Source organism: Caballeronia novacaledonica (assembly GCF_900258035.1).
GTDB lineage: Bacteria > Pseudomonadota > Gammaproteobacteria > Burkholderiales > Burkholderiaceae > Caballeronia > Caballeronia novacaledonica.
The window spans coordinates 112582-169753 of record NZ_OGTP01000012.1 but is presented as its reverse complement, the minus strand read 5'-3'; the positions used below and the strand labels follow the sequence as shown (position 1 = coordinate 169753).

At 63.6% G+C, this 57172-nt stretch carries 54 protein-coding genes and 1 tRNA gene (2 of these 55 running past the window's edge); 26 read left to right on the top strand and 29 right to left on the bottom strand.

The genetic code is table 11. The features are described from left to right. From NOV72_RS18485 to gcl, 3 genes are all read right to left on the bottom strand, one after another. On the bottom strand, positions 1–447 hold the 5' end (the start) of the coding sequence (locus NOV72_RS18485; protein WP_106856032.1) for a 2-hydroxy-3-oxopropionate reductase. 459 nt of this gene lie to the left of the window's left edge; 447 of the gene's 906 nt are visible here — the first part of the coding sequence; it begins with the start codon at positions 445–447; its stop codon lies beyond the left edge, outside the window. 27 nt (positions 448–474) lie between these two features. After that, a complete protein-coding gene (gene hyi, locus NOV72_RS18480; RefSeq protein WP_106856052.1) occupies positions 475–1278 on the bottom strand; it encodes a hydroxypyruvate isomerase in 804 nt (267 codons plus the stop codon). A 72-nt stretch (positions 1279–1350) separates the two neighbouring features. Beyond that, entirely contained in the window at positions 1351–3126 is a 1776-nt protein-coding gene (gene gcl / locus NOV72_RS18475) for a glyoxylate carboligase (RefSeq protein WP_106856031.1), read from the bottom strand. A gap of 174 nt (positions 3127–3300) precedes the next feature. Here gcl and NOV72_RS18470 point away from each other — a divergent pair, with 174 nt between their 5' ends. The 8 genes from NOV72_RS18470 to NOV72_RS18435 all read left to right on the top strand — a co-directional run bounded on the left by NOV72_RS18470 (position 3301) and on the right by NOV72_RS18435 (position 9187). Next, complete coding sequence (locus NOV72_RS18470; RefSeq protein WP_106856030.1) at positions 3301–4254, top strand: LysR family transcriptional regulator; 954 nt, start codon at positions 3301–3303, stop codon at positions 4252–4254. A gap of 131 nt (positions 4255–4385) precedes the next feature. Further along, complete coding sequence (gene rpsF, locus NOV72_RS18465; RefSeq protein ID WP_062255752.1) at positions 4386–4757, top strand: 30S ribosomal protein S6; 372 nt, start codon at positions 4386–4388, stop codon at positions 4755–4757. Positions 4758–4800: 43 nt separating this feature from the next. Further along, the gene (gene priB / locus NOV72_RS18460) at positions 4801–5100 is read left to right on the top strand and encodes a primosomal replication protein N (RefSeq protein WP_106856029.1); all 300 of its coding nucleotides are present in this window, start codon (positions 4801–4803) and stop codon (positions 5098–5100) included. A 2-nt stretch (positions 5101–5102) separates the two neighbouring features. After that, positions 5103–5378: a 30S ribosomal protein S18 gene (gene rpsR, locus NOV72_RS18455; RefSeq protein WP_035933509.1), complete on the top strand. Its 276-nt coding sequence runs from the start codon at positions 5103–5105 to the stop codon at positions 5376–5378. A gap of 28 nt (positions 5379–5406) precedes the next feature. Continuing rightward, positions 5407–5862 carry a 50S ribosomal protein L9 gene (gene rplI, locus NOV72_RS18450; RefSeq protein ID WP_106856028.1) on the top strand — a complete coding sequence of 152 codons (456 nt, stop codon included), beginning with the start codon at positions 5407–5409 and terminating at the stop codon, positions 5860–5862. A gap of 111 nt (positions 5863–5973) precedes the next feature. Continuing rightward, positions 5974–7365: a replicative DNA helicase gene (locus tag NOV72_RS18445; protein ID WP_106856027.1), complete on the top strand. Its 1392-nt coding sequence runs from the start codon at positions 5974–5976 to the stop codon at positions 7363–7365. A 139-nt stretch (positions 7366–7504) separates the two neighbouring features. After that, positions 7505–8131, top strand: coding sequence for a DUF47 domain-containing protein (locus NOV72_RS18440; RefSeq protein ID WP_106856026.1), 627 nt, complete (start codon positions 7505–7507; stop codon positions 8129–8131). A gap of 45 nt (positions 8132–8176) precedes the next feature. Further along, the gene (locus NOV72_RS18435; protein ID WP_106856025.1) at positions 8177–9187 is read left to right on the top strand and encodes an inorganic phosphate transporter; all 1011 of its coding nucleotides are present in this window, start codon (positions 8177–8179) and stop codon (positions 9185–9187) included. A gap of 39 nt (positions 9188–9226) precedes the next feature. Here NOV72_RS18435 and NOV72_RS18430 read toward each other — a convergent pair whose 3' ends face one another. The 12 genes from NOV72_RS18430 to NOV72_RS18370 form a co-directional block, all read right to left on the bottom strand. Next, a complete protein-coding gene (locus NOV72_RS18430) occupies positions 9227–10033 on the bottom strand; it encodes an SDR family oxidoreductase (RefSeq protein ID WP_106856024.1) in 807 nt (268 codons plus the stop codon). A 58-nt stretch (positions 10034–10091) separates the two neighbouring features. After that, complete coding sequence (locus NOV72_RS18425) at positions 10092–11036, bottom strand: C40 family peptidase (protein ID WP_106856023.1); 945 nt, start codon at positions 11034–11036, stop codon at positions 10092–10094. Positions 11037–11232: 196 nt separating this feature from the next. Then, positions 11233–13098 carry a PhoH family protein gene (locus NOV72_RS18420; RefSeq protein ID WP_106856022.1) on the bottom strand — a complete coding sequence of 622 codons (1866 nt, stop codon included), beginning with the start codon at positions 13096–13098 and terminating at the stop codon, positions 11233–11235. A 398-nt stretch (positions 13099–13496) separates the two neighbouring features. Continuing rightward, entirely contained in the window at positions 13497–13958 is a 462-nt protein-coding gene (locus NOV72_RS18410) for a peroxiredoxin (protein WP_106856021.1), read from the bottom strand. 74 nt (positions 13959–14032) lie between these two features. After that, complete coding sequence (locus tag NOV72_RS18405; protein ID WP_106856020.1) at positions 14033–14929, bottom strand: polysaccharide deacetylase family protein; 897 nt, start codon at positions 14927–14929, stop codon at positions 14033–14035. A 15-nt stretch (positions 14930–14944) separates the two neighbouring features. Continuing rightward, positions 14945–15991, bottom strand: coding sequence for a bifunctional UDP-4-keto-pentose/UDP-xylose synthase (locus NOV72_RS18400; protein ID WP_106856019.1), 1047 nt, complete (start codon positions 15989–15991; stop codon positions 14945–14947). Next, on the bottom strand, positions 15988–16974 hold the full coding sequence (locus tag NOV72_RS18395; RefSeq protein WP_106856018.1) for a formyltransferase: 987 nt from the start codon (positions 16972–16974) through the stop codon (positions 15988–15990). The genes NOV72_RS18400 and NOV72_RS18395 overlap by 4 nt, the downstream gene beginning before the upstream one ends. Next, entirely contained in the window at positions 16971–18008 is a 1038-nt protein-coding gene (locus NOV72_RS18390) for a glycosyltransferase (RefSeq protein WP_106856017.1), read from the bottom strand. Before NOV72_RS18390 ends, NOV72_RS18395 begins: the two co-directional genes overlap by 4 nt. Before the next feature lie 23 nt (positions 18009–18031). Further along, positions 18032–19189 carry a DegT/DnrJ/EryC1/StrS family aminotransferase gene (locus NOV72_RS18385; RefSeq protein WP_106856016.1) on the bottom strand — a complete coding sequence of 386 codons (1158 nt, stop codon included), beginning with the start codon at positions 19187–19189 and terminating at the stop codon, positions 18032–18034. Between the two features lie 55 nt (positions 19190–19244). Continuing rightward, entirely contained in the window at positions 19245–19616 is a 372-nt protein-coding gene (locus NOV72_RS18380; protein ID WP_106856015.1) for a DMT family transporter, read from the bottom strand. A gap of 96 nt (positions 19617–19712) precedes the next feature. After that, positions 19713–21386: a glycosyltransferase family 39 protein gene (locus NOV72_RS18375; protein WP_106856051.1), complete on the bottom strand. Its 1674-nt coding sequence runs from the start codon at positions 21384–21386 to the stop codon at positions 19713–19715. 280 nt (positions 21387–21666) lie between these two features. After that, complete coding sequence (locus NOV72_RS18370) at positions 21667–22041, bottom strand: Mth938-like domain-containing protein (RefSeq protein ID WP_106856050.1); 375 nt, start codon at positions 22039–22041, stop codon at positions 21667–21669. Between the two features lie 445 nt (positions 22042–22486). Here NOV72_RS18370 and NOV72_RS18365 point away from each other — a divergent pair, with 445 nt between their 5' ends. The 4 genes from NOV72_RS18365 (at position 22487) to NOV72_RS18350 (ending at position 28294) form a co-directional block, all read left to right on the top strand. After that, positions 22487–23725: a pyridoxal phosphate-dependent aminotransferase gene (locus tag NOV72_RS18365; protein ID WP_106856014.1), complete on the top strand. Its 1239-nt coding sequence runs from the start codon at positions 22487–22489 to the stop codon at positions 23723–23725. 25 nt (positions 23726–23750) lie between these two features. Then, entirely contained in the window at positions 23751–25073 is a 1323-nt protein-coding gene (locus NOV72_RS18360; protein WP_106856013.1) for a homoserine dehydrogenase, read from the top strand. Between the two features lie 11 nt (positions 25074–25084). After that, the gene (thrC, locus tag NOV72_RS18355; RefSeq protein ID WP_106856012.1) at positions 25085–26530 is read left to right on the top strand and encodes a threonine synthase; all 1446 of its coding nucleotides are present in this window, start codon (positions 25085–25087) and stop codon (positions 26528–26530) included. 171 nt (positions 26531–26701) lie between these two features. Then, on the top strand, positions 26702–28294 hold the full coding sequence (locus NOV72_RS18350) for an ABC-F family ATPase (RefSeq protein WP_106856011.1): 1593 nt from the start codon (positions 26702–26704) through the stop codon (positions 28292–28294). A 66-nt stretch (positions 28295–28360) separates the two neighbouring features. Here NOV72_RS18350 and NOV72_RS18345 read toward each other — a convergent pair whose 3' ends face one another. From NOV72_RS18345 to NOV72_RS18335, 3 genes are all read right to left on the bottom strand, one after another. Beyond that, complete coding sequence (locus NOV72_RS18345; RefSeq protein ID WP_106856010.1) at positions 28361–28564, bottom strand: DUF1289 domain-containing protein; 204 nt, start codon at positions 28562–28564, stop codon at positions 28361–28363. Positions 28565–28635: 71 nt separating this feature from the next. Continuing rightward, positions 28636–29868: a phospholipase A gene (locus NOV72_RS18340; protein ID WP_106856009.1), complete on the bottom strand. Its 1233-nt coding sequence runs from the start codon at positions 29866–29868 to the stop codon at positions 28636–28638. A gap of 129 nt (positions 29869–29997) precedes the next feature. Continuing rightward, positions 29998–31335: an Nramp family divalent metal transporter gene (locus NOV72_RS18335; RefSeq protein ID WP_106856008.1), complete on the bottom strand. Its 1338-nt coding sequence runs from the start codon at positions 31333–31335 to the stop codon at positions 29998–30000. A gap of 517 nt (positions 31336–31852) precedes the next feature. Here NOV72_RS18335 and NOV72_RS18330 point away from each other — a divergent pair. From NOV72_RS18330 to NOV72_RS18315, 4 genes are all read left to right on the top strand, one after another. Continuing rightward, complete coding sequence (locus NOV72_RS18330; RefSeq protein ID WP_425428739.1) at positions 31853–32968, top strand: polyamine ABC transporter substrate-binding protein; 1116 nt, start codon at positions 31853–31855, stop codon at positions 32966–32968. Between the two features lie 128 nt (positions 32969–33096). Beyond that, positions 33097–34269: an ABC transporter ATP-binding protein gene (locus NOV72_RS18325; RefSeq protein ID WP_106856007.1), complete on the top strand. Its 1173-nt coding sequence runs from the start codon at positions 33097–33099 to the stop codon at positions 34267–34269. Beyond that, a complete protein-coding gene (locus NOV72_RS18320) occupies positions 34266–35171 on the top strand; it encodes an ABC transporter permease subunit (protein WP_106856006.1) in 906 nt (301 codons plus the stop codon). The genes NOV72_RS18325 and NOV72_RS18320 overlap by 4 nt, the downstream gene beginning before the upstream one ends. After that, positions 35171–35986 carry an ABC transporter permease subunit gene (locus NOV72_RS18315; RefSeq protein WP_106856048.1) on the top strand — a complete coding sequence of 272 codons (816 nt, stop codon included), beginning with the start codon at positions 35171–35173 and terminating at the stop codon, positions 35984–35986. The genes NOV72_RS18320 and NOV72_RS18315 overlap by 1 nt, the downstream gene beginning before the upstream one ends. An 11-nt stretch (positions 35987–35997) precedes the next feature. Here the strand turns inward: NOV72_RS18315 and NOV72_RS18310 are convergent, their stop codons facing one another. The 4 genes from NOV72_RS18310 to mfd all read right to left on the bottom strand — a co-directional run bounded on the left by NOV72_RS18310 (position 35998) and on the right by mfd (position 42578). Beyond that, entirely contained in the window at positions 35998–37002 is a 1005-nt protein-coding gene (locus tag NOV72_RS18310) for a threonine/serine dehydratase family protein (protein ID WP_106856005.1), read from the bottom strand. Between the two features lie 20 nt (positions 37003–37022). Then, on the bottom strand, positions 37023–38249 hold the full coding sequence (argE, locus tag NOV72_RS18305) for an acetylornithine deacetylase (RefSeq protein WP_106856004.1): 1227 nt from the start codon (positions 38247–38249) through the stop codon (positions 37023–37025). A 575-nt stretch (positions 38250–38824) separates the two neighbouring features. Beyond that, positions 38825–39082, bottom strand: coding sequence for a hypothetical protein (locus NOV72_RS32005; protein ID WP_146150019.1), 258 nt, complete (start codon positions 39080–39082; stop codon positions 38825–38827). 19 nt (positions 39083–39101) lie between these two features. Next, positions 39102–42578, bottom strand: coding sequence for a transcription-repair coupling factor (mfd, locus tag NOV72_RS18295; RefSeq protein ID WP_106856002.1), 3477 nt, complete (start codon positions 42576–42578; stop codon positions 39102–39104). 139 nt (positions 42579–42717) lie between these two features. On the opposite strand from mfd, the gene ispD reads away from it, so the two are divergent. After that, positions 42718–43440, top strand: coding sequence for a 2-C-methyl-D-erythritol 4-phosphate cytidylyltransferase (ispD, locus tag NOV72_RS18290; RefSeq protein ID WP_106856047.1), 723 nt, complete (start codon positions 42718–42720; stop codon positions 43438–43440). Between the two features lie 26 nt (positions 43441–43466). Then, a complete protein-coding gene (gene ispF / locus NOV72_RS18285; protein WP_106856001.1) occupies positions 43467–43958 on the top strand; it encodes a 2-C-methyl-D-erythritol 2,4-cyclodiphosphate synthase in 492 nt (163 codons plus the stop codon). Positions 43959–43965: 7 nt separating this feature from the next. Here ispF and NOV72_RS18280 read toward each other — a convergent pair whose 3' ends face one another. From NOV72_RS18280 to ompR, 4 genes are all read right to left on the bottom strand, one after another. Then, positions 43966–44490, bottom strand: coding sequence for a carboxymuconolactone decarboxylase family protein (locus tag NOV72_RS18280; RefSeq protein ID WP_106856000.1), 525 nt, complete (start codon positions 44488–44490; stop codon positions 43966–43968). Positions 44491–44576: 86 nt separating this feature from the next. Next, complete coding sequence (locus NOV72_RS18275; protein ID WP_035498713.1) at positions 44577–45125, bottom strand: peroxiredoxin; 549 nt, start codon at positions 45123–45125, stop codon at positions 44577–44579. A 177-nt stretch (positions 45126–45302) separates the two neighbouring features. Continuing rightward, positions 45303–46667, bottom strand: a complete 1365-nt coding sequence (locus NOV72_RS18270; RefSeq protein WP_106855999.1) for an ATP-binding protein — start codon at positions 46665–46667, stop codon at positions 45303–45305. Positions 46668–46729: 62 nt separating this feature from the next. After that, positions 46730–47455, bottom strand: coding sequence for an osmolarity response regulator transcription factor OmpR (ompR, locus tag NOV72_RS18265; protein WP_008349770.1), 726 nt, complete (start codon positions 47453–47455; stop codon positions 46730–46732). Positions 47456–47726: 271 nt separating this feature from the next. Here ompR and NOV72_RS18260 point away from each other — a divergent pair, with 271 nt between their 5' ends. Together NOV72_RS18260 and NOV72_RS18255 are read left to right on the top strand one after the other, a co-directional pair. Further along, on the top strand, positions 47727–48071 hold the full coding sequence (locus tag NOV72_RS18260; protein WP_245933081.1) for a hypothetical protein: 345 nt from the start codon (positions 47727–47729) through the stop codon (positions 48069–48071). Between the two features lie 15 nt (positions 48072–48086). After that, positions 48087–48989, top strand: a complete 903-nt coding sequence (locus NOV72_RS18255; RefSeq protein WP_106855997.1) for a DUF1501 domain-containing protein — start codon at positions 48087–48089, stop codon at positions 48987–48989. On the opposite strand, the gene NOV72_RS18250 is transcribed toward NOV72_RS18255, so the two are convergent. Next, positions 48986–49828 carry a squalene/phytoene synthase family protein gene (locus tag NOV72_RS18250; RefSeq protein ID WP_106855996.1) on the bottom strand — a complete coding sequence of 281 codons (843 nt, stop codon included), beginning with the start codon at positions 49826–49828 and terminating at the stop codon, positions 48986–48988. The genes NOV72_RS18255 and NOV72_RS18250 overlap by 4 nt on opposite strands. A 207-nt stretch (positions 49829–50035) precedes the next feature. Here NOV72_RS18250 and NOV72_RS18245 point away from each other — a divergent pair, with 207 nt between their 5' ends. Continuing rightward, positions 50036–50422, top strand: a complete 387-nt coding sequence (locus tag NOV72_RS18245; protein ID WP_106855995.1) for a DUF5594 family protein — start codon at positions 50036–50038, stop codon at positions 50420–50422. Positions 50423–50480: 58 nt separating this feature from the next. Here NOV72_RS18245 and NOV72_RS18240 read toward each other — a convergent pair. Continuing rightward, positions 50481–50567: transfer RNA gene (locus tag NOV72_RS18240), tRNA-Leu, on the bottom strand. 252 nt (positions 50568–50819) lie between these two features. Between NOV72_RS18240 and NOV72_RS18235 the strand changes: the two genes are divergently transcribed. Continuing rightward, a complete protein-coding gene (locus NOV72_RS18235; protein WP_106855994.1) occupies positions 50820–51191 on the top strand; it encodes a DUF2946 domain-containing protein in 372 nt (123 codons plus the stop codon). 106 nt (positions 51192–51297) lie between these two features. Further along, complete coding sequence (locus NOV72_RS18230) at positions 51298–52716, top strand: PepSY-associated TM helix domain-containing protein (RefSeq protein ID WP_106855993.1); 1419 nt, start codon at positions 51298–51300, stop codon at positions 52714–52716. 24 nt (positions 52717–52740) lie between these two features. Here the strand turns inward: NOV72_RS18230 and NOV72_RS18225 are convergent, their stop codons facing one another. Beyond that, the gene (locus NOV72_RS18225) at positions 52741–53889 is read right to left on the bottom strand and encodes a glycerate kinase family protein (RefSeq protein ID WP_106855992.1); all 1149 of its coding nucleotides are present in this window, start codon (positions 53887–53889) and stop codon (positions 52741–52743) included. 527 nt (positions 53890–54416) lie between these two features. On the opposite strand from NOV72_RS18225, the gene tig reads away from it, so the two are divergent. From tig to clpX, 3 genes are all read left to right on the top strand, one after another. Continuing rightward, positions 54417–55763, top strand: coding sequence for a trigger factor (gene tig / locus NOV72_RS18220; protein WP_106855991.1), 1347 nt, complete (start codon positions 54417–54419; stop codon positions 55761–55763). Between the two features lie 138 nt (positions 55764–55901). Beyond that, positions 55902–56555 (top strand): ATP-dependent Clp endopeptidase proteolytic subunit ClpP, encoded by a 654-nt coding sequence (clpP, locus tag NOV72_RS18215; RefSeq protein ID WP_035498698.1) that lies wholly within the window; start codon positions 55902–55904, stop codon positions 56553–56555. Positions 56556–56732: 177 nt separating this feature from the next. Then, positions 56733–57172, top strand: partial view of an ATP-dependent Clp protease ATP-binding subunit ClpX gene (clpX, locus tag NOV72_RS18210; protein WP_106855990.1) — the 5' portion only. It continues 832 nt past the right edge of the window; 440 of the gene's 1272 nt are visible here — the first part of the coding sequence; the start codon lies at positions 56733–56735; its stop codon lies beyond the right edge, outside the window.

Here is a 57172-nt window from a genome sequence, read left to right as displayed (position 1 = left end):
GAAGAGAGGCTTCGCGATTTCGAACGACTTCTCGGGGCCGCCGACCATGATCGTGAGCGTCGCTTCACGCGCGCCGACTTCGCCGCCGGACACCGGCGCGTCGAGATAATCGCAGCCGAGCGCGTTGATCTTCTTCGCGAACTCCTGCGTTTCCAGCGGCGCGATCGAGCTCATGTCGATCACGAGCTTGCCCTTCGAAAGACCCTTCGCGACGCCGTCATCGGCGAACAGCACATTGGCGACATCGGGCGTGTCGGGCACCATCGTGATGACGATCTCGCTGGCCTGCGCGACCGCGCTCGAATCCGCGACGACCTGCGTCTGCGCGCGGATATCGTCCGGCACCGGAAACTTGCCGTTCACGACGAGCTTGTGGCCGCCCTTGATGAGGTTGCGCGCCATGTGCGCGCCCATGATGCCGAGGCCGATGAAACCGATCGTTGCCATACTTCTCGCTCCTCCTATGTGTCTGGTTTAAGCGGTTGCGCTTTGTTGCTTCACACCGCCGATGCTCTGCAGCCAGCCAAGGCCCGCTTCGGTGCCGCCGAGCGGCTTGTACTCGCAGCCGATCCAGCCTTGATAGCCGATCTCGTCGAGCAGCCTGAACAGAAATGCGTAGTTGATTTCGCCCGTGCCCGGCTCGTTGCGGCCGGGGTTGTCGGCGAGCTGGATATGCGCGATCTGCGGCAGGTTTTTCTTGATCGTCGCGGCGAGTTCGCCTTCCATGCGCTGCATGTGATAGATGTCGTACTGCAGGAACAGGTTGTCCGATCCGACCGCGCGGATCACGTCCAGTCCTTCTTTCGAGCGGTTCAGCGCGAAGCCCGGAATGTCGTACGCGTTGCACGGTTCGACCAGCAGCCTGATGCCTTCCTTCTTCAGCGCTTCGGCGGCGAAACGCAGGTTCTCGATGATCGTCGTGCGCGCCTGTTCCGCCGATACACCCGCCGTCGGAATGCCGACGAGGCAGTTCAGTTGCGGCACGTTCAGCGCTTTCGCATATTCGATCGCGCGCGGCACGCCTTCGCGGAACTCCGCGACGCGATCCGGCAGGCAGGCGATGCCGCGCTCGCCCGCTTCCCAGTTGCCCGCGGGCAGGTTGTGCAGCACGATCCGCAGGTCGTTGTCCTTCAGGCGCTGCTGAATGTCGCTGATCGAAAACGCGTAAGGGAACAGGAACTCGACCGCCTCGAAGCCCGCGTTCGCGGCCGCGGCAAAGCGGTCGAGGAAGGGGACTTCGTTGAACAGCATGGTCAAGTTCGCGGCAAATTTCGGCATTGTTCTTTCCTGATGGTCGGTCAGTGAATGTTCGCCGCGCATTCGTTCTTTCGAACGCGCGGCGGCGAAGCTTCAGTCGAGCGGCGTGACGGCGGTGGGCGCGTCGGCCTTGCTCTCGGCGAGCTCTTCGAACTCGTTGATGGCGTCGATCTCGGTGCCCATCGCGATGTTGGTCACGCGCTCGAGAATCATCTCGACGACGACCGGCACCTGATGTTCGGCGGCGAGCGCCTGCGCCTGCTTCAGCGCCGGCGCGATGTCTTCCGGCTTGTGCACGCGCAGCGCCTTGCAGCCGAGGCCTTCGGCGACCGCGACGTGATCCACGCCATAGCCTTCGAGTTCAGGCGCGTTGATGTTGTCGAACGCGAGCTGCACGCAGTAGTCCATGTCGAAGCCGCGCTGCGCCTGACGGATCAGACCGAGATACGAGTTGTTCACGACCACGTGCACGTACGGCAGCTTGAATTGCGCGCCCACGGCGAGCTCTTCGATCATGAACTGGAAGTCGTAGTCGCCCGAGAGCGCGACGATCTTGCGTTGCGGATCGGCGGCACGCACGCCGAGCGCGGCGGGAATCGTCCAGCCGAGCGGGCCGGCCTGGCCGCAGTTGATCCAGTTGCGCGCCTTGAACACGTGCAGGAACTGCGCGCCCGCGATCTGCGAAAGACCGATCGTCGAGACGAAGCAGGTGTCGCGGTCGAACGCGAGGTTCATCTCTTCGTAGACGCGCTGCGGCTTCATCGGCACGTTGTCGAAGTGCGTCTTGCGCAGCATCGTGCGCTTGCGCTGCTGGCAGTCCGCGACCCACGCGCCGCGGTCCTTCAGCTTGCCGGCGGCCTTCCATTCCTTCGCCACTTCGACGAACAGTTCGAGCGCGGCCTTCGCATCCGACACGATGCCGAGGTCCGGTCCGAACACGCGGCCGATCTGCGTCGGCTCGATATCCACGTGCACGAACTTACGGCCCTTGGTGTAAACCTCGACGCTGCCCGTATGACGGTTCGCCCAGCGGTTGCCGATGCCGAGCACGAAGTCGGAGGCGAGCATCGTCGCGTTGCCGTAGCGGTGCGACGTCTGCAGGCCGACCATGCCGGCCATCAGCGGGTGATCGTCGGGAATCGCGCCCCAGGACATGAGCGTCGGAATGACGGGCACGCCGAGCGTTTCCGCGAACTGCACGAGCAGACCTTCCGCCGCGGCGTTCAACACGCCGCCGCCCGACACGATCAACGGCTTTTCGGCGTCGTTGAGCATCGTCAGCGCTTTTTCGATCTGCGCGCGCGTCGCCTTCGGCTTGTAGACCGGCAGCGGCTCGTACGTGTCGATGTCGAACTCGATTTCGGCGAGCTGCACGTCGATCGGCAAGTCGACCAGCACCGGACCCGGACGTCCCGAGCGCATCAGATGGAACGCCTGCTGGAACACGCGCGGCACGAGCGCCGGCTCGCGCACGGTGACGGCCCACTTCGTGACGGGCTTCGCGATCGATTCGATATCGACGGCCTGGAAGTCTTCCTTGTACAGACGCGCGCGCGGCGCCTGGCCGGTGATCGCGAGAATGGGGATCGAATCGGCCTGCGCCGAGTAGAGGCCGGTGATCATGTCCGTGCCCGCCGGACCCGACGTGCCGATGCAAACGCCGATGTTGCCCGGCGCCGCGCGGGTATAACCTTCGGCCATGTGCGATGCGCCCTCGACGTGGCGCGCGAGCACGTGGCTGATGCCGCCCGACTTCTTCATCGCCGAGTAGAACGGGTTGATCGCTGCGCCCGGCACGCCGAACGCGGTGTCGATTCCTTCTTTTTCCAGCACGAGGACGGCTGCGTCGACGGCTCTCATCTTGGGCATGGTTGTCTCCTTCCTGGGGTCTCTATCCGAAAATGGCTGTCTGCATTCAAGCAGGGTTCCATTGCACTTTAAGTCTGTGAAAAAGGTTTGATAAGATCAGCCGGAGTCGCTTTTTCCCAAACAAAAAGTATCGAATGCCCGTGCCGCGCGGCTCGACGGCTGGAGACGAAAGAGATGGACCGCTTCAAACAGATAGAGACCTTCGTGCGCGTGGCCGAAGCCGGCAGCCTGGCTGCGGCGGCGCTGGAGGAGGGCGTGTCGCCGGTGATTCTCGGGCGGCGCATCGACGCGCTCGAAAAGCGCCTCGGCGTGAAGCTGATGTATCGCTCGACGCGACGGCTCGTCGTCAGCGAAGAAGGTGCGGCGTTTCTGGACCGCTGCAAGAACCTGCTGCTGGAATGGGATCAGGCGGAGAACGAACTCGCGGCGGGACGGCGCGCGGTGGGCGGGCATCTGATCGTATCGGCGCCGGCGGCCTTCGGGCGCATGCACGTCGCGCCGCACGCGCCCGCGTTCGTCGCCGACAAACCCGAATTGCAGATGTCGTTCAATCTGACCGACCGCGTCGTCGATCTGGTGCGCGAGGGCTACGACCTGTCGATTCGCATCGGCGGGGCGGTCGATCCGAATTTCGTCGCCGTGAAGCTCGCGGGCAACCGGCGCGTGGTGTGCGGAACGCCCGCGTATTTCAAGAAGCACGGACGGCCGAAAGCGCTCGAAGACCTGCCGAATCACAACTGCCTCGCGTTCAATTTGCAGGGCGGACAGAATCGCGGCTGGTATTTCCGGCGTAACGGCAAGGTCGTGACGGTGCGTGTCACCGGCAATCTCGATTGCAACGACGGCGAACTGCTGCACCGCTGGGCGTCGGAGGGACTTGGGCTCGGCTGGCGCTCGACGTGGGAAATCCAGCGGCAACTGGAATCGGGCGAGCTGGAAACCGTGCTCGACGAATTCGAATTGCCCGACTACGACATCCTCGCGGTCTATCCGCAACAGCGCTACGTGCCGGCGCGCGTGCGCTATTTCATTGATTATCTTAAGGAAATCTATGCGCAACCGGGATACTGGAGCCGCCGGCTGACGCTTCCGGGCGAGCCGCAGGCGGCAAGCGCGCACGCATCGTAACTGCTTGAAAACGCGTCCGAAATTGCATTTGCGTGAGCGCATGCAAAAAGCTATAATCTTTGGCTTCTCACTTGCCACACCGGTCCGACGCCCGGGTGGCTCTAATCCACAAGTAGCTACAAGGAGTGAACATGCGTCATTACGAAATCGTATTCATCGTGCATCCCGATCAGAGCGAGCAAGTGCCCGCCATGATCGAGCGCTACAAGGGCACGATCACGTCGCACGGTGGCCAGATCCACCGTATCGAGGACTGGGGCCGTCGCCAACTGGCCTACATGATCGAGAAACTCGCGAAGGCTCACTACGTCTGCATGAACATCGAATGCGACCAGACTACGCTCGAAGAACTGGAACACGCGTTCAAGTTCAACGACGCCGTTCTGCGTCACCTCATCGTCAAGATGAAGAAGGCCGAAACCGGCCCGTCGCCGATGATGAAGGAAGTGCAGCGCGAAGAAGCCAAGAAGGCGGCCAGCCAGCCGTCCGAAGCGCAGGCTTAAGGACAGTTTCGAACTGTCAAGCCACCAGGAACGAACACTTTAAGTGAACCGGCTGCAACTGACAGCAAGCGTCGTGGAACGCGAACCGGTGCGGTACACGCCCGCCGGCATCCCGATCGCAAGCTGCACGCTGCAACACGCGGCAGAAGTCGTCGAAGCGGGCATCGCCCGGAAGATCGAACTGACACTGCAGGCGGTCGCGGCCGGCGAAGCGAGCGGCAGGCTGGAAAGCTGTCCGATGGGCGTGGAAGCACGCTTCACGGGCTTTCTGGCCAAAAAGAGCCGTAACGCGCGAACCCTGGTGTTTCACATCACAGAATTGCAGGACATTGGAAAGGACTAATCATGCCCCGCCCGACTGGTAAGAAATTCGACAAGCGTCGTCAGCAACAAAACCCGCTCTTCAAGCGCAAGAAGTTTTGCCGTTTCACGGCAGCCAGTGTCGAGTACATCGACTACAAGGACACGGAAACGCTGAAGGACTTCATCGGCGAAAACGGCAAGATCACGCCGGCTCGTCTGACTGGCACGAAGGCGCACTATCAGCGCCAGCTCGACACGGCGATCAAGCGCGCGCGTTTCCTCGCGCTCCTGCCGTACACCGACCTGCACAAGGCCTAATCAGACGACGCACTAAGGAAAGCCAAAAATGCAAATCATTCTTTTGGAAAAGGTCGTCAACCTGGGCAACCTCGGCGACATCGTCAAGGTCAAGGACGGCTACGCACGTAACTTCCTGATCCCCGGCAAGAAGGCACGCCGCGCAACGAAGGACGCAATCGCAGAATTCGAAGTTCGCCGCGCCGAGCTGGAAAAGGTTGCCGCTGAAAAGCTGGAAGCCGCGCAGAAGCAGGGCGAAAAGCTGAACGGCTTCACGGTTCAGGTCTCGCAAAAGGCTGGCGTGGACGGCCGTCTGTTCGGTTCGGTCACGAATGCGGACATCGCTGAAGCGCTGAAGTCGCAAGGCTTCGCGGAAGTGGAAAAGGCGCAAGTGCGTCTGCCGCAAGGCCCGCTGAAGATGGTCGGCGACCATTCGATTCAAGTGGCGCTGCACACGGACGTGCTGGTCGACGTCACCGTGTCGGTGCTCGGCGAGCACGCGTAAGTCTGACGCGAGGCGTTTGCCTCGCGAGCAGTCAAAAAAATGGCAGGCGCTTCAAAGGCGTCTGCCATTTTTTATTGTCCGCACATCTGCATTGTTCGATAATTCCACCCCATGAACGCTCCGTCCAAAGACCCGCAACTCGACGCGCTGAAGGTCCCGCCGCATTCGATCGAAGCCGAGCAATCCGTCATTGGCGGGCTGCTGCTGGACAACGCCGCATGGGACCGCATCGCCGATGTCATGCATCAGGGCGATTTTTATCGCTACGACCATCGCATCATTTATGAACATGTCGGCAAGCTGATCGCATCGACGCGGCCGGCCGACGTGATCACCGTCTACGAATCGCTGACGAGTTCCGGCAAAGCCGAGGAAGTGGGCGGGCTCGCGTATCTGAACGCGCTCGCGCAGAACACGCCCAGCGCCGCGAATATCCGCCGCTACGCGGAGATCGTGCGCGACCGCGCCGTGCTGCGCCGTCTCGTGTCGGTCGCGGATGAAATCTCCGCCGACGCCTTCAATCCGCAAGGCAAGGAAGTCCGCCAGATTCTCGACGAAGCCGAAGCGCGCGTGTTCTCGATTGCTGAAGACGGGGCGCGCGGCACGCAGGGCTTTCTGGAAATCGGGCCGCTGCTGACGCAAGTCGTGGAGCGCATCGACACGCTTTACCACACCGCCAATCCGAGCGATGTGACTGGCACGCCGACAGGCTTCGTCGATCTCGATCGCATGACGTCGGGCATGCATGGCGGCGAGCTGATCATCGTGGCGGGCCGTCCTTCGATGGGTAAGACGGCTTTCTCGATGAACGTCGGCGAATACGTGGCGGTGGAGTACGGCTTGCCCGTCGCGGTGTTCTCGATGGAAATGCCGGGCACGCAACTGACGATGCGTATGCTGGGTTCGGTCGGACGGCTGGATCAGCATCGCATGCGCACGGGCCGTCTCACGGACGAGGATTGGCCGAAGCTCACGCACGCGGTGCAGAAAATGAGCGAGGCGCAGCTTTTCATCGACGAAACCGGCGGCCTCAACCCGATGGAACTGCGCTCGCGCGCGCGGCGTCTGTCGCGGCAGTGCGGCAAACTGGGACTGATCATCGTCGATTATCTGCAACTGATGTCGGGATCCGGCAACGGCGGCGAAAACCGCGCGACCGAAATCTCCGAAATCTCGCGCTCGCTCAAGAGTCTTGCGAAGGAGCTCGACGTGCCGGTGATCGCGCTGTCGCAGCTCAATCGCGGTCTCGAACAGCGTCCGAACAAACGCCCGATCATGTCGGACCTGCGCGAATCGGGCGCTATCGAACAGGACGCGGACGTCATCCTGTTCATCTATCGCGACGAAGTCTACAACCCGGACAGCCCCGACAAGGGCACGGCCGAAATCATCATCGGCAAGCAGCGTAACGGTCCGATCGGTCCGGTGCGCCTGACTTTCCACGGCCAATACACGAAGTTCGACAACTTCGCCGGCGCGCAGAATTTCTACGGCGGCGAATAACCCTCCAATCGCATCCGCTGTCAATCCCTTCGGCATCGGCCGCCGCGCGTCACGAACGCGCGGTGCGTCGGCGAACGCACGCAGGTACAATATGACAGTTTGATGTACATCTCAAAAATACCCATTCTGCGGGAATTTCATGTTCGGTCGTTTCATGCCCACCGAGGGCAAATTCTTCGAGATTTTCAACGCGCACGCGAAGTGCATGGTCGATGCCAGCCGCGAGCTCGAACTGCTGATCGATAACCTCGACGACGCCGAGGTCCACAAGCAAAACGTCCAGGCGAGCGAAAAACGCGCCGACAAGCTCACGCACGAGACGATCGACCTGTTGCACAAGACGTTCATCACGCCGCTCGACCGCGACGAAATCCACAAGCTCATCACGACGATGGACGACATCCTCGACCTGATGGAGGACGTCGCCACGGCCATTTCGCTGTACGACGTGCGCGCGGTGACCTCGGAGGCGAGCCAGCTCGCGCATATCTGCACCGGCACGGTCACGCGCGTGCAGCAGGCCGTCGAACTGCTGGCCGACATGAAGCGCGCGAGCGAAATCCTGAAGATCTGCGAGGAAATCGACCGTCTGGAGTCGGATGCCGACCGCGTGCTGCGCTCGGCGATGTCGAAGCTCTTCCGCGAGGAAGACGACGTGAAGACGCTCATCAAGCTGAAGGCGATTTACGAACTGCTCGAGACGATCACCGACAAGTGCGAAGACGTCGCGAACATCATCGAAGGCATCGTGCTGGAAAACGCCTGACCAAACCGGCAGCGCATTTCAAGACCGGTCAAAACAATTCAACCGATGCATTCGATTCAACTCGCTATCTGGGCAGTCGCGTTGCTCGTCATAGTCGCACTCGCGTTCGACTTCATGAACGGCTTTCACGACGCCGCCAATTCCATCGCGACGGTCGTCTCGACCGGCGTGCTCAAGCCGCAGCAGGCGGTCGCGTTCGCCGCCGCGTTCAACGTCATCGCGTACTTCATCTTTCATCTGAAGGTCGCGGCGACCGTCGGCAAAGGCACGATCGATCCCGAAATCGTCGATCACTACGTCATCTTCGGCGCGCTCGTCGGCGCGATCGGCTGGAATATCGTCACGTGGATCTACGGCATTCCGTCGAGTTCGTCGCACGCGCTGATCGGCGGTCTCGTCGGCGCCGCGCTCGCGAAGTCCGGCTGGGGATCGCTCAACTGGGACGGGCTGCTGAAAACCGTGGGGTTCATCTTCATCTCGCCGCTGCTCGGCTTCGTGCTCGGCTCGTTCTTCATGCTGCTCGTGTCGTGGCTGTATTTCCGTACGCCGCCTTCCAAGGTCGACCGGCGTTTTCGCCGCATGCAGCTCGTTTCGGCGGGCCTGTATTCGCTCGGCCACGGCGGCAACGACGCGCAGAAGACGATCGGCATCATCTGGATGCTGCTGATCGCGACCGGCTACGCGTCCGCCGCCGCCGAAGCGCCGCCGATCTGGGTGATCGGCCTGTGCTATCTGTCGATGGGCCTCGGCACGCTATTCGGCGGCTGGCGCATCGTGCGCACAATGGGCCAGAAAATCACGAAGCTGAAGCCGGTCGGCGGTTTCTGCGCGGAGACGGGCGGGGCGATCACGCTCTTCGTCGCGTCGTTCCTGGGCATTCCCGTTTCGACGACGCATACGATCACCGGCGCGATCGTCGGCGTCGGCGCGACGCAGAAGCTCAGCGCGGTGCGCTGGGGCGTCGCGGGCAATATCGTGTGGGCGTGGATTCTGACCATTCCCGCGTCCGCCACGCTCGCCGCGGCGGGCTGGTGGGTCGGCCACCACTTGCTTTGATTCGTTTCGCCTGCGGGCGCCTTCCGCGCCCGCAGCGCGTCAGATGATCGGCGACGACACCCCGTCCATCGGGATGATCGCGCCCGACACGTAACTCGCGCGGCGGCTCGCCAGAAAGAGCGCCACGTCGGCGATTTCCTCAGGCTTCGCATAGCGTCCGAGCGGCACTTTCGCCTGGCTGTCGGCGAGCACCTGATCGCGCGTGACGCCTTGCCGCTTCGCTTCCAGTTCCAGCGCTTCCTCGACGCGCTCGGTGAGCGTCGCGCCCGGATTGATCGCGTTGATGCGGATGCCGAGCTTCGCGTAATGATGCGCGAGCCCGACGGTATTGAGCATCAGCGCCGCATTCGCCGCGCCGCCCGCGATGTGGATGTCCGTCGCGATCTTCCCGCCCATCCCGACGATATTGACGATCGCGCCCGGTTCGGCGCTCGGGTCGTTGCGCAGGCGTTCGGCCATGCGCTTCAACACGACCTGCTGCGGATAGACGTAAGAGAAGTACTTGGCGTCCATCGCCGCCTTGTAGGCGGCGGCATCGAGCGTGTCGGGATCGTACCGGCGGGCGGCGCCGGCGCTGTTGATGAGGATATCGATCGGCCCGAGCGCGGCGCTCGCTTCCTCGACCACATCTTCGGCGCTATGGGCTTCGTGCAGGTCCGCGCGCGCGAGATGCACGTGATGTCCGCCGCTCGCCAGTTGTTCGCGGGCGCGGGCGAGATTCGCGGCATCGCGCGAGACGATCGCGACTTTCGCGCCTTCGCTCGCGAACGCTTTGGCGCATGCAAATCCGATTCCCTTGCTGCCGCCCGTGATCAGGACGACCTTGCCCACGAGTCCCAGGTCCATGGTGTTGCGCTCCGTCGACGAATGATCGAAACACGATAGCAGAGACGCGCCGCGCGCGTCAGTTCGTGCCGGTCGCGAAGCGGGCGATAGGGTCGTCGTTTTGCGCGGGGCGCGGAGCGGCGAGCGATCCGGTCGAGGCGCGCATTGCGCGTACGGGCGCCTCAGTGGATTCGTCGGGCTCGGTCGCGGCTTGTGCCGCGCGCGCCTGTTGACGTGCGGCGCGCGAGGTCGGAGGTGGCGGCTCGAAAGCGTCGGCGGTTGCCTGGATCGGATCGGGCGATGCATCGACGACGGCGGCCGGCTGCGGAGCGGTCGCGCCCGCGGCCTGCGATTGTCGTTGCGCGGCGGTGAGCGTGGAGGGCGGCGGTTCGAAGGCGTCGGCGTTCGCCGGAGCGGGCGGCGTTCGCACAGGCGCAGGCGCGGGCGATGCGATGTAAGTCGGCGCATCGAACGGTGCGGGGGCGGCCTTCGGCGATGCGACGCGCCGGATGCCGTCGAAACGCTTCGCCCAATACGGATTCGTCAGATAGTCGAGCCGCACGATGCCGCCCGTCGAAGGCGCATTCACGAAGCGCAGTTTGCCGACATAAATGCCCACATGCGAATGCGGCCGCCCGGTCGTGTTGAAGAAGATCAGATCGCCCGGCGCGATTTCGTCCGGCTCGATCGATTCGCCTCGCGAACTCATGTCGGCGGTCGTGCGCGGCAGATTGACCGACGCCGCGCGATCGACCACATAACGCACGAGCCCGCTGCAATCGAAACCCGCTTCCGGCGTATTGCCGCCCCAGCGATACGGCACGCCGACGAGCGACATCGCCTGAATGGAAATTTCCTCGCGCCCGACGCTGTGATCGACGAAATTCGGAAAGCCGGGCGGCGGCTGGTAGGTGCGGTTCGCTGTCGTGCTGGCGGCGGGTTTGCGTGCCGTCTGCTGCTGCGGCGCGGTTCCACACGCGGCGAGCAGTACGGTGACGGAAAGCAGCAACCAGATTCGACGCATTGCAGTGGGCGAGCGAAATCTCGCCAGGAAGGGCACTGTGCGGATACTAGCCCGCTGAACGGGCGCGCGACAAGATGTCTTCAGGATTTACATGAAGTTTGTGCTGTAAGTGTTGCACCTGCGGAACGTTCAGACGAAAAAACAGCGGCCCGGCGAATCGCTCCGCCGGGCCGCTGAGTGTGCAGATGAGCCGCGCTTACAGAATGTCGGAAGCGTAATCGGCGAGGCGCGAGCGCTCGCCACGCGCGAGCGTCACGTGTCCGCTGTGCGTCCAGCCCTTGAAGCGATCCACGACATACGTCAGCCCCGAACTGCCTTCCGTCAGGTACGGCGTGTCGATCTGCGCGATGTTGCCGAGGCAGATGATCTTCGTGCCCGGCCCCGCGCGCGTGACGAGCGTTTTCATCTGCTTCGGCGTCAGATTCTGCGCCTCGTCGATGATCACGTACTTGTCGACGAACGTGCGGCCGCGCATGAAACTCATGCTCTTCACCTTCAGTCGCGAACGGATGAGCTCCTGCGTCGCGGCGCGGCCCCATTCACCGGCGGCGTCGTCGGTCTTTTGCAGGACTTCGAGGTTGTCGTCGAATGCGCCCATCCACGGCTGCATCTTCTCTTCCTCGGTGCCCGGCAGGAAGCCGATATCCTCGCCGACCGGCACCGTCGCGCGCGTCACGATGATCTCGTTGTAGCGCTTGTCGTCGAGCACTTGCGCGAGGCCCGCGGCGAGCGCCACCAGCGTCTTGCCGGTGCCGGCCTGACCGAGCAGCGTGACGAAATCGACTTCCGGGTTCATCAACAGATTGAGCGCGAAGTTCTGCTCGCGATTGCGCGCCGTGATGCCCCACACGTTGTTCTTGTGATGGCCGTAGTCGCGCAGCGTCTGCAGGAGCGCGGTCTTGCCGTTCAGTTCGCGGACGACCGCGTGAAACGACGGCTCGCCGTTCTGCGGCTCCAGGTAGACGAACTCGTTGACGAGCATCGACGGGCACAGCGGCCCGGTCACGCGGTAATACGTCGTGCCGGTCTTGGTGTCTTGCCAGCTCTCCATGCCTTTCGCGTGCCGGGTCCAGAAGTCCTGCGGCAGCGCGCGCACGCCCGAGTAGAGCAGGTCCTTGTCCTCGAGAACCTGGTCGTTGAAATAGTCCTCGGCGGGCAGGCCGAGCGCGTGCGCCTTGATGCGCATGTTGATGTCTTTCGACACCAGCACGACCTGACGATCCGGCCGCTCCTTCTGCAGCGCGCGCACGACGCCGAGAATCTGGTTGTCCGCCTTGCCGACGGGCAAGCCTTCCACCGGTTCGATATCGGTGAGCGTCGTCTGGAAGTAGAGGCGGCCGAGCGCGTCGCGGTTGCCTTGCGCGGCGAGCGGCAAACCTTCCGCCATCTTGCCGGCATCGCCCGCGTGCGCGACGAGTGCGTCGAGCGTGCGGCTCACCTGACGCGCGTTGCGCGCGACTTCCGACATGCCCTTCTTGTGATTGTCGAGTTCTTCCAACGTCATCATCGGCAGATAGACGTCGTGCTCCTCGAAGCGGAAGAGGGAGCTCGGGTCGTGCATCAGCACGTTGGTGTCGAGCACGAAAAGCTTGCGCAATTCGGCTTCGGCGGCCGTGCTCTTGCGGCGTTTGCTCTGCGGGCGCGTTTCTTTCGCGACGGCCGGCGCCGCTGCCTCGGTCGCCACGGGCGTTTCGGCGCGCTCGGTGCGGGCTTCGACCGGTGCCGGCCTGGCGCGCGCGGCGGGCGCCGGCTGCAGGAGCGCCGCGGTCTGCTTCGATTTTCGGCCGCGCGTCGGCACGGAACCCGGCGCGGGCGCCGGCACGACCGCTTCCGCATGCGGTTCGGCCGGAATCTGGGTCAGCACTTCGCTCGCGATCGAGCGCAGCGTGTGCGCGGCGTTCGTGGCGGGACGCTCGGCGGCGACGGTATCGACCGCGCCGTAGGCGTCGTCATCGCTCGCCGCGGCTTGTTTCTTCGACTGTTTCGAAGGCCGGGCTTTGGCCTTGTATTCTTCAGCCGGAAGGAGGTGGCCGAGCTTGGCCGGGGCGGTAGGCAAAGGCATAGTGTTCCCTCGAAAGGAATCGGGTCGTGTATCGTGCGCCGCCTGTCGCATCCTGCTCGTCCGCCCTCGAAGCGATACGAATGCCGCAGTTTGCGCCCGGTGGCGCGCTGAGTGGTCGAAATCGCCGGTTCGCCTAAGTTTCGATCTGCTCCTTGGAGGTCGCGGGCAACGCGTCGCGCGCAAGCCGATGAACCGTGGCTTTTGTGCGACGCCAAATAAAAAAGCCGCCGTTCCGACTACCGGAACCAGCGGCTCGCTTCTGCTTCAGAGCGCCTTTCCCTTGCCGACTCCACATAGCCCGGGTCCATGCCGACCGTACCGACAGGCACACGGCGGCTCGCGCTAAGGTAAAGGGAATGGGGAGGACAGGCGCTCATTGCGAATCAATATAACGTGCCTCAAATCGCTTGTACAGCCTCGACGATCGCCTCTACGTGGCCTGGCACCTTGACGCCGCGGAACTCGCGCCGAAGCACGCCTTTTGCGTCGATCAGGAAGGTCGAACGCTCGACGCCGCGCACTTCCTTGCCATACATTTTCTTCATCTTGATGACATCGAAGGCCGCGCAGATGGCTTCGTCGCCGTCGGAAACCAGCGTGTAAGGCAGCTCCAGTTTGGCCTTGAAGTTGTCGTGCGATTTCACGCTGTCGCGCGAGATGCCGACCACTTCCGCGCCCGCCGCCTTGAACTGGTCGTAGTGGTCGCGAAACTGCAGGCTTTCGGTCGTGCAGCCCGGCGTGTTGTCCTTCGGATAAAAGAAGAGCACGACCTTCTGGCCGCGCAGGGAGGACAGGGTGAACTCGCCACCCGTCGCGGGTGCGGTGAAGTCGGGAACGGGCTGGTCGACTGCAACTGACACGTAGGTTTCTCCGGTTGTTCTGGTTTGTTGGTGAGAAAAAGCGACGAGGCGGGCGCCGCCGATGCGGCGCGCTTTCAGCCCGCCTGAACGATCAGTTCGCCCGCGCGGCCCGGAATCTCGCCCCACGTCACAGGGTACGTGGGCAGCGACGCGCGGTCCAGCGCCGCATGGTAGTCGCCCATCGTGGCGAAGCTGTGTCCCTGCGCGCGCCAGCCGGCGAGCAGTTGCTCGAATACCGGCGCGAGCTTCTGGCCTTCGAGTTCGGCGTGCAGCGTGAAGACCTGATCGTGCGGATTGTCGGCGGTGTGGCGCAGCACGTGCGCCGCGACATTGCTTTCGTCGACGCCATCGACACCGAGCACTTCGTCGAGCGTCGGGAGTGTTGTCGGCATCTGGATGTGGTTCAGCGTGCGGCCATCCAGCACGGGAATGTACGGCGTATGGCCGCGCCCGTCGGAGGCATAGCGCATGCCCCATGCGTCGATCTGCTCGAATGCGTAGCCGTTCATCTGCCAGCCGGCCGCGCCGTGCGTGACGGGCGGTCCGCCGAAGATCTCGATGAAGCGCGCATGGCTCTGCTGCATCTGCGCGAGGGTCCAGTCGCGGTCGCGTCCGCGCACGTTGTCCTGCCAGTAGACGTGGTCCCACGTATGGATGCCGCATTCGAAGCCGGCTTCGTGAATGGCGCGCATCTCCGATACGGCTTCGCGCCCGATGTCCGGTCCCGGCAAGAGGACGCCGTACATGAGCGTCTTCACGCCGTAATGCTCGACCACCGAAGTGCGCGATACCTTCTTCAGGAAGCCGGGCCGGAAGACCCGCCGCAGCGCCCAGCCGGTGTGATCGGGGCCGAGGCTGAAGAGGAAAGTCGCGCGGGCGCTGTACTTGTCGAGCAGGCGCGCGAGATTGGGCACGCCTTCACGCGTGCCGCGCAGCGTATCGACGTCGATCTTGAGAACGATGCGGGCCACGCGCGGTTCCCTCGCTTACGCCTGTTCGACGAGCTTGCGGGCCTCGCCCACATGGCCGCGATACGCTTCGAAAATCTTGCGCAGCGCGTCGTCCATGGACGCTTGCGGCGCCCACTTGAGCTCCTGCATCGTGTTGTCGATCTTCGGCACGCGGTTTTGCACGTCCTGATAGCCGTTGCCGTAGTACGCACCCGACGAAGTCTCGACGAGCTGCACTTTCTTCGCGCTTTCCGAGTACTCGGGGAACTCGTTCGCGAGCGCAAGCATCTTGTTGGCCAGTTCGCGGACCGAGAAGTTGTTCGTCGGGTTGCCGATGTTATAGATCTTGCCCGTCGCCACGCCGTCCTTGTTCTCGATGATCTTCATCAGCGCGCCGATGCCGTCGTCGATGTCGGTGAACGCGCGCTTCTGCGCGCCGCCGTCGACGAGGCTGATGTTCTCGCCGCGCACGATATGGCCGAGGAACTGCGTCACGACGCGCGACGAACCTTCCTTCGGCGTGTAGATCGAGTCGAGGCCCGGGCCGATCCAGTTGAACGGACGGAACAGGGTGAAGTTCAGCCCTTCCATGCCGTAGCCCCAGATCACGCGGTCCATGAGCTGCTTCGAGCACGCGTAGATCCAGCGCGGCTTGTTGATGGGGCCGTACGAGAGGACCGAGTTTTCCGGGTCGAACTGCTCGTCCGCGCACATGCCGTAGACCTCGGAGGTCGACGGAAACACGAGATGCTTGCCGTACTTCACGGCCGAACGCACGATCGGCAGATTCGCCTCGAAGTCGAGCTCGAACACGCGCAGCGGCTGCTTCACGTAGGTCGCGGGCGTCGCGATGGCGACGAGCGGCAGGATCACGTCGCACTTCTTCACGTGATACTCGACCCACTCCTTGTTGATCGTGATGTCGCCTTCGAAGAAATGCATCCGCTCGTGATTCGCGAGGTCGCCCAGGCGATCGGTTTGCATGTCCATCCCGAAGACTTCCCAGTCGGTGGTTTCGAGAATGCGCTTGGACAGGTGATGGCCGATGAAGCCATTGACACCCAGGATCAGAACTTTTTTCATGAATGACGAGAGGATTGAATGATGCGGCCGAATTCGGCGGGATCGACGGGGCGCTCTTCGTCCACGCGTTGCGAATCGGCGTCGAGCGTCCGGTGGCGCAATTCGTGGATGGCGATGACGCGGCCATCGCCGCAGACGCCGAACAGCGCATTATCCGCCACCCTTAGGCCCGGGGGCAAACTCCGCAACTCACCGAGTCTTTCGGAGGACAGGCCGGGCGCGCCGGTTTCCGGCACGAGCCGCGCGCGCGCGACGATGAAACGGTCCGCGCCGATATCCGTAAACGCGCCCGGATACGGCGGCGCGACCGCGCGGATCAGGTTATAGACGCGCTGCGCGGGCTGCGACCAGTCGATGCGGCCGTCTTCCGGCTTGCGTCCGCCGTAATAGCTGCCCGACGCGAGATCGTTCGGCAGATGCGGCGCTTCGCCCGCGAGCAGCGCCGGGAGCACGCGCCAGAGCGTCTGCTCGGCGGCGACGACGGTCTTGTCGAAAACGAGCGCCGCGGTGTCGTCGGGGAGAATCGGCACCGGCGTCTGCGCGAGGATCGCGCCCGCGTCGGGCTTCTCCGCCATTTCGTGGAGCGTGGCGCCGGTTTCGGTCTCGCCGTTGAGCACTGCCCAGTTCGTCGGCACGCGGCCGCGATACTTGGGCAGAAGCGAGCCATGCATGTTGTACGCGCCGCGTCGCGCGAGCGAGAGCAGCGAGACCGGCAGCATGTGCCGGTAGTAGAACGAGAAGATGAAATCCGGCGCGATCTTTTCGAGCGCGTCGTGCAGTTCGGGCAACTTCGGATCGGCGGGCGTGATCGTCGCGATGCCGCGTTCCGCCGCCACCTGCGCGACGCTGCCGAACCAGATGTTCTCGCTCGCGCTGTCCTCGTGCGTGACGACGAGCGCGACATCGACGCCGCGCGCGAGCAGCACCTGCAGACAGCGCACGCCGACGTTGTGATACGCGAAGACGACTGCGCGCGGCTTCATCGGCCGTCTTCCTCGCGCGTGACGACGGCCACGTGCTGCACCGGTTCCTGCAGCGGCTTGATCGCGGAAGGCAGGCCGTCGCGCTCTTCGAGGATCGTCTGGACGAGATAGCGGGGCCGCGCGCGCACCTGCTGATAAATGCGCCCGATGTATTCCCCGAGCAGCCCGAGCGCGAAAATGATCACGCCGAGCATGAAGAACGTGATGGCGAAAAGGGTGAACACACCCTGGACTTCCGCGCCGAACATGAAGCGGCGAATCACGAGCAGCAGGAACAGCCCCGCCGAGCCGACCGACAGAATCACGCCGATGAACGACAGCCATTGCAGCGGCACCACCGAGAAGCCGGTGACGAGATCGAAGTTCAGACGGATGAGGCTGTAGAGCGAATACTTCGACTCGCCCGCGAAGCGCTCTTCATGCGCGACATCGACTTCGATGGGATTCTGCGCGAACGTGTACGCGAGCGCCGGAATGAACGTGTTGATCTCGCCGCAGCGGTTGATCGTATCGATGATATGGCGGCTGTACGCGCGCAGCATGCAGCCCTGGTCGGTCATGCGAATCTTCGTGATGCGCTCGCGCAGTCGGTTCATCGCGCGCGACGCCTTCTTGCGCCACAGGCTGTCCTGCCGCTGCTGGCGAATCGTGCCGACGTAATCGTAGCCCTCGCGCATCTTGTCGACGAGCTTGGCGATTTCCTCGGGCGGATTCTGCAGGTCGGCGTCGAGCGTGACGACGATCTCGCCGCGCGACTGTTCGAAGCCCGCGAGAATCGCCATGTGCTGGCCGTAATTGCCGTTGAGCAGAATGACGCGCGTGGTGTCGGGCCGCGCACGGAATTGCTGCGCGAGCAGGGCAGCCGATTTGTCGCGGCTGCCGTCGTTGATGAAGATCACCTCGTACGACGTGCCGAGCGCGTCGAGCGCCGGATACAGGCGCTGGAAGAGGGCGGCGAGGCCGTCCTCCTCGTTGTACACGGGGATGATCACCGAAAGCTCGGGAGACGTCGCCGGAAAATCCAAATGACTCATATTGGGCTGAGTGTCCTTGCTGGTTACCCGTTGTGTGCGAACTGTTCGCAGATTGCATCGACCGACTTCACGACGTGCTCGACATCGTCCGTGCTCATCAGCGTGAAGAGCGGCAACGTGACGGTCGACGCGCCGTAGCGCTCCGCGTGCGGGAACATGCCTTCCTTGAAGCCGCGCGCGCGATACAGCGTGAAGAGATGCAGCGCCGGATAGTGCATGCCCGTGCCGATGCCGCGCTCCTTCATTTCGGCCATGAACTCGGCGCGCGTGAGCTTCAGCTTTTCGGGCGGCAGCGCGATCTGGAACATGTGCCAGTTGCTGTCGGTGAAATTTCGCGCCGGCAGGTCCACGCCGAGCTTCACCGCCGCGCCGCCTTCGAATGCGTCGAAGTACGCCCGCGCGAGTTCGCGGCGTTTTTCAGTGAAGCGCTCGACCTGCCGCAACTGGCCGAGACCGACGCGCGCCGCCACATCCGTCAGGTTGTACTTGCCGCCGAGCACGTCGCAGTCCATGCCGTCGAAGCCCGTGCGCGTGATGCCCTGCAGCCGGTACTTGCGCGCCAGGTCCGCTTCGTCTTCGTTGTTGAGCACGAGCGCGCCGCCTTCGATCGACGTCACGTTCTTGTTCGCGTGAAAGCTGAACGACACGATGTCGCCGATCGCGCCGATGCGCTTGCCTTTCCAGGTCGAACCGAACGCCTGTGCGGCGTCCTCGATCACGCGCAGCTTGTGGGCGCGCGCGATCTCGTAGAGCTTGTCCATGTCGACGGGCAGGCCCGCCAGATACACCGGCATGATCGCTCTGGTGCGCGGCGTGATCGCGCGCTCCAGCAGATTCAGGTCGATGTTGCGCGTGACCGGATCGATATCGACGAAGACCGGCGTCGCGCCCACTTCGAGGATCACGTTCGCGGTCGAGACCCAGGTCATCGGCGTGGTGATGACTTCGTCGCCCGGGCCCACGCCCGCGATGCGCAAGCCGATCTCCATCGTGCACGTGCCTGAATTGAACGCCCGCACCGGACGCCCGCCGACGTACGCCGACAGTTCGGCCTCGAATTGCTGGCTCTGCGGTCCGGTCGTGATCCAGCCCGAGCGCAGCACGTCAACGACGCCCTGAATGGTTTCCTCGTCGATCTCGGGCTTGACGAAAGGCAGAAACGGCCGCGTTGTTTGAGTCATTGGACTATGCGTTTAAAAAATGAGTTGGATCCGCTCGGCGTTGCGATCCGCCGAACTAGCCGCGCGCGAGCACCACCACGCCGACCAGAATGATGCCGATGCCGATGAGCCGTTGCATCGACAGCACTTCGCCGAACAGATACCACGCGGCGAACGCGTTGACGACGTAGCCGAGCGAGAGCATCGGATAGGCGATCGATACGTCCACGCGCGACAGCCCGACGATCCACACGACGACGCTCAGCACATAGCACGCGAGCCCGCCGATGATGGGCCACTGCGTCGCAATCTTTAAGCCGACCGGCAGAATGTTGGCGGGCGTCATGTCGAAATGGCCCACCGCATTCACGCCGGCTTTGAGCAGAAGCTGGGCGCACGCGTTCAACGATACGCCGATGACGATGCAAATAAAGGAAATCGGGTTCATCGTGCGTTTTTCAAATCGAAACAAGGATACTCGGTTCAACGGCAAATGCCGAACGATCGTGCGCCGCAACATCGCCGCCGGAATGGACGGCGGCGCTCACGGTTGCGGCTTTTCCACGATCACGCGGCGTTCGTCGCTGGCGATCAGCTTCATCGGGACATGGCGCGCGGTGAGTTCGTCGTAACGGGACGGCGGCATCAGCGCGAGCGCGTAGCGCTCCGAATCCCACACCTTGATCCAGTCGTCGACGCTCGGCACCCATTTCTGCGGCTCCGTCTGCACGCCAAAAGTCAGCTCGTCGGCCTCGCCGACCATGATCATCGTATGGCCGAGGTAGAAGGGCATCGTGTGATCGAGCTTCGCGATCGAATAGAACGGCGTGTCGGGCGGCAGCTTCGCCATCGCGGCCTTCACGGCCGGCACGAGCTTCACGCCCGAACTTTGCGTGCCGAAGACGTCGTGGCCGGAGCCGGCGATCGTCCCGAGCAGCAGCCACGCGGCGCCCAGTCCGGCCGCGCCCGCTAGCACGCTGCGCCGGTTCAGCCACAGCGCGAACACGGTGACGACGAATGCGACGGCAATGCCCGCGTACACCCAGATCTGAAACTCGCGATAGAGCGCGTTCGGCGTGTTGGCGCTGCCCGCGCGGCCGATGAAGATCGCGCCGAACGCCGCCGCGATCAGAAACACCGCGTAGCCGATCAGATGCATCCGGTACTGCGGCTTCGTCAGCGACGGCAGATACAGCCCGATCACGAGCGCGATGGCAGGCGCGACCGGCAGCACATACGAAAGGAGCTTGGAATGCGACGCGCTGAAGAACACGAAGATGAACGCCGTCCAGACGAGCAGCATCGTGACCGGTGCGAAGCCGTTCGGCTGGCGCGGCGTCTTCAGGCCGTGGCGCAGACTCTGAAAGGTGATCGACAGCCACGGCAGAAAACCGACGAGCAGGACGGGCACGAAGTAATAGAACGCGCCCGGGCGGTTCTGCTCGGGCGTCAGATAGCGCTTGAACTGCTGAACGATGAAAAAGAAATTGAAGAATTCCGGGTTTTTCATCTGGACGAGCGCGAACCACGGGCCGGTCACGATCAGGAACACGATCAGCCCGCTGCCGATATAGAGCCGCTTCCAGAGCGCCCAGTCGCGCGAAACGAGCGAGTACAGCACGAGCACCGCGCCCGGAAGAATCAGGCCGACCAGACCTTTGGACAGCACGGCGGCGCCCATCGCGGCCCAGCAGAGCCACATCCAGAGACGCACGTCGCGCGTCGGCAGGCCGGGACGCTGGGCGAGCAGCAGCGCGCAGAGCGTCAGCTCCATCCAGAACGACAGGCCCATGTCGAGCGTGTTGAAGTGGCCCATCAGGTTCCAGTAGGGGCAGGTCGCGAGGATGACGGCGGCGGCGAAGCCCGTCATCGCGTTGAATACGCGCGTGCCCGTGTAGCCGATCAGCAGCACGCCCACGAAGCCCGTGAGCGCCGTATAGAGCCGCGCCTGCCATTCGCCGATGCCGAAGCACGCGAAAGAAAGCGCATTCGCCCAGGTCTGCAGTGGCGGCTTTTCGAAGTATTTGTAGCCGTTGTAACGCGGCGTGATCCAGTCGCCGGTGACGAACATCTCGCGCGCCATTTCGGCGTAGCGGCCTTCGTCGCTCGGAACGAGATGACGAAGCCCGAGCGGCGCGAACCAGATGATCGCAAGCGCGAGTACCAGAAGAATGAGCGAAAGACGCGTGAGCGGTAGCCGGGAAGGCGTATCGTTCATGAAGTCGACCTGTCCGATGCCGCGATGCGCGGCGCTAATGAAACGAAATGGGCAATGGATGCGGGCTGCGCGAGACCACGGCGCGTGCATGCTCAGGCACGCATTTTCGCCGTGAGTTCGCGAATTGCGGCGCGCGCCGTCCGACACGGCTTCGCCGAATGCCAACGCCGGCGGGAGTGTAGCGCACGGCCGGCCGCCATTCGTCAAATTCCATACGTGGCCGGCAGGGACGGGCGGCGGAAGTTTGCCACCACTTCCTTAGGATTTCCTTAGCCGGCCCTCAGGCTTCGATCAGAAGCGCGGCGGCCACGCGCCGGCCTTCGGACATCAGGATGTTGTAGGTGCGGCACGCCGCGCCGAAATCCATCGTCTCGACGCCGATGCGGCGCTTCGCCAGTTGCGCCGTGAGCCGCGGATGCGGAAAGCGCAGCCGTGACCCGCTGCCGAAGATCACGACTTCGGGCGCCGCCTCGACGAGCGCATCGAAATGTTCGGGCGTGAGCGCGTCGAACGACGCCACCGGCCACGCCGCGACAGGGATCTCGGGCATGACGATCACGCTGCCCTCGTGCCTTTCGAGATTGATCGCCACGAAACCGTCTCCGTAGCTCGTTATGGTGTTGAGCGCGTTGCTGGATTCCTGGTGCAGTTTCAAAACGATGATCCGCAAGAGAAAGAATGGCGACCCGGCGTTTGCCGCGGCGAAGAGCGCGGTCTGCGCACATCGGTCCGGGACGGGGCAGACGCGTTCCTTTGGTGCATTGCGGAACCGGGCCATAATCAGTAAATTATAACTTTTCGGCTGCCGGGCTCGCTCGTGCGCCGTTCCGTTGCGCTCGCGTGCCGCCACAAGCCGCCTTCGATACGCAATCCGGTCCGCATCGCCCAAGCCCTACCTGGCGCGGCGTCTAAAATGCATCGTTCGGCGCTCGGGAACGCGCGAGTCGTCCGGGCGAGCCGCCTTCAGGCTTCAAACCCGGTTTTCTTCGCCGTGCCCGTCCGCTGTTTGCGCGCGAGGCTGTCCGTCCGAATGCCGAGCCGCGCCTGATCGACATCAGAGCAACCAGTCCGCATCAACACCCAGACCCAGAGCGCCAGCCGTGAAACCGATTCTCAAATCCAACAAGCTGCAAAACGTCTGCTACGACATTCGCGGGCCCGTGCTCGAACACGCGAAGCGCCTCGAAGAGGAAGGCCACCGCATCATCAAGCTGAACATCGGCAATCTGGCGCCGTTCGGTTTCGAGGCGCCGGACGAGATCATTCAGGACATGATCCGCAACCTGCCGGGATCGTCGGGCTACTCGGATTCGAAGGGCGTGTTCGCCGCGCGCAAGGCGATCATGCATTACACGCAGCAAAAGGGCGTAACGGGCGTCGAACTGGACGATATCTACATCGGCAACGGCGCGTCCGAGCTCATCGTGATGGCGATGCAGGCGCTCCTGAACGACGGCGACGAAGTGCTCCTGCCCGCGCCGGATTATCCGCTGTGGACGGCGGCGGTGAGTTTGTCGTCGGGTACGCCGCGCCATTACATGTGCGACGAGAGCAACGGCTGGATGCCCGATCTCGACGACATCCGCGCGAAAATCACGCCGAACACCAAGGCGCTCGTCGTCATCAACCCGAACAACCCGACGGGCGCGCTGTATTCGGACGAGCTGTTGCGCGAGCTGATCGCGATTGCGCGCGAGCACGGTCTCATCATTTTTGCGGACGAGGTCTACGACAAGATCGTCTATGACGGCCAGCCGCACACGTCGATGGCCGCGCTGTCCGAAGACGTGGTCACGGTCACGTTCAACAGCCTGTCGAAGAGCTACCGTTCGTGCGGTTATCGCGCGGGCTGGATGGCGATTTCCGGGCTGATCGAAGAGAACCGCCGCCGCGCGAAAGACTATCTGGAAGGGCTCGGCATTCTCGCGTCGATGCGCCTGTGCCCGAACGTGCCCGGCCAGTACGCGATCCAGACCGCGCTCGGCGGCTATCAGAGCATCAACGACCTGATCGTGCCGGGCGGCCGCCTCTACAAGCAGCGCGAGCTCGCCTACGACATGCTCACGGCCATTCCGGGCGTAACCTGCGTGAAGCCGCACGCGGCGCTCTACATGTTCCCGAAGCTCGACCCGAAGATGTACCCGATCCAGGACGACCAGCAGTTCATCACCGATTTGCTGCTCGAAGAACGTGTGCTGCTGGTGCAGGGCACGGGCTTCAACTGGCCGACACCGGATCACTTCCGCGTGGTCTTCCTGCCGAACGTCGACGATCTCGCGGATTCGATCAACCGCATCGCGCGTTTCCTCGACGGCTATCGCAAACGGCATTCCGCTTAATCCCCTTTTTAAAGACTCGCGCTGCATGGAACCGATCAAAGTAGGACTCTTGGGCTTCGGCACGGTCGGCAACGGCACCTTCACGGTGCTGCGCCGTAACCAGGAAGAAATCAAACGACGCGCGGGACGCGGCATCGAAATCGCGCGCGTCGCGGTGCGCACGCCGTCGAAGGCCGAAGCCGCGAAGCAGGAAGGCATCGCGGTGACGGACGACTTCAACGCGGTCGTCGACGATCCTTCCATCGACATCGTGTGCGAAATGATCGGCGGCACGGGCTTCGCGCGCGAGCTGGTGCTGCGCGCGATCGCGAGCGGCAAGCATGTCGTGACGGCCAACAAGGCGCTGCTCGCGGTGCACGGCACGGAGATTTTCGAAGCCGCGCGCGCGAAGGGCGTGATGGTCGCGTTCGAAGCGGCGGTGGCGGGCGGCATTCCGATCATCAAGGCGCTGCGCGAAGGGCTGACGGCGAACCGCATCGAGTACATCGCGGGCATCATCAACGGCACGACGAACTACATTCTCTCGGAGATGCGCGACCGCGGCCTCGACTTCGCGACCGCGCTGAAGGCCGCGCAAGAGCTCGGTTACGCCGAAGCCGATCCGACCTTCGATATCGAAGGCGTCGACGCCGCGCACAAGGTCACGATCATGAGCGCGATCGCGTTCGGCGTGCCGGTGCAGTTCGATCGCGCGTACGTGGAGGGCATCAGCAAGCTGGCGGCCATCGACATTCGCTACGCCGAAGACCTCGGCTATCGCATCAAGCTGCTCGGCATCGCGCGGCGCACGGAGAAGGGCATCGAATTGCGCACGCATCCGACGCTGATTCCCGCCAAACGCCTGCTCGCCAATGTGGAAGGCGCGATGAACGCGGTCGTCGTGCATGGCGATGCGGTCGGCACCACGCTGTACTACGGCAAGGGCGCGGGCGCGGAGCCGACCGCTTCCGCCGTGGTCGCCGATCTCGTCGACGTGACGCGCCTGCACACGGCCGATCCGGAGCATCGCGTGCCGCATCTGGCGTTCCAGCCGGAGAGCCTGTCGAACACGCCGATCTTGCCGATCGACGAAGTGACGAGCGGCTACTATCTGCGCCTGCGCGTCGCGGACGTGACGGGCGTGCTCGCGAACATCACGCGCATTCTCGCCGACAAGGCCATTTCCATCGACGCGTTGCTGCAGAAGGAATCGGAAGAAGTGGACGGCGCCAACAAGGGCGAGACGGACATCATCCTCATCACGCACGAGACGCTGGAAAAGAACGTGAACGCGGCGATCGCGGAGATCGAAGCGTTGTCCACGGTGGTCTCGAAGGTGACGAAGCTGCGCATGGAAGCGCTCAACTAAGGGCAAGCACGATGAACTACATATCGACGCGCGGCGCCGGCAGCAACGAGCGCCACACGTTCTCGGACATTCTTCTCGGCGGCCTGGCGAAAGACGGCGGGCTGTATCTGCCGGCGGAATATCCGCGCGTGTCAGCCGATGAACTCGCGCGCTGGCGCACGCTGTCGTACGCGGATCTCGCGTTCGAAGTGCTGTCGAAGTTCAGCGACGACATTCCCGCCGAAGAGCTGCGCTCGCTCACGCGCAAGACCTACACCGCGCAGGCGTACAGCAACGTGCGCCACGAAGAGAGCGCCGTGCAGATCACGCCGCTCAAGACGCTCGGCGAAGAAAACGGCACGACGCTGTCGCTGCTGGAACTCTCGAACGGCCCGACGCTCGCCTTCAAGGACATGGCGATGCAACTGCTCGGCAATCTCTTCGAGTACGCGCTGGCGAAGCACGGCGAGGAGCTGAACATCCTCGGCGCGACGTCGGGCGACACCGGCAGCGCCGCCGAATACGCGATGCGCGGCAAGACCGGCGTGCGCGTCTTCATGCTGTCGCCGCACAGGAAGATGAGCGCATTCCAGACCGCGCAGATGTTCTCGCTGCAAGACCCGAACATCTTCAATCTGGCGGTCGAAGGCAATTTCGACAACTGTCAGGATATCGTCAAGGCCGTATCGAACGATCACGCCTACAAGGCGAAGCACAAGATCGGCACGGTCAATTCGATCAACTGGGCGCGCGTCGTCGCGCAGGTCGTGTACTACTTCAAGGGCTATTTCGCCGCGACGCAGAGCAACGACGAACGCGTGTCGTTCACGGTGCCGTCGGGCAACTTCGGCAATGTGTGCGCGGGGCACATCGCGCGCATGATGGGCTTGCCGATCGACCAGCTCGTCGTCGCGACCAACGAGAACGACGTGCTCGACGAGTTCTTCAAAACCGGCGTGTATCGCGTGCGCGGCGCGGCGGAGACGTATCACACGACGTCGCCGAGCATGGATATCTCGAAGGCGTCGAACTTCGAGCGCTTCGTGTACGACCTGCTCGGCCGCGATCCGGCGCGCGTGCTGCAACTCTTTCGCGATGTGGAAGAGAAGGGCGGCTTCGATCTCGCGGCGAGCGGCGATTTCGCGCGGGTGAAGGAGTTCGGCTTCGTGTCGGGCAAGAGCGATCACGACGACCGCGTGACGACCATCCGCGACGTGTTCGAACGCTATCAGACGATGATCGACACGCATACCGCCGACGGCGTGAAGGTCGCGCGCGAGAACCTGAAGCCGGGCGTCCCGATGATCGTTCTGGAAACCGCCCAGCCGATCAAGTTCGGTGAAACGATCCGCGAGGCGCTGAATCGCGAGCCGGAGCGTCCCGCCGCCTTCGCGGGACTTGAAAAACTGCCACAAAGGTTCGATATCGTTCCAGCGGATGCGGGCGTGGTGAAGGCGTTCATCGCCGAGCGCACATAGGAAGACGCTCTCCGCCTCGCGCGGATTCCGTCAGACGCAAACGGGGTGCGGCTCGATGGCCGCGCCCCGTTGCTTTTGGCAGAGACGGAGTCCGGACTGCGGGCTTAAAATGCCGCCAAATTCTGCTAAAATCTCAGGTTTTTCGTCGTACCCCATTCAAAAGGACGCGCCGTGCTGTCTACCGCCAATATCACCATGCAATTCGGGCCCAAGCCCCTCTTCGAGAACATCTCGGTCAAGTTCGGCGAAGGAAACCGCTATGGCTTGATCGGCGCGAACGGCTGCGGCAAGTCGACCTTCATGAAAATTTTGGGCGGCGACCTGGAGCCGAGTTCGGGCAACGTCATGCTCGAACCGAACGTCCGTCTCGGCAAGTTGCGTCAGGATCAGTTCGCATACGAAGACATGCGCGTGCTCGACGTCGTGATGATGGGCCACACGGAAATGTGGGCCGCGATGACCGAGCGCGACGCGATCTACGCGAACCCCGACGCCACCGACGACGACTACATGCGCGCCGCCGACCTCGAAGCGAAGTTCGCCGAATACGACGGCTACACCGCCGAAGCGCGCGCGGGCGAACTGCTGCTCGGCATCGGCATCAATATCGACGATCACAATGGCCCGATGAGCAACGTCGCGCCGGGCTGGAAGCTGCGCGTTTTGCTCGCGCAGGCGCTGTTCTCGAAGCCCGACGTGCTGCTGCTCGACGAGCCGACCAACAACCTCGACATCAACTCGATCCGTTGGCTGGAAGACGTGCTCAACCAGTACAACTCGACGATGATCATCATCTCGCACGATCGTCACTTCCTGAACCAGGTCTGCACGCACATGGCGGACATGGATTACGGCACGCTGAAGGTGTGGCCGGGCAACTACGACGACTACATGCTCGCCTCGACGCAGGCGCGCGAGCGCCAGCAGGCGGCGAACCAGAAGGCGAAGGAGCGCGTGGCGGACCTGCAGGACTTCGTGCGCCGCTTCTCGGCGAACAAGTCGAAGGCGCGTCAGGCGACCAGCCGCCTGAAAATGATCGACAAGATCAAGATCGAGGAATTCAAGCCGTCGTCGCGACAGAATCCGTTCATCCGCTTCGAGTTCGAAAAGAAGCTGCATAACATCGCGGTCGTGGCCGAGGATCTGACCAAGAAGTACGAGCGCACGATCTTCCAGAACTTCAGCATCAGCGTGCAGCCGGGCGAGCGCATTGCGATCATCGGCGAGAACGGCGCGGGCAAGACCACGCTGCTCAAGTCGCTCAAGGGCGCGCTCGACCTCGATCACGGCACGGTGAAGTGGGCGGAAAACGCGAACGTCGGCTACATGCCGCAGGACACGTACGAAGAGTTCCCGAAGGACGAGACGCTGACCGAGTGGATCGACCAGTACCGCAAGGAAGGCGACGACGAGCAGATGATGCGCGGCACGCTCGGCCGCCTGCTGTTCAACGCGGACGACATCAAGAAGAACGTGAAGGTGCTGTCGGGCGGCGAGAAGGGCCGCATGATCTGGGGCAAGCTGATGCTCGGCCGTCACAACGTGCTGCTCATGGACGAACCGACCAATCACATGGACATGGAGTCCATCGAGTCGCTGCAGATCGCGCTGGACAAGTTCGAAGGCACGCTGATCTTCGTGTCGCACGACCGCGAGTTCGTGAGCGGGCTGGCTGACCGGATCATCGAAGTGAAGACCGATGGCACGCTGCGTGACTTCGGCGGGAACTACGAAGACTTTTTGTCGAGCCAGGGGATTCAGTAATCACCGGCCTCGCGCCAGCTTTGCGAAGCGGCCCGTCTCGAAAGAGCGGGCCGCTTTTTCGTTGTATCAGAGCTTGTCGTACCGAAACCGCATCGCCGTGCCCTCGCGCGTGATGCGCGCCCAGATCGCGCGCTTTTCCTCGTCGTTGAGGAAAACCCAGTTGGACACTTCGCCGGCCGTGCGGCCGCAGCCTTTGCAGACTTCGTCGAAAAGCGTGGAGCACACGCCGATACAGGGGCTGTCGGGCAGGTCGTGGAGATTCGAAGACATTGGCTAACTCGTGGCCGCGTCGTCGCCGGGAAAAGAGGGCGGCAACGCGGCGTTCAAATTCGTAAAAAAACTCATCGCGCGATACTGTAGCCTATCCGCGCGATCCAATGATGTCGCTGGTTGTAATCGAGAATGTCCTCGCCGTAGCCGTTGAAATAGCTCACGAACAGGTAGCCGCCCCACGCACTGCCGATCAGCTTCGCGAGCGGGTACGTCAACTGCGAATCCACGCTGCCGTACCAGTGCTTCGTGCCTTTGCGCAGCGTCGTCGCGAGCTGCCAGCCGTCCGGGCTGCCGTACTTCACGAGAAAGTCCACGTAGCCGCGATAGTCCGCGATATCCTCGTTGCCCGACTTCGACAGGTAGTAATAGAACTTCGGCGAAAGCGTCAGGTGGTTGCCGCTCAGATCGCCGAAATCCCACGTCGGGCGCACGAACGCGATGTTGATTGCGCGCGAATCGTCGCCGCTCCTGCCGTTCGACTCGTGTCCAAAACCCGCCGATACGCCCATGCGCGTGAAAAGCGAACTCTTCCAGCCGGTGTCCTCCACGTAGTAGAACAACTGCGGCTGAAAACTGATGTCGCGAAACGGCACGGACTCGGCGGAGAGATTCCATATCGCCGTTTGCGTGTAGCCGAAGTAGAGGTTGTCCAGAAACCCGCGCGAACGCGGATCGTCGGGCAGATGCAGCCGATACTTGAAGCTGAACTGAAATCTCGCGAGATTGTCGCCGTTCTTGCCGTCCGCGAAGTACACCGGCTCGAAAGTCGAGAAGCGGCCGGAGAGCATCGTGTCGCTGGTGGTCGTCGGCACGGCGGCGGTGTTCGCGGCGGCGCTTGCGCTCGCGAGTTGCGCGGGCGTCGTCGCCTGCGATTCGCGCTGTTCCGCGGCGGCGATCTGAGTCTGCGTGGCGCCGCGATTGATCGTGACGAGCATCGGCGACGCATCGAAGCCGACCGGATCGATCTTCACCGTGCCGCGCGCCGAATCCGGCCACGGCGCCGAAAAACGCACGCGACGATATTGCCCGGGCGCGAGACGCAGACGGTCCGGCGTTGTCGGATCGCGTTCGAGCGTGAGCGGCGCGGGCGGCAGATCGCCGTTCGTCAGGTTCACGGTCAGCTGCCGGGGAACGTCGACGGTGAGGGGTTTCGCGTCGTCGTCGGTGTAGAGCAGCGTCAGTTCGAGCGGCTGTGACGCAGCGGCTTCGCGCGCCGGCTGCAGCACCGCGACGGTCGCATGAGCCGCGCCGCTTGCGCCGGCGGTGACGAGAAGAAGCGCGAGCGTGCGCGCGTGAAACATTGTTCTTGGGCCTTGAGCCATGTGATTCGTGTCCTGTTTTTGGGGCGGAGGCGGGCGCAACACAGTCTGACAGCACACGCCGCGCCACGATCCCGAAACGGACACGAAACGGACACGAAATTCGCGGCTTCAGCCTGAAAACGCCGCCTGCCATAGCATCGCACCGTTCAGCGCGACGATCACGCCCGCGCACGCCCACGCGAGCGCGAGCGGCACGCGCGCGACGCGCCAGCGGCCCATCAGCCCGGCGTCGGAGGCAAAACGCACGAGCGGAATCACCGCGAGCGGCAATTGCAGGCTCAGCACGACCTGCGTCGCGACCAGCAGCGCGTTCGAGCCATGCTGCCCGAAGCTCGCCACCGCGACGAGCGCCGGGCCGATCGCGAGGCCGCGCGTCAGGAGCGCCCGCGCCCAGCGCGCCATCTTCAGCCGCAGGAAGCCTTCCATCACCGCCTGGCCGGCGAGCGTGCCGGTCACCGTCGCGTTCAGGCCGCAGGCGAGCAGGGCGCCGGCGAACACGACGCCCGCCCAATGGCTGCCGACGAGCGGCTCGATGAGCCGGTGCGCATCGGCGAGATCGTCGACGCCGGTATGGCCGGTCGCGTGGAACACCGCCGCCGCGACCACGAGCAGCGACGCATTGACGATGAACGCGAGCCCGAGCGAGCCGAACGTGTCGATATTCACGCCGCGCAGCGCGCAGCCGATCGCGGCATCGTCGCGGGTGTGCGCGTGCTCCTTGACGAGCGCCGAGTGCAGGTAGAGGTTGTGCGGCATCACCGTCGCGCCGAGCACGCCCGCCGCGAGCCAGAGCATGCCGGCGTCCCGCAGCAACGCGCGCGACGGCGCGAAACCGCGCAGCGCGTCGCCCCAGACCGGATGCGCGAGCGCGAGTTCGACCACGAAGCAGAAGCTCACGAAGAAGATCAGCGCCGTCACCGCGCGCTGCAGCGGACGCCGGCCGCGGCTTTGCAGCGCAAGCATCGCGAAAGTCGCGACCGCCGAAATCAGCACGCCCGCCGTGAGGGAGAAGCCGAAGAGCATTTGCAGCGCCACCGCACTGCCGACGACCTCCGCGACATCGCACGCGATGATCGCGATCTCGCATGCGATCCACAGGGCGAGCGTCGTGCGCCGGCTGTAGCGCTCGCGGCAGAGCTGCGCGAGATCGCGCCCGGTCACGACGCCCACGCGCGACGCGATCCATTGCAGCAGCATGCCCATCAGGCTCGCGAGCAGCACGACGAAAAGCAGCGAGTAGCCGTAGCGCGCGCCGCTTGCGAGCGCCGTCGCCCAGTTGCCGGGATCCATGTAGCCCACCGCGACGAGCGCGCCCGCGCCCGCGAACGAATACCAGCGTCCGCGCGGGCGTGGCGAGCGTTGCCCGTCCTCTCGGCCTGCCGCGGACGACTGCGCGTCGGATTGCGCGGCGGAAAGCTGGGCGAGCGCGGACGGATTGGTATTCATGGGGGAGGCGGCCTCGAATAGCGATGCAACGGTGGCGTATCAGTCGTATACGTGCGCGTTGCCGGTTCAGATGACGCCGCACTGCGCGGCGCGCGTCGAATTGGCTCGCAACAACTGTTCCGCTGGCTATTCGTCAGGCGCGGGCGCCCATTCACGGGACGCCGGAGGCCGATCGCGAATAATGACATTGCAGCGGGCTTACGCGCCTGCGTCTCCTTTTGACGAGTGTGGTTTTATCAGATGCCGCCGGCGTCGATTAAGGGCTAAAATGCGCGCACTTTCCCGCCGGCCGCGCATGACGCGAAGCCGTCGAGAGGCCCGACTGACAAGACTCTGGCCGCGCCGCGCAAGGGCGTGTGCATTTTGCGCGACACGCGGCTTTTTATTTTTTGTCGAGCATGCGTTTAATGGTAGTTTTCGGGGTTTTAAGGGAGTCGCGGGCCATTTCGGCGATGCGGCACTGCGCCGGGCCGGCACGGCGCGACATCGTGACAAGTCGGAACAAGGGAGAATCGAAATGAACCAGAAACTGGCGGGCCGCACGGCCAAGCTGGCGGGCGCGCTGGCATGTGCGGCGATGCTGACTCCGCTCGCGGCCTCCGCGAAAGACACGCAGTTGAATGTGTACAACTGGTCGGACTATATCGCGAAGGACACGATTCCCAACTTCACCAAGCAGACCGGCATCAAGGTGAAGTACGACAACTACGACAGCGACGACACCCTTCAGGCCAAGCTCCTCACCGGCCGTTCCGGCTATGACATCGTCGTGCCGACGAGCAATTACGCGGGCAAGCAGATCGCCGCGAACATCTTCTCGCCGCTCGACAAGTCGAAGCTGCCCAATCTCAAGTATCTCGATCCCGACCTGATGAAGCTCGTCGAGGGCGCGGACCCGGGCAACAAGTACGTGGTGCCTTGGGCCTACGGCACGACCGGCCTCGGCTACAACGTCGACAAGGCCAAACAGATTCTGGGCGCGAACACCGAGCTGAACAACTGGGACATCCTCTTCAAGCCCGAGAACATCTCGAAGCTGAAGGCGTGCGGCGTCTCGGTGCTCGACGCGCCCGACCAGATGTTCGCGGCCGCGCTGCACTACATCGGCAAGGATCCGATGAGCACGAATCCGGCCGACTATCGCGAGGCGCTCGCGATGATGAAAAAAATCCGCCCGTACATCACGCAGTTCAACTCGTCGGGCTATATCAACGACATGGTCGGCGGCGACATCTGCTTCACCTACGGCTGGTCGGGCGACGTCGTGATCGCGAAGCATCGCGCGGTCGACGCGAAGAAGCCGTTCAAGATCGAATACTACGTTCCGAAGGGCGGCGCGCCCGTGTGGTTCGACGTGATGGCGATCCCGAAGGACGCGAAGAACAAGGAAGCCGCGCACGAGTGGATCAACTACATCGAGACGCCGCAGGTTCACGCCGCGATCACGAACGCGGTCTACTACCCGAGCGCGAATCTCGAAGCGCGCAAGTACGTGGACAAGGATGTCGCGAACGATCCGGCCGTGTATCCGCCGCAGGACGTCATCAAGACGCTGTTCCTGCTGAAGCCGCTGCCGCCTGAAATCCAGCGCCTGCAGACGCGGCTCTGGACGGAATTCAAGTCCGGCCGATGAACCCCGAAAGCCGGTTATTCTTTTGAATCGACGAAGCCCCTGGACCTCCGGGGGCTTTGTTCGTGACCGCATCGCACAATGGGCGAGTCACGCGAGACGCATGGAAACAAGGAGTCGAACAGGCAATCATGAGTGAGCAGTCGAGCGCGTTGAAGGCAGCGCCTAATTCCGGCCGGCGCGAGCCGGGCATTTCTCCATCGGCCCCCGGCACGGACGACAACTTCGTGCAGATCGTCGACGTCGTGAAGAAATTCGGCGAGACGACGGCGGTGCGGGGCGTCAACCTGTCAGTGAAGAAGGGCGAGCTGTTCGCGCTGCTCGGCAGTTCGGGCTGCGGCAAGTCCACGCTTCTGCGCATGCTCGCCGGGCTGGAGTCGGTAACCGAAGGGCAGATCCTGATCGACGGCGAAGACCTCGCGAAGATGCCGCCGTATAACCGGCCCGTGAACATGATGTTCCAGTCCTATGCGCTCTTTCCGCACATGAGCGTGGAATCGAACGTGGCGTTCGGGCTGAAGCAGGAAGGCGTGAAGGGCGGCGAACTGAAGGATCGCGTGAACAATGCGCTCGAACTCGTGCAGATGGCGAAGTTCGCGAAGCGCAAGCCGCATCAGCTTTCGGGCGGCCAGCAGCAGCGCGTCGCGCTCGCGCGCAGTCTCGTGAAGCGCCCGAAGCTACTTCTGCTCGACGAGCCGATGTCCGCGCTCGACAAGCAAATCCGCCAGCGCACGCAGATCGAGCTCGTCAACATTCTCGATCAGGTGGGCGTGACCTGCATCATGGTGACGCACGATCAGGAAGAGGCGATGACGATGGCCAATCGTCTCGCCGTGATGAGCGAAGGGCAGATCGTGCAGCTCGGCACGCCGCACGAAGTCTATGAATATCCGAACACGCGCTTCTCGGCGCAGTTCATCGGCTCGACCAATCTCTTCGACGGCAATGTCGTGGAAGACGAGCCGGACCACGTGTTCGTCGAATCGCCGGAACTGCCCGTGCGTCTTTATGTGAGCCACGGCATCACCGGGCCGCTCGGCATGCCGGTGACGATCTCCGTGCGGCCCGAGCGCATCGCGCTCACCCGCAAGCCGCCCGAAGGCACGTTCAACTGGGGCCGCGGCAGGGTGACGAACATCGCGTACATGGGCGGCTACACGCTCTATCACGTGACGCTCGATTCGGGCAAGGTCGTGGTTGCGAACCTGTCGAGCCTCGCGATCGGCGAGATCGATTCGCCCACCTTCGACGACGAAGTCTACGTGCGCTGGAGCGCGTCCGCGGGCGTGGTGCTGACCTCATGATGAAGCTGCTCAACCGTTTCGGCGTGTCGGGACGCACGCTCGTCATCGGCGGGCCGTATGTGTGGCTCCTGCTGCTGTTCTTCGTGCCGTTCCTGCTCGTCGTGAAGATCAGCTTCGCGGACAGCCAGCTCGGCATTCCGCCGTACACGGATCTCGTGTCGATGGAAGAAGGCGTGATGCACATCGCGCTCGACTTCGCGCACTACGCGTTTCTCGTGCAGGACAGCCTGTACTTCGCGACCTACCTGAACTCGCTGCTGGTCGCGGCGGTGTCGACGCTGCTGTGTCTCGTGATCGGCTATCCGATGGCGTATTACATCGCGCGCTCGAATCCGTCCTCGCGCAACATCCTGATGATGGCCGTGATGCTGCCGTTCTGGACGTCGTTCCTGATCCGCGTGTATGCGTGGATCGGCATTCTCAAGAACAACGGACTGCTGAACAATTTTCTGATGTCGATTGGCCTGCTGCATTCGCCGATCGAGCTGTATCACACGAATATCGCGGTGTATATCGGCATGGTGTATTCGTATCTGCCGTTTCTCGTGATGCCGCTCTACGCGCACCTCGTGAAAATGGACCTGACCTTGCTCGAAGCGGCCTACGATCTCGGCGCGAAACCCTGGAAGGCGTTCGTGCAGATCACGTTGCCGTTGTCGAAGAACGGCATCATCGCGGGCTGTCTGCTCGTGTTCATCCCGGCGGTGGGCGAGTACGTGATTCCCGAACTGCTCGGCGGCGCGGACACGCTGATGATCGGCCGCGTCATGTGGAACGAGTTCTTCAACAACGCAGACTGGCCGATGGCCTCCGCCGTCACCTGCGCGATGGTCCTGCTGCTGCTCGTGCCGATGGCGCTCTTCCAGCACTTCCAGGCGAAGCAACTGGAGGAAAAGCGATGATCAAGGTGAGCCGTCCGTTGCAATTCACCGCGCTCGGGCTCGGGTTCGCGTTTCTCTATATCCCGATCCTGAGCCTCATCGTTTATTCGTTCAACGACTCGCCGCTCGTCACCGTCTGGACGGAACCGTCGCTCAAGTGGTATCGCGCGCTCATCACGGATGACGAACTCATCAACGCCGCGTGGCTGTCGTTGCGCATCGCGTTTTTCACGGCGTGCGCGTCGGTCGTGATCGGCACGTGGGCGGGTTTCGTGCTGGCGCGCATGGGACGCTTCAAGGGCTTCACGCTCTACGCGGGCATGATCAACGCGCCGCTCGTGATTCCCGAAGTCATTCAGGGCATTTCGCTGCTGTTGCTGTTCGTCGAAATGGCGAAGCTCATCGGCTGGCCCGATCGCGGCTTCTTCACGATCTGGATCGGGCACGTGATGCTGTGCATTTCTTATGTGGCGATCATCGTGGAATCGCGTGTGCGGGAACTGAATCCGTCGCTGGAGGAGGCCGCGCTCGATCTCGGCGCGACGCCGCTGCGCGTGTTTTTCGCGATCACGCTGCCGTTGATTTCGCAGGCGCTCGTCGCGGGCTGGCTCCTGTCGTTCACGCTGTCGATCGATGACCTCGTGCTCTCGGCGTTCCTCTCCGGCCCCGGCTCGACGACGCTGCCGCTCGTCGTGTTTTCGCGCGTGCGGCTAGGTCTGAATCCGGAGATGAACGCGCTCGCGACCTTGTTCATCGCGCTCGTGACCATGGGTGTGATCGCGGCGAACGCCTTCATGCAGCGCAGCGAGCGCAGACGGCTCGCGGGCGTGATGTAGCGTTGAATGTTTCAGGCGCTCGCCAGATGCTTCGCGAACGTCGCCGGGTCGGTATTCGTGCCGCACAGCAGCACGCCGACGCGCTTGCCCTGCAACCGCTCGCGCAACGGGCCGAGCAGGGCGGCCGTGGCCGCCGCGCAAGCCGGTTCGACCGCGAGCTTGAGTTCGCCGAATAGCTGCAGCATGCCTTGCCGCAACGCGCTGTCGGACACGGTCACGATATCGTCGATATGCCGGCGGCATAGCTCATAGCTGTACTGCTCGGTGTGCGGGGCCATCAGCGAATCGGCGATGCCGTGCATCGCGCCCATCTTGATCGTGTGATTCGCTTCGAAGCTGCGCTTCATCGCGTCCGATCCTTCCGGCTCCACACCGAAGACATGCAGCGACGGATTCGCGAGACGCATCGCCGTCGAAACGCCCGCGGCCAGGCCGCCTCCGCCGATCGGCAGGATCACCGCGTCGAGATCGGGCGCCTGCGAGGTCCACTCGTAGCCGAGCGTCGCCGTGCCGAGCACCGTGCGATAGCCGTTGAACGGATGGATGAAGACGCGTCCTTCTTCCGCTTCGACGCGCCGCACGACATCGAATGCCTCGGCGACGTTTTCCGCGAACACGACTTCCGCGCCGAAGCGCCGGCACAGCGCGACACGCGCCGGACTCGCGCTCTTGATGATGACGACCTTCGCGCCCACGCCCATGCGCTGCGCCGCGTAGGCCACGGCCACCGCGTGATTGCCCGCCGATACGCAGGTGACGCCCGCCGAGCGTTCGCTGTCCGAGAGCGCGAGGATGTTCGAGAACGCGCCGCGCGCCTTGAACGTGCCGCTCGCCTGCAGCAACTCGAATTTGAACGTGATCGGCGTGCCTTCGAGCGTCGGGAAATCGTGACGCTCGAAGGTCGGCGTGCGCGCGACCCAGGGCGTGAGCGCCATGTGCTGCTCGGCGATTTCGTCGAGCGTCGGAATCGGCGTGCCGTCGATCGTATTGTCGGAATGCTGCGTGGCGGTGGACATGGCTGTTTGTTCTGAAAAGGTCAGCGGGCCTGCGCCTCGACGGACATGCTGTGAATGAACTTGCCCAGAAACGCCTCGCACTGGACGAGCTGTTCGAGCGACACGTACTCGTTCGCCTTGTGCGCCTGCTCGATATTGCCCGGACCGCACACGATGCTCGGCACGCCCGCATTCGCGAACAGGCCCGCTTCGGTGCCATACGCGACCTTGCGCTTGTCCTGGTTTTCCGTGAGCGCGCGCACGAGCTGCGTGATCGCGGCCTGCTCGGTGGCGTCGAGGCCCGGCGCCGACGCGAGCTTCGTGAATTCGATGGCCGCCTTGCCGTGCTCCTTCAGCATCTTCGGCAGCAGCGTGTCGTGCGCGTACGATTCGATTCGTTCGAAGATCTGGTCCGGGTCGATCGTCGGCAGATTGCGGAATTCGAACTCGAAGTTGCATTCGGCGGGCACGGTGTTGATCGCGTTGCCGCCTTTGATCGTGCTCGTCTGACCGGTGGTGAAGGGCACGTCGTAAAGCTCGTCGAAGGGACCGTTCGCGCGGAACTCGTCGACGAGATCGCGGATATGGCAGATGAGCCGCGCCGCATATTCGATCGCGTTCAGGCCCTTCGGCGTCAGCGACGAATGCGCGGCGAACCCGCGCACGCAGCAGTGATACGTGTTGATGCCTTTGTGCGCGATGACCGGTCGCATCGACGTCGGTTCGCCGACGATGCAGCCGTCCGGCTTCAGGCCGCGCTTTTGCAGGTCCGCGATCATCAGCGGCGCGCCCGCGCAGCCGACTTCTTCGTCGTAGGAGAGCGCGAAGTGGATGGGTTTCGCGAGCTTCGTCGCCTGCATCTTCGGCAGCAATGCGAGCGCTGCGCCGATGAAGCCTTTCATGTCGCACGAGCCGCGGCCAAAGAGCAGGCCGTCGCGGACTTCGGGCTTGAACGGGTCGCTCTGCCAGTCTTGGCCATCGACCGGCACGACATCGGTGTGACCCGACAGCACGATGCCGCCGTTGGTCTCGCCGTCGTGCGCCGGGACCGTGGCGAAGAGGTTCGCCCACTGGCCGCGCGGATCGTTGGTGATGGTCGCTTCGATGCCCGACTTGCGCAGTTCGTCGCGGACCGTTTCGATCAGGCCGAGGTTCGGATTGCGGCTGACCGTATCGATGGAAACCAGCCGTTCGATCCACGGCAGGGAGACGGGCGTTTCGGTCGTGGATTGGGCTTCGAGATGCGCCGCATCGGCGGTCTGTGACATTTTTTGACTCCTGCGGGGAGGTTTGATCATAGCCCAAATGGGGGATGCTGGCCTGCATCCTTGAGGCTTTTGGGTTTCGGCTTTCGTTTCGACGGATCCCGTTTTCGTGTCGGTCTATTAGCGTTGCCCCTGTGCGGGGCGGCAGTCACTTTCTTTGCTGCTGCAAAGAAAGTAACCAAAGAAAGCAGCTTTTCAGGCCCGCGGTCACACGCAACTTGGCCACTTTTCTCCCCCAAGTTGGCACTCGCCTAAAGAGTGCCCTCATCACAATCACCGGGCTTGGATCGCGCACGGTCTGACAAGCTACTTGTTTTAGGGCGCTGGTTCAGCACGAAATAGCATCGGCACAGCGCTTCGCGCTGCCGCTGGGTATGCAAGGGAAACCGACGAATAACGACCGCGGTGAGATGGCGGCGTTAGCAAGACAGCACGGGCCGACCCGATTGACCGGTCGGCCGCGAAGCGGGCCGGAGCTATTTGGTGCTGAACCAGCACGCTAAAACATGTGGTGCGGCAGACCGTGCGCGGTCCACGCCGCGCGAGACCTTTGAGCGCACTCGCTACTGCCGGGCCATTCAGCCAATCGCCTGTGCCGCGGCCGGCATGAAGTGCTTAGGCTGGGGATAGCTGCTTTCTTTGGTTACTTTCTTTGCAGCAGCAAAGAAAGTGACTGCCGCCCCGCACAGGGGCAACGCCAATAAACCGACACGAAAGCAAGTTTCACTCACCCAAAGAGCCCCCGCGCCGAACGCGATAAAAGCTGCTTTCTTTGGCCACTTTATTTGCAGCAGCAAAGAAAGTAACTGCCGCGCCCCGCACAGGGGCAACGCCAATAAACCACCCTCCAAACCCCTATCTCGCAGCCGCAGCCGGCTGCCGCACCGGCCCGCCCAGTGCCCGCAGCGTCTCCTTGACCGTGGAAATCCGCACCGCGAGATCGGGGCTTCGCGATTCGATCCGCAATTTGTCCTGCCCCGCGAGCTTGATGTGCTTGTGCTTCTGAACCATCTCGATGATCTTCATGCCATCGACAGGCGGATTCGGGATGAATTGCAGCGAGATGGACTGCTCGGCCGCATCGATCTTCGAGATGCCGAGCGGCTTCGCGGCCAGTCGCAGCCGATGCGTCTCCACCAGCGCATGCGCCTGCGGCGGCAGCTTGCCGAACCGGTCGACGAGCTCCTCGAGAATGCCGTCGATGGCATCGCTCGATTCGCAATTCGCAAGCCGCTTGTAGAGCGACAGACGCTCCTGCACGTCGCCGCAATAATCGGCGGGCAGAATCGCGGGCGCGTGCAGGTTGATCTCGGTGGTCGCGGCGAGCGGCGCGTTCAAGTCCGGCTCGCGGCCTTCCTTCAGCGCGCGCACCGCGTCGTTCAACATGTCGGTGTAAAGCTGGAAACCGATCTCGTGAATCTCGCCCGATTGCTTGTCGCCCAGCACTTCGCCGGTGCCGCGAATTTCGAGGTCGTGCATCGCCAGATAGAAGCCCGAGCCGAGCTCTTCCATCTGCTGAATCGCTTCGAGCCGGCGCTGCGCCTGCTTCGTCAACGACTGCGGATCGTGCACGAGCAGATACGCATACGCCTGGTGATGCGAGCGCCCGACGCGTCCGCGCAACTGATGCAACTGCGCAAGACCGAACTTGTCCGCGCGATGCATGAGGATCGTGTTCGCGCTCGGCACGTCGATGCCCGTTTCGATGATCGTCGTGCACAACAGCACGTTCGCGCGCTGTCCGACGAAGTCGCGCATCACGCGTTCGAGTTCGCGTTCGTGCATCTGTCCATGCGCCACTGCAATGCGCGCTTCCGGCACCAGCGCCTCCAGCATCGTGCGGCGATTCTCGATCGTCTCGACTTCGTTGTGCAGGAAGTACACCTGGCCGCCGCGCTTGAGCTCGCGCAGCATCGCCTCGCGGATCACGCCGTCTTCCTCGCGCCGCACGAAGGTCTTGATCGCGAGCCGCTTCTGCGGCGCGGTCGCGATCACGGAGAAATCGCGCAGACCTTCGAGGGCCATGCCGAGCGTGCGGGGAATCGGCGTCGCGGTGAGCGTGAGCACGTCGACTTCGGCGCGCAGCGCCTTCAACGCTTCCTTCTGCCGCACGCCGAAACGGTGTTCCTCGTCGATGATCACGAGCCCGAGCCGCTTGAACTTCACATCGCCCGACAAGAGCTTGTGCGTGCCGATGACGATATCGACCGAGCCTTCGTTGATCTGCTGCACGGCCGTCGACACTTCCTTGCCCGTCTTGAAGCGCGACAGCTCCGCGATCCGCACGGGCCAGTCGGCGAAGCGGTCGGTGAAAGTCTGCGTGTGCTGCTCGGCGAGCAGCGTGGTGGGCGAGAGAATCGCGACCTGCTTGCCCGCCATCACCGCGATGAACGCGGCGCGCAGCGCCACTTCCGTCTTGCCGAAGCCGACGTCGCCGCACACGAGACGGTCCATCGGCTTGCCGCTCGTCATGTCGCCGATCACCGCTGCGATCGCCGCGGCCTGATCCGGCGTTTCCTCGAAGCCGAAGCTCTCCGCGAACTTCACATAGTCGCGCGGTTCGAGCTTGAACGCATAGCCTTCGCGCGCGGCGCGGCGCGCGTAGAGATTGAGCAGTTCGGCGGCCGTGTCGCGGATTTGTTGGGCGGCCTTGCGCTTGGCCTTTTCCCACTGGCCGGAGCCGAGCGTATGCAGAGGCGCGCTCTCCGGGTCCGCGCCGCTGTAGCGCGAGATCACGTGCAACTGCGCGACCGGCACGTACAACTTCGATTCGTTCTGGTACTCGAGATGCAGGAATTCGGTTTCGCCTTCGCCCAGATCCATCGACACGAGGCCCATGTAGCGGCCGATGCCGTGCTGCGCATGCACGACGGGATCGCCCACTTTCAACTCGGCGAGATCGCGGACCATCGAATCGACGTTGCTCGCCTGTTCCTGCCGGCGTCGGCCGGCGCGGCGCGCGAGCGGTCCGTAAAGCTCCGTCTCGGTGATGATCGACAGCTTCTCGGCGGGCAGCGCGAAGCCGTTGGCCAGCGGCGCGATGCCGAGCGTGAATTTGCCGTCGCTCGTGAGCCATTCCTGGAACGTGTCGCGCGACTCGCCGCGCAGGCCGTTGTCCGCCAGCAGTTGCTGCATCGTTTCGCGCCGCCCCGCCGATTCCGCGACGAGCATCACGCGGTTCTCCGTCTGCTCCAGATAATGGCGCAGCGCGAGCAAGGGTTCGTCGGCGTGGCGGTCGAGCGCGAGGCCCGGCAGCGGCGCCGCCCAGCCGCCTTCCGGCGTGCTCGGGAATTTCAGTTGCGCGAAGGGTTTGGCGAACGTGAAGAAATCGTCGTCGGTCAGAAAGAGCCGGCGCGGTTCGAGCAAGGGCCGCTCACGGTCGTGCGAAAGAAAGTCGTAGCGCTGCTTCGTGTCGTGCGTGAAGCGTTTGATCGCCGCGTCCATGTCGCCGACGAACACGAGTTGCGAGCCTTCCGGCAGATAGTGGAAGAGCGTGGCGGTTTCGTCGAAAAAGAGCGGCAAATAGTATTCGATGCCCGCCGACGGCACGCCGTTGCCGATGTCCTTGTAAATCTGCGAGCGGCTCGGATCGCCCTCGAAGACTTCGCGCCAGCGGCTGCGAAAGGCGGTGCGCGCGGCTTCGTCGAACGGAAACTCGCGGCCGGGCAAGAGACGCACGTCGCGCACGGGATAGAGGCTGCGCTGCGTGTCGGGATCGAATGCGCGGATGGAGTCGACCTGATCGTCGAACAGGTCGATGCGATAGGGCAGCGCCGAGCCCATCGGATACAGATCGATGAGCGAGCCGCGCACGCAGTATTCGCCCGGCCGCACGACCTGGCTCACGTGCTCGTAGCCCGCGAGCGTCAATTGCGCCTTGAGCTTGGCCTCGTTCAGGCGCTCGCCCTGCGTGAACGAGAACGTGTAGGCCGCGAGAAACGACGCGGGCGGCATGCGATAGAGCGCCGTCGTCGCGGGCACGATCAGGATGTCGCAACGGCCTTCGCCCAGATCGTGCAACGTGGCGAGACGCTCGGAAACGAGGTCCTGGTGCGGCGAAAAGGTGTCGTACGGCAGCGTTTCCCAGTCGGGCAAAAGCCGCACGCGCGCATCCGGCGCGAAAAAGGGGATTTCGGCGGCGAGACGCTGCGCATCGACGGCGCTGGCGGTCACGACCGTCAGCAGCGGCACGCCCTCGCGATACGCGGCGCGATAGCGCGCGATGGCGAGCGCATCGGCGGAGCCTGCGGCGCCGTCGAAGACGAAGCGCTGGCCCGGCTTCACGAGCGCGATGGGAGAACTGGACTGCGCGTTGACGGCTTTGGAAGGCATAGAGTGTGCATGGAGCCGTCCGGCGAACACGGGTTCGGAAACTCGAACCGGCGTCGGCGGGACGTGGTCGCGAAAGACCTATTATAAAATCCGGGCTTCGACTTTGACTTGTTCACCTCATCTGCCCGTGTATTCGCCCGTGACTTCGCGCCTGTTTTCACTGATTCCCTGCGCCGGAACCGGCAGCCGTTCCGGTGCGCCGATGCCGAAGCAATACCAGACCATCGCGGGCCGCCCGATGCTCGCGTACTCGCTCGCGGCATTCGACGCCTGCTCCGAATTCTCGCAGACGCTCGTCGTGCTCGCACCGGACGATCATCATTTCGACGCCCGCCGCTTCGCCGGTTTGCGTTTCGCGGTGGAGCGCTGCGGCGGCGCCTCGCGGCAGGCGTCGGTGTACAACGGGCTGCTCGCGCTCGCGAGATTCGGCGCGCGCGATGACGACTGGGTTCTCGTGCACGACGCCGCGCGCCCCGGCATCACGCCGGAGCTGATTCGCAAACTTGTCGCGGAACTGCGCGATGATACGGTCGGCGGCATTCTGGCGCTGCCGGTCGCGGATACGCTCAAGCGCGTCGCACCGACCATGCCCGACGTGCCGTCCGGCGACGCGCGCGTGGCCCGCACGGAATCGCGCGACGGGCTCTGGCAGGCGCAGACGCCGCAAATGTTCCGGCTCGGCATGCTGCGCGAAGCGATCGAGCGTGCGCGTCACGACGGCCACGACCTCACCGACGAAGCAAGCGCCGTCGAATGGCTCGGACACTCGCCGAAGCTGGTTCAGGGCAGCTTGCGCAACTTCAAGGTGACCTACCCGGAAGATTTCGCGCTCGCGGGCGCGATCCTCTCCGCGAACGCCTGACTCACACTCAACGAAGGTTTGAATCGATGGATTTCAGAATCGGACAAGGGTACGACGTCCACCAGCTCGTCGAAGGCCGCCCGCTCATCATCGGCGGCGTGACGATTCCCTACGAGCGCGGCCTGCTCGGCCATTCCGACGCCGACGTGCTCCTGCACGCGATCACCGATGCGCTTTTCGGCGCCGCCGCGCTCGGCGATATCGGCCGGCATTTTCCGGACACGGCGACGGAATTCGCCGGCGCCGACAGCCGCGTGCTGCTGCGCGAGGCCTTCAGGCGCGTGTCGGAAGCGGGATTCGCGATCGCGAACGTCGATAGCACGATCATCGCGCAGGCGCCGAAACTGAGCCCGCATATCGACGCGATGCGCGCGAACATCGCCGCCGATCTCGATCTTTCGCTCGACCGCGTGAACGTGAAGGCCAAAACGAACGAAAAGCTCGGCTATCTCGGCCGCAAGGAAGGCATCGAGGCGCAGGCGGCGGTGCTGCTGCGGCGGACGTCGATCGACGGCTGATCGCGCGTTACTTTCCTTCCGCTTCGATCGTCAGCGCGACGGCGTTGATCACCGCCGCGATGCGGCCGACGTCGCGCAATTGCGTCGTCGACATGCCTTCGGTCACGAGATTTTCGTAGTGCGACTTCACGCAGAAGTGGCACTTGCCGATGATCGACGCCGCGAGCGCGTACATCTCGAAGCGCCGCTTGTCGACGCCGCCATGCGACGCATACGCGTTCATGCGCAAGCCGGCGGGCTGCGTCTTGAGATCGGCGTTGTCGGCCATCTCCAGATACGGATACCAGACGTTGTTCATGCCCATGAGCGCGGCGGCGGTCAGCACGGCGCTGGTTTCTTCCGGCGACAGCACGCCCGCATTGCGGATGATGCCGACGAGCTTCGTCGCTTTCGCGGCATACGCGGCGGCCAGCGCGACCCCGACGGCATCGTTGCCTTCGAGCGACGAGCGGGCAATCGTGCCGTCGACGTTCAGGCGAATGTCCTTCGCGTAGTCGGGCACGAGTTCCTTGATCGCGGACAGAAATTCCATTGTTTTCTCCTATTCGATGGCGTTAAAAAGCCCGCCGCGACCGAACTCGCTCGGCCGAAGGCGGGCTTTGCGGCATCTGGAAACGCTTACAGCGTCGAGCCGCCGACCGCGCGGTTGCACGGGCACAGTTCGTCCGTTTGCAGACCGTCGAGAATGCGCAGCACTTCCTCCGGGCTGCGGCCCACGTTCAGGTTGTTGACGGACACGTGCTGAATGACGTTGTCCGGATCGACGATGAACGTCGCGCGCAGCGCCACGCCGGCTTCCTTGTCGCGCACGCCGAGCTGATCGATCAACTCGCCTTTCACGTCGCCGAACGCATAGTGGTTCAGCTTGTTCAGGTCCTTGTGCTCGCGGCGCCATGCCAGCTTGACGAACTCGTTATCGACGCTGCCGCCGAGCAGAACCGCGTCGCGATCCTCGAAGTCCTTCGCCAGCTTCGCGAACTCGACGATTTCCGTCGGGCACACGAACGTGAAGTCCTTCGGATAGAAGTAGATGATCTTCCACTTGCCCGGAAACGACTGCTCGGTGATTTCCTCGAAAGCGGACTGGCCGTTTTCTTCGTGATGGTTGAAACCCGGCTTCGCAGCGGTGACGGTGAATGCTTCGACTTTATCGCCAACGGTCTTCATGCAGAAACTCCCGTGAAATCGTTGAAAGGACAAACTCATTCAAACTACCGGATCGCCATAACGCTCGCGTGACATTTTCATGCCAGGCGTGCTGCGCGTTAACCCGATTGATCTTAACTCGATTTAAATAATCGGTTCGTCGCCGGTAGCGGGCGAAAAGTCGATAAAGAAGGACGTTTAGCCTTCGAAGCGCGCGCCGCCTTTCATCGGCGGGAAATCGATGGTCACTTCGAAGCCGGGAAGCGGCGTGCGGTTGCGCAGCCGCAGCGTGCCGCGTTGACGCGTGACGAGGCGCTGAACGATGGCCATGCCGAGGCCCGTGCCGTTCGCTTGCGTGCGCGCCGTGTCGACGCGATAGAACGGGCGCGTGATGAGCGCCACCTGATCGTCTGGAATGCCGCGGCCCTCGTCCATCACGGAGAGTTCGACCTTGCCGTGCGCGACGCGCGTCTGCAGCGTGATCCGCGCGATGTCGTCCTGTTCGCTGCGGCCGTATTTGCGCGCGTTTTCCAGCAGATTGCCGACCACGCGGCGCGCATCGGTCGGATCGCCTTCGATGACCGCGCCCTGCGCGAGGTCGGTGCGCATCACGACGCCGTCGTCGGCCTGGAAGCGCGCGGCGAGCTCGCTCGCGATCATCGAGAGATCCACCGCTTCGGGCATGCGCTGCATCGGCCGCGCGTAGTCGAGGAAGCGGCCGATGATCATGTCCATCTGCTCGATGTCGTCGATCATCGCGAGCTTGGTCGCTTCGTCCGACGGGCTCATCTCGGTTTCGAGACGCAGGCGCGCGAGCGGCGTGCGCAAATCGTGCGAAATGCCCGCGAGCATCAGCGCGCGATCCGCTTCGAGCTGCTCGAGATCCTGCACCATCTGGTTGAAGCTTCGATTGGTTTCCGCCGCCACGCCCATGCCGCGCTCGGGCAAGGCCTCCGGCGACTGCCCCGAGCCGACCTTGCGCGCCGCGAGCGCGAGGCGCGCGAACGGCCGGTTCACGAGACTCGTGATGAACGCCGCGCCGAACAACGACAGCGCGAGCGCGAACACGCCCCAGCCGGCCCATTGCAGGCCGGTGACGGTGTCGAGCTGATCGCGGTCGAGCGCGACCCAGTAGTCGTCGTCGTCGATCTTGAAGCTGATCCAGACGCCCGGAATGTCGTTCACCGATTGCGCGATGATCGTCTCGTTGCCGAGCCGCCCGCGCACGTCGCGCTCGATCAGCCGGTTGAGCGACTCGTCCGGCTGCAGCTTGTATTTGTCGGTGGTCTCGCGCGGATACACGCGCACGCCTTCGTTGCTCTCCAGATCCTGAAGCAGCGCGCGGCGCAGATCGGGGTCGGAATAGAGCAGGGCGGTGCGCGTGAGCTTGACCACGGCGACGAGCTGAAGCGCCACGCGCTGCGCGCGCGGCTCGCGCTCGATCACGCGAAAGCTCTGAAACCACGCCGTCAGACTGACGGCGATGAGCAGCGCGATCAGCGCGAAGGTTCGCCAGAACAGACCGCCGAACGCGAGCGCCAGTAGCCGCCTGTCGATGCGCATGGGTCTGTCGGGTTCAGCTCGGTGAAGGGGAGAAAGCGTGACGAAACTCGCTCAAATATCGCTCAGGCCGCGCCGTCGGGAATGAAGACGTAGCCGAGTCCCCACACGGTCTGGATGAAACGCGGGCTGCTGGGGTCCGGCTCGATCAGCTTGCGCAAACGCGAGATCTGCACGTCGAGACTGCGATCGAACACTTCGTATTCACGACCGCGCGCGAGTTCCATCAGCTTCTCGCGCGAGAGCGGCTGGCGCGGATGACGCGCGAACACCTTCAGCACCGAAAACTCGCCGGTGGTGAGCGGAATTTCCTGGCCGTTCTTCGTAAGCGTGCGCGTGGCAAGGTTCAGCGCGAACTCGCCGAACTCGAACACTTCGGTGGTTTCGGACGGCGCGCCCGGCAATTCGGACGGCGTCTGGCGACGCAGCACCGCATGAATGCGCGCGACGAGCTCGCGCGGATTGAACGGCTTCGGCAGATAGTCGTCCGCACCCATTTCGAGTCCGACGATGCGATCCACATCTTCACCCTTTGCGGTGAGCATGATGATCGGCGTGCGATCGTTGCTGCCGCGCAGACGCCGGCAGATGGAAAGACCGTCTTCGCCGGGCAACATCAGGTCGAGCACGAGCAAATCGAAACGCTCGCGCACCCAGAGCTTGTTCATCGACGGCGCGTTTTCCGCGACGTAGACGTTGAAGCCCTGTTCGCCGAGGTAGCGCCGCAGCAGATCGCGCAGGCGCGGATCGTCGTCGACGACGAGAATTTTTGAAGGGTTCTTGGTTTCCATGGCGGCATCTTAGCGCGTTTGGTCAAACGCCGAGTTTGTAACAAAAGCGAGTGTAACAGTTGGTTACAAAATTTACGGGGACTGTGGCACGGCCTAAGGGTTTGCTGCGTACACTGCTTTACCTAAGCCCGCCATTCGGTAGATACTCCATTAGACCAGCGCGTCGTGCGGCCCGACCAAGCCCCTGTGAGACGCGCGCGAAAAGAATGAGGCTGTCCGGTTGTCGAGCAACGAAGGGAACAACATGAAGGGAGCGCGGCAGCGCGGACCCGTGCGCAGCGAGCGCATCTTCAGAAAGACACTTCTTGCCAGTGCGCTCTACGCAGTACTGAGCACACCTCACGCCTATGCCCAGTCGAGCATTTTCGACCGTGGCGCCTCCAGTTCGCAGAATCGTTTCGATGGCCGCATCATTCGCGCGCAGCAGCGCATGACCAAGAGTGCGGCGCCTTCAGGCCAGGATCACGATCCGAAAGCGCCGGCCATGCAGCCCATCCAGCAAGTCGATCAGGCGCCGCCCGCGCGCCCGCCGCGCCACACGGTGATGACCGCCGACGAGCGGCGTCTTCTGCGGCAGCACATCGAAGAAGCGGTGCGCGATCTCTACAAGCGATAAGCGGCGCAACCCGCGATGAACCGACGTCACTTCCTCTCGCTTGCCGGCGCGTTCGCGGGATTGTCGGGCAGCATCGAAGAAGCGTTCGCTATCGCACATTCCGGCTCTACGTCTTCCATTCGTTCGCTCGTGATCGTCGATCTCGACGGCGGCAACGATGGACTCAACACCGTCATTCCGATCGCAGACCCTCGCTATCGCGCGTTGCGGCCGAGTCTCGCGATATCGAAAAATCACGCATTGACGCTCGACGAGCGCACGGCCTTGCATCCGTCGCTCTTGCCGCTGATGGACGCGTGGCGCGCGAACGAACTCGCGATCGTGCAGGGCGTCGGTTATGACGCGCCCAATCGGTCGCATTACCGCTCGCGCCAGATCTGGGAGACCGCGTCGCATGCGAATGAGTATCGCGCCGATGGCTGGCTCGATCGTCTGAACGCCGTCACCGAAGTCACGACATTCAAGGCCGCGGGCGATGCGCTCGCGCGCGGCGTGAACGTGATCCGAGTCGCGCTGTACGGCTTCGATACGCACGAGAATCAAGGGCGCCGGCATGCTGCGTGTCTTGCTCGATTGGCCGAAGGACTCGCATCGCTGCGTGCATCATTGGTCGCGTCCGGTGCGTGGGACCGTGCGCTCGTGATGACGCGATCGGAATTCGGACGCGCCGCGCGTGAAAACGCCGCGGGCGGCACGGAGCACGGCGCGGCGTCGGCGCATTTCGTGATGGGCGGAGGCGTGCGCGGCGGACTGTTCGGCATGCCGCCGCGACTCGATCGACTCGATGCGGACGGCGGCTTGCCCGTCGGCATCGACTTCAGAAGGTTGTATGCGACGGTCCTCGACGCATGCTGGAAGACCGATTCAGCATCGATCCTCGGAACGCGTTTCGAGCCGCTGCCGATTCTGCGCGTCTAACGCGCGCGCCACGTGATCCACAGCTTGCGGATCGGCGTGAGCGCGATGCGCTGATGCAGCACCTTGAAATCTTCCCGTTCGATTTCGTCGAAGAGCGCGAGCGACAGCGCGGCCTGCGCGCGCAGCACGCGCTGCGTCGCGCGTTCCGAAGCGGGCATGGCGGCGAGTGCATCGTTCAGCGCTTGCCGGGCGCGGCCCGTCTGAAAGCGCATGAGATCCGTGAAGGCATCGCCGTACTTGCGATTGATGACGTCCGCAGCCGTCACGTTGAAGCGCTGCAATTCGTCGATGGGAATATAGATGCGGCCGTGGCGCGCATCGTCGCCGATTTCCTGAACGCGCTCGGCGAGCAGCAGCGCCGATCCGAGCGGCGCGGCCCACGCGGCGGCCGCGCCCGGATCGCGCGCGCTCGCACGCGCAAGCGCCGTCGCGAACGCGCCGCCGGTCTGATCGAGATAGCGTTTGAAACCGCGCCAGTCGAGATAGCGCGCCTGATCGAGATCCATGCCGAAACCATCGACGACCGCGGCGAGCGACGCACGCCCGGCATCGTCCAGAACGGGATGCGCGGCAACGCCCGCATGCGCCTGCAAGGCTTTCGTGACCGGATGCGTCGGCTCGCCGCCATCCAGCCGGCCGAGCTCGCTCTGCCACCATGCGTGCTTCGTGCGGCCGATGGTCGGATCGCTCGTTTCCTTCACGGTCTCTTCGAGTTCGCGATAGAGCGCGTAGAGCGCGGTCAGAAGCGGCTGGCGCGCGGCCGGCGCGCGGCGCAGCGCGTAGTACGTGCCGGAACCTTCGGGGGCGGCCTTTTGCTGGCAATAATCGTCGAAATTCACGAACGGGACTTGTGGGGTTCGTTGGAGAGGCGTCGTGGGTGTGTTCCGTGGCGGACCGACGCACGGGCGCTCATTTTATCCGGCGAGGCGCGGGTTCGCTGCCGGCCGATGCGTGCCGCAAGATTGTGCGCCGAACCACCGACGCTGCGCTTCGCGCTTGCAACACTGCGGGCATCGACTTCATCGGCGCGCGAAGCCGGAGGCATCATGGCCTTGAGCAAATCCGAGAACCGGCAATTCGGCGACAAATGTCTGCCTCATCTCGTGCGTAGCGTGGCGACGGATTTCGGCTTCGACTTTCGCGTGTGTCCGCGACAGATGCACGTTTCGCCGACAGTGGGCCTGCATATCACCGCCAGCCGCCGCGCCGACGCCAGGCTCACTTTCCCGCTCAACGTCTTCGTGATCTGGCAGCCGACGTGCGTGCGGCGGTTTCTGTCGCATGTCGACCGGCCGACCGCCGCTGCCCGCGCGAGCGAGCAAATACCGGAGGAGATCAGGCGGGTGATGGAACGGGCGGGCATCGACTTCGCGGGCCGCTCGCAGGCGAAAGGCGAAGTGATGATGGTCGAGCTGGGCGACATCAGCATCTAGCCAGCGAAAGCCGGGCCTAAAAACAAAAAACCCCTTTGCCGAAGAAAGGGGTTTCGTGTGGTGCGAGGAGCGGGACTCGAACCCGCACACCCTTGCGGGCGTCAGGACCTAAACCTGGTGCGTCTACCAATTTCGCCATCCTCGCAGCACGACGAGCGCTCGGGGCTGATTCGGTGACGATTCGCGCCCGGCGATGCCGCCGTGTCCAGCACCGGTCCACTGTGCCAAGCCCGAGATTCTAACCGATCCGTCTGACGATGTCTGCGAAATTGCGTCAAAGCTCCCCGCGCTGCCGGACGTGCGCATGAGCGCCGATTCCGGACATAGATACCGGGAGATTGCCGCTGTACCATCCGCTGCCTACAATTTCGCACATTCGGCAATCACGCTCTCGCTCATGACTCGCAACGCACGCAAACGCTTCGTCGCATGGCTCGGCATCGCCGCCATGTGGCTCGCGATCGTCGCGCCGGTCATCAGCCAGACGCTCGCCGCGCGCAACGCCGCGACCGATCCGCACGCGATCCTCTGCACGGTCGATGCATCCGCCACGGATGCGCACGCGAGCCATCACGACGCCGCGAATCATTTCGACGCCTGCTCGTACTGCGGACTGCTCGCGCACGATCTGCCCGTCGCAACGGACGTCGCGCATGATGCCGCTTCGATCGAGCGCGTCACGCGCGCCCCGGCGTTTGCGAGCGCCGATTCGGTCGCATCCAAGTCCTTCAACGCCGCGAGCCCGCGCGCGCCTCCCGTTCTCTCCTGACACCGTCTTTCGTCTCATCGGCGCGCTCTGCGCGCGAACGCGTCGGCGTTCGCGCCGGCATCGGCGTGCACGCTCATCGAAACGCAAACACTCAACGAGAAACACCATGCTTGCACCCAACCCGAACGCGGAAGTCATCGCGCATCGCCGCACGCTCTGGCGCTGGCATTTCTATGCGGGACTCTTCGTGATGCCGCTGCTCGTCGTGCTCGCGATCACGGGCACGATCTACTGCTTCCAGCCGCAGATCGAGCCGCTTCTGTATCGCGACCGGATGGTCGTCGCCGATACGCACGGCCCGCAGCTTTCCCGCGACGCCCTGCTCGCGAAGGCCGCCGCGAGCGAGCCGCGCGGCGCCGTGCCGACGCTCGCGCAAATCGAAGCCGATCGCACGCGCAGCGCCGAATTCGTCTTTCGCCTGCCATCGGGCGAGAGCGAAAGCGTGTATGTGAATCCGTACGACGGCGCGGTGCTCGGCACGCTCTCCGTCGAACATCGGCTGATGAAGCAGGTGCGCAATCTGCATCGCGGGCTGATGCTCGGCAAGACCGGCGAACTCGTGATGGAACTCGCCGGCTGCTGGACGCTCGTGATGATCGGCACGGGCATCGCGCTGTGGTGGCCGAGCCGGTCGAATGCGCGGCAGGGCGGCGTGTGGCTGCCGCGTCTGTCGCTGCAAGGACGCGCGTGGTGGCGCGATCTGCATGCGGTGGGCGGCATCTGGCTCGCTATCGGCGCGTTGTTCTTCGTGATGTCCGGACTGCCGTGGTCGGGATCGTGGGGCAAGGAGTTCAAGGCGCTCGCGACATCGGCGTCGCTCGGCTATCCGAAGGGCGCGTGGGGCGAAGCGCATGTGCATTCGGCCGCGCCCGGCGCCGCATCGAAAAACGCCGACGAGCACGCGATGCACGGCATGCACATGAAGATGGACGATCTCCCGCTGCATCAGACGCCGTGGGCCGTCGGCGCGACGACCGTGCCCGACAGCGCCGATGCGTCGTCGCCGGCTGCGCGCGCGTCGCTCGACGACGTGGTCGCGATCGCCGCGAAAAACGGTATCGCCGACGACTACGGCATCGCGCTGCCCGACAAGCCGACGGGCGTCTACACAGTCTCGTATTTTCCCGCCGACCCGCGCGCCGAACGCACGCTGCACATCGACCGGTACAGCGGCCGCGTGCTGTCCGACATCGATTACGCGAGCTATGGACGCATCGCGCAGTGGATTTCGTACGGCACGTCGCTGCACATGGGCCGCTACTTCGGGCTCGCGAATCAGATCGTCTGCGCGGCGATCTCGCTCGGACTCGCGACGCTTGCCGTGACGGGTTTCGTCATGTGGTGGAAGCGTCGGCCCGCGCGTGAGCTCGGCGCCCCGGCGAGACCGGTCAAACGGCCGCCGATGCGCGCGTGGCGCGGCGGCCTGACCTTGCTGGGCATTTTTTTCCCGCTGATGGGCGCGACGATGCTCGCCGTCTGGTGCATCGACCGCCTCGCGTTCGGCGCGAAGCGCGCGGCTGCGTGAAGCGGTTGCGCGCGTTCCCGGCGTTCAGATCGAACCGAATCTGAGCCGCGTGAGTTGCTCGGCTTCGTTCGCGAGCAGCCGCGCGGCGTCGCGGATCGCCGTTTCCAGCGTGATCGGGCCGGGCGCGGGCGAGAAGCAGCCGCTGAAGAACTCGGAAAGCCGCGGCAGCGCGGCCGAATCGACCGCGCCCGACAGCAGCGACGCCGGCACGCCCTGATCGCGCGCGTGCTTGCACGCGATGAAGGGCGCCTTGCCGTGCAGCGTCTGGACGTCCGTACGGCCTTCGCCGGTGATCAGCCAGTTCGCGCCTTCGAGCGCGGCATCGAGGCCGATTTCCCGCGCGACGACTTCCGCGCCCGTCTCGAAGCGCGCGCCGAGCATGTGCAGCGCGAAACCGAGTCCGCCCGCCGCGCCCGCGCCGGGTTCGTCGCGCTTCGCGACGCCCATCGCGGGTTCGAGCAGATCGGCGAAATGGGCGAGGGCGGCGTCGATCTCCGCCACTTGTTCCGGCGTCACGCCTTTTTGCGGACCGAAGATCGCGGTCGCGCCGTGATCGCCGGTCAGCGGATTGTCGACGTCCGACATGCCGACGAACTCCGCGTCCTTCACGCGCGGATCGAGCTTCGACGCGTCGATGCGCGCGATCTGCGCCAGCGCCGACGGCACCGGCGCGAGTTCCTTGCCGGCCGCATCGAACAGTTTGAGCCCGAGGCCGACGAGCAGGCCCGCGCCGCCGTCATTAGTGCTGCTGCCGCCGAGCGCGACGTAGAACTTGCGCGCGCCGGAATCGAGCAGCGCGCGAATCGCCTCGCCCATGCCGAGCGTGCTGCGCTCGGTGACGGGCACGGCCATGCCGTCCGGATCGGTGATGCCGACGACTTCCGCCGTCTCGATGATCGCGCCGCCATCGTCGAGCAGGCCGGTCGCGGCATCGCGGCGCGCGGCGGCCGCGCCGCGCACGTTGAGCATGCGGCGCTCGCCGCCCGCCGAGAGCATTGCGTCGAGCGTGCCTTCGCCGCCGTCGGCCATCGGGCGGATGCGGATGTCGGCGTCCGGCCGCGCGCGCCTGATGCCTTCCGCGATGGCGTTCGCAACGCCTTCCGCGGAGAGCGAGCCCTTGAAGGAATCGGGAGCGATGACAACGATGGGAGCAGCAGACGTGGCGTTAGGCATGGTGTCTCGAATGTTCTGGTATGGAAGGAACGTTTGAAAAGCCGCGGCGAGGGTCTCGTCCATGCATTTGTTGCATGCGCTTCATGCCCTGCGGCAATGGATTGCGCGCCGGCGGCTTCATCGCGCGAATCATGCGACGGCAAGCTTATCAGCGTGGCGCGTGCCGCAAAATAGCGGCGCGCCGATAGCGGGAATTGTGCGCGCGCACGCGCATGATGAAAACGCGGATTTACGCCGAAATCTGCTCGCAAAACACGCACTTTTTCGGACAAATTCGATTGAAACGGCGTGTTGATCGATTCGTCGGAGAAACCGCCGGAAATTGTTTGCTAAAATAGACGGCTCTGTTGACTGACACTGTGTCGGGCGACGTTCCGGCACACCGCGAGATGCGTTTTATGCGCGTCTTCCGGCGCCAGGCGTCGATTTCGGCCGGCTCACAGAAAGCCCGCACCCGGACCCGCGCCTCAAGAACCGCGGAAGAACCGAACACCGAATTTACGATTTACTTTAGGACGATTTCAGCCATGGCTAACGTAGTTGAGAACCTCGGCAAGCTCGAACGCCGCGTGACGATTTCCCTGCCGAAAGACTCGGTACAGAAGGAAGTGGATTCGCGCATCCGCCAGATGGCCAAGAGCGTGCGCATGCCGGGTTTCCGCCCGGGCAAGGTGCCGCTCAAGATGGTGACGCAGCAGTATGGCGGCCAGGTCGAAGCCGAAGTGCTGAGCGACAAGGTCGGCAAGGAATTCTTCGACGTCACGCGCGCCGAAAACCTGCGCGTCGCGGGCCAGCCGAGCTTCGCGCCGAAGTCGGAAGTCGCCGCCGACGCCTATGCGTTCGACGCGACCTTCGAAATCTATCCGGAAGTGCAACTGGGCGATGTGGCGAACGCTGAAATCGAACGCACGGTCACGACCATTTCCGAAGCCGAAGTCGATCGCACACTGGACATCCTGCGCAAGCAGCGCGTGCACTTCCACGCTCGCGGCGAAGCCGGCGAACACGGCGACGGCGGAGCGAACACGGCGGCGGCAGACGGCGACCGCGTGACGCTCGACTTCGTCGGCAAGATCGACGGTGTCGCATTCGAAGGCGGCAGCGCCGAAGACTTCGCGTTCGTGCTGGGCGAAGGCCGCATGCTGCCGGAATTCGAGCAAGCCGCAACGGGCCTGAAGGTCGGCGAAACCCGCGAGTTCGATCTCAAGTTCCCCGACGACTACCACGGCAAGGACGTGGCGGGCAAGACGGCGCAATTCACGGTCACGATCAAGAAGATCGAGTGGCCGCATCTGCCGGAAATCAACGCGGATTTCGCGAAGTCGCTCGGCATCGAAGACGGCGATCTTACGAAGATGCGCACCGAGATCAAGGACAACCTGGAGCGCGAAGCAAAGCGCCGCACGCAGCAGATCGTGAAGAACCAGGTCATGGACGCGCTCCTGAAGATTTCCGAACTGGACGTGCCGAAGGCGCTGATCGAACAGGATCAGCAGCGTCTCGTCGAGATGGCGCGTCAGGATCTGCAGCAACGCGGTGTGCCGAACGCCGCCGACGCCCCGATCCCGGCCGAAATGTTCGCCGAGCAAGCCGAGCGCCGCGTGAAGCTGGGCCTCGTGCTGGCCGAGCTGGTGAAGGCGAACGAGTTGCAGGCGAAGCCCGAGCAGATCCGTGCTGAAGTGGACGAATTCGCCAAGAGCTACGAAGACCCGAAGGAAGTCGTCCGCTGGTATTATTCGAACCAGCAGCGCCTCGCCGAGATGGAAGCGTACGTCGTGGAAAGCAACGTCGTCGATTTCGTCCTGGGCAAGGCCAAGGTGACCGACAAGGAAGTCAGCTTCGAGGAACTGGCCAGCGCAACGGCGCAAGCCTGACGCGATAGGCAAGGGGCGTGCGAGCCGTCGGACTGACGGCTCGCACGCCTTTTTTGCATTAAAGTTTGGGCGTTTGCATGCCGTTCTAGTGGATGTTCCTTTGTCGTTCAGTATCCCTATTCCGAACAAGGAAATTGCATGACCTTTCGCGCTGAATTGCTCGACACGTTGGCGTCCCACGCATCGCGGGACTTCGAAGCCCAGGCGCTCGGCCTCGTTCCGATGGTCGTGGAAACGAGCGGCCGCGGCGAGCGAGCCTATGACATTTATTCGCGTCTCCTGAAGGAGCGCGTGGTGTTTCTCGTCGGCGAGGTGAACGACCAGTCGGCGAATCTCGTCGTCGCGCAGTTGCTGTTCCTCGAAAGCGAGAATCCGGACAAGGACATCAGCCTGTACATCAACAGTCCTGGCGGCTCGGTCTCGGCCGGCATGGCGATCTACGACACCATGCAGTTCGTGAAGCCCGACGTCTCCACGCTGTGCATGGGTCTCGCCGCGAGCATGGGCGCGTTCCTGCTGGCGGCGGGCGCGAAAGGCAAGCGCGTCGCGCTGCCGAACGCGCGCGTGATGATCCACCAGCCGCTCGGCGGCGCACGCGGTCAGGCATCGGACATCGAGATCCAGGCGCGGGAAATCCTGTACCTGAAGGAACGTTTGAATCAGTTGCTGTCGCATCACACGGGTCAGCCGGTCGAGCGCATCGCGCGCGACACGGATCGCGACAACTTCATGTCCGGCGACGACGCGCAGGCTTACGGCCTCGTCGACCAGGTGCTTCACAAGCGTCCCTGAAGGCGTCCGGAGCGGCGCCGCGCCGGCGCTCGGAGACGAAAAGCCGGCCAGGAGCGCGAAGTCGCGCATGCGGCGCAACGCCAAAACGCGCTTTGTTTCGACCTCGCGGGTGCGAATCTGCGTCGTCGAATCGAAGGGCGTATCATGTAACAAGAGTGTCCGGAGGCTTACACATTTATGGCGGACAAAAAAGGTTCCAGCAGCGAAAAGCTGCTGTATTGCTCGTTCTGCGGAAAAAGCCAGCATGAGGTGAAGAAGCTCATCGCTGGGCCGTCGGTGTTCATCTGCGATGAATGTATCGATCTGTGCAACGAGATCATTCGCGACGAGGCGGCCGGCGCGGCGGAAGAGGCCGGGCTGACCAAGTCGGACCTGCCGAGCCCGCAGGAAATCAGCGATATCCTCAATCAGTACGTCATCGGCCAGGAACGCGCGAAGAAAATTCTCGCGGTGGCCGTGTACAACCATTACAAGCGGCTCAAGCACCTCGACAAGAAAGACGACATCGAGTTGTCGAAGAGCAACATTCTTCTGATCGGACCGACCGGCTCGGGCAAGACGCTGCTCGCGCAGACGCTCGCGCGCATGCTGAACGTGCCGTTCGTGATCGCGGATGC

Excerpts from the sequence above, each read along its gene's own strand:
- hyi (WP_106856052.1), bottom strand. The coding sequence starts at position 1,278 with ATGCCGAAATTTGCCGCGAACTTGACCATGCTGTTCAACGAAGTCCCC.
- gcl (WP_106856031.1), bottom strand. The coding sequence starts at position 3,126 with ATGCCCAAGATGAGAGCCGTCGACGCAGCCGTCCTCGTGCTGGAAAAA.
- NOV72_RS18470 (WP_106856030.1), top strand. The coding sequence starts at position 3,301 with ATGGACCGCTTCAAACAGATAGAGACCTTCGTGCGCGTGGCCGAAGCC.
- rpsF (WP_062255752.1), top strand. The coding sequence starts at position 4,386 with ATGCGTCATTACGAAATCGTATTCATCGTGCATCCCGATCAGAGCGAG.
- rpsR (WP_035933509.1), top strand. The coding sequence starts at position 5,103 with ATGCCCCGCCCGACTGGTAAGAAATTCGACAAGCGTCGTCAGCAACAA.
- rplI (WP_106856028.1), top strand. The coding sequence starts at position 5,407 with ATGCAAATCATTCTTTTGGAAAAGGTCGTCAACCTGGGCAACCTCGGC.
- NOV72_RS18445 (WP_106856027.1), top strand. The coding sequence starts at position 5,974 with ATGAACGCTCCGTCCAAAGACCCGCAACTCGACGCGCTGAAGGTCCCG.
- NOV72_RS18440 (WP_106856026.1), top strand. The coding sequence starts at position 7,505 with ATGTTCGGTCGTTTCATGCCCACCGAGGGCAAATTCTTCGAGATTTTC.
- NOV72_RS18435 (WP_106856025.1), top strand. The coding sequence starts at position 8,177 with ATGCATTCGATTCAACTCGCTATCTGGGCAGTCGCGTTGCTCGTCATA.
- NOV72_RS18430 (WP_106856024.1), bottom strand. The coding sequence starts at position 10,033 with ATGGACCTGGGACTCGTGGGCAAGGTCGTCCTGATCACGGGCGGCAGC.
- NOV72_RS18425 (WP_106856023.1), bottom strand. The coding sequence starts at position 11,036 with ATGCGTCGAATCTGGTTGCTGCTTTCCGTCACCGTACTGCTCGCCGCG.
- NOV72_RS18420 (WP_106856022.1), bottom strand. The coding sequence starts at position 13,098 with ATGCCTTTGCCTACCGCCCCGGCCAAGCTCGGCCACCTCCTTCCGGCT.
- NOV72_RS18400 (WP_106856019.1), bottom strand. The coding sequence starts at position 15,991 with ATGAAAAAAGTTCTGATCCTGGGTGTCAATGGCTTCATCGGCCATCAC.
- NOV72_RS18395 (WP_106856018.1), bottom strand. The coding sequence starts at position 16,974 with ATGAAGCCGCGCGCAGTCGTCTTCGCGTATCACAACGTCGGCGTGCGC.
- NOV72_RS18390 (WP_106856017.1), bottom strand. The coding sequence starts at position 18,008 with ATGAGTCATTTGGATTTTCCGGCGACGTCTCCCGAGCTTTCGGTGATC.
- NOV72_RS18385 (WP_106856016.1), bottom strand. The coding sequence starts at position 19,189 with ATGACTCAAACAACGCGGCCGTTTCTGCCTTTCGTCAAGCCCGAGATC.
- NOV72_RS18380 (WP_106856015.1), bottom strand. The coding sequence starts at position 19,616 with ATGAACCCGATTTCCTTTATTTGCATCGTCATCGGCGTATCGTTGAAC.
- NOV72_RS18375 (WP_106856051.1), bottom strand. The coding sequence starts at position 21,386 with ATGAACGATACGCCTTCCCGGCTACCGCTCACGCGTCTTTCGCTCATT.
- NOV72_RS18360 (WP_106856013.1), top strand. The coding sequence starts at position 23,751 with ATGGAACCGATCAAAGTAGGACTCTTGGGCTTCGGCACGGTCGGCAAC.
- thrC (WP_106856012.1), top strand. The coding sequence starts at position 25,085 with ATGAACTACATATCGACGCGCGGCGCCGGCAGCAACGAGCGCCACACG.
- NOV72_RS18345 (WP_106856010.1), bottom strand. The coding sequence starts at position 28,564 with ATGTCTTCGAATCTCCACGACCTGCCCGACAGCCCCTGTATCGGCGTG.
- NOV72_RS18340 (WP_106856009.1), bottom strand. The coding sequence starts at position 29,868 with ATGTTTCACGCGCGCACGCTCGCGCTTCTTCTCGTCACCGCCGGCGCA.
- NOV72_RS18335 (WP_106856008.1), bottom strand. The coding sequence starts at position 31,335 with ATGAATACCAATCCGTCCGCGCTCGCCCAGCTTTCCGCCGCGCAATCC.
- NOV72_RS18330 (WP_425428739.1), top strand. The coding sequence starts at position 31,853 with ATGAACCAGAAACTGGCGGGCCGCACGGCCAAGCTGGCGGGCGCGCTG.
- NOV72_RS18325 (WP_106856007.1), top strand. The coding sequence starts at position 33,097 with ATGAGTGAGCAGTCGAGCGCGTTGAAGGCAGCGCCTAATTCCGGCCGG.
- NOV72_RS18320 (WP_106856006.1), top strand. The coding sequence starts at position 34,266 with ATGATGAAGCTGCTCAACCGTTTCGGCGTGTCGGGACGCACGCTCGTC.
- NOV72_RS18310 (WP_106856005.1), bottom strand. The coding sequence starts at position 37,002 with ATGTCCACCGCCACGCAGCATTCCGACAATACGATCGACGGCACGCCG.
- argE (WP_106856004.1), bottom strand. The coding sequence starts at position 38,249 with ATGTCACAGACCGCCGATGCGGCGCATCTCGAAGCCCAATCCACGACC.
- mfd (WP_106856002.1), bottom strand. The coding sequence starts at position 42,578 with ATGCCTTCCAAAGCCGTCAACGCGCAGTCCAGTTCTCCCATCGCGCTC.
- ispF (WP_106856001.1), top strand. The coding sequence starts at position 43,467 with ATGGATTTCAGAATCGGACAAGGGTACGACGTCCACCAGCTCGTCGAA.
- NOV72_RS18280 (WP_106856000.1), bottom strand. The coding sequence starts at position 44,490 with ATGGAATTTCTGTCCGCGATCAAGGAACTCGTGCCCGACTACGCGAAG.
- NOV72_RS18275 (WP_035498713.1), bottom strand. The coding sequence starts at position 45,125 with ATGAAGACCGTTGGCGATAAAGTCGAAGCATTCACCGTCACCGCTGCG.
- NOV72_RS18270 (WP_106855999.1), bottom strand. The coding sequence starts at position 46,667 with ATGCGCATCGACAGGCGGCTACTGGCGCTCGCGTTCGGCGGTCTGTTC.
- ompR (WP_008349770.1), bottom strand. The coding sequence starts at position 47,455 with ATGGAAACCAAGAACCCTTCAAAAATTCTCGTCGTCGACGACGATCCG.
- NOV72_RS18255 (WP_106855997.1), top strand. The coding sequence starts at position 48,087 with ATGAACCGACGTCACTTCCTCTCGCTTGCCGGCGCGTTCGCGGGATTG.
- NOV72_RS18245 (WP_106855995.1), top strand. The coding sequence starts at position 50,036 with ATGGCCTTGAGCAAATCCGAGAACCGGCAATTCGGCGACAAATGTCTG.
- NOV72_RS18235 (WP_106855994.1), top strand. The coding sequence starts at position 50,820 with ATGACTCGCAACGCACGCAAACGCTTCGTCGCATGGCTCGGCATCGCC.
- NOV72_RS18230 (WP_106855993.1), top strand. The coding sequence starts at position 51,298 with ATGCTTGCACCCAACCCGAACGCGGAAGTCATCGCGCATCGCCGCACG.
- NOV72_RS18225 (WP_106855992.1), bottom strand. The coding sequence starts at position 53,889 with ATGCCTAACGCCACGTCTGCTGCTCCCATCGTTGTCATCGCTCCCGAT.
- tig (WP_106855991.1), top strand. The coding sequence starts at position 54,417 with ATGGCTAACGTAGTTGAGAACCTCGGCAAGCTCGAACGCCGCGTGACG.
- clpP (WP_035498698.1), top strand. The coding sequence starts at position 55,902 with ATGACCTTTCGCGCTGAATTGCTCGACACGTTGGCGTCCCACGCATCG.